General features: G+C 41.0%; 49 protein-coding genes and 1 tRNA gene (2 of these 50 cut by a window edge). 32 read left to right on the top strand and 18 right to left on the bottom strand.

The features are described 5' to 3' along the window. Positions 1 to 411 carry the start of a tetraacyldisaccharide 4'-kinase gene (lpxK, locus tag PARA125_RS01635; protein ID WP_213156986.1) on the bottom strand. The gene continues 708 nt to the left of window position 1, outside the view, so 411 of the gene's 1,119 nt are visible here — the first part of the coding sequence; it begins with the start codon at positions 409 to 411; its stop codon lies off the left edge, out of view. 107 nt (positions 412 to 518) lie between these two features. After that, positions 519 to 1,100, bottom strand: a complete 582-nt coding sequence (locus PARA125_RS01640) for a D-sedoheptulose-7-phosphate isomerase (protein WP_502920486.1) — start codon at positions 1,098 to 1,100, stop codon at positions 519 to 521. A 929-nt stretch (positions 1,101 to 2,029) separates the two neighbouring features. On the opposite strand from PARA125_RS01640, the gene PARA125_RS01645 reads away from it, so the two are divergent. Beyond that, positions 2,030 to 5,635, top strand: a complete 3,606-nt coding sequence (locus tag PARA125_RS01645; RefSeq protein WP_213156988.1) for a bifunctional proline dehydrogenase/L-glutamate gamma-semialdehyde dehydrogenase — start codon at positions 2,030 to 2,032, stop codon at positions 5,633 to 5,635. 72 nt (positions 5,636 to 5,707) lie between these two features. Further along, positions 5,708 to 7,873, top strand: coding sequence for an ATP-dependent helicase (locus PARA125_RS01650; RefSeq protein WP_213156989.1), 2,166 nt, complete (start codon positions 5,708 to 5,710; stop codon positions 7,871 to 7,873). A 254-nt stretch (positions 7,874 to 8,127) separates the two neighbouring features. Here PARA125_RS01650 and PARA125_RS01655 read toward each other — a convergent pair whose 3' ends face one another. Beyond that, positions 8,128 to 8,430 carry a helix-turn-helix domain-containing transcriptional regulator gene (locus tag PARA125_RS01655; RefSeq protein ID WP_213156990.1) on the bottom strand — a complete coding sequence of 101 codons (303 nt, stop codon included), beginning with the start codon at positions 8,428 to 8,430 and terminating at the stop codon, positions 8,128 to 8,130. Continuing rightward, positions 8,417 to 8,617, bottom strand: coding sequence for a type II toxin-antitoxin system RelE/ParE family toxin (locus PARA125_RS09685; RefSeq protein WP_249274112.1), 201 nt, complete (start codon positions 8,615 to 8,617; stop codon positions 8,417 to 8,419). The genes PARA125_RS01655 and PARA125_RS09685 overlap by 14 nt, the downstream gene beginning before the upstream one ends. A 434-nt stretch (positions 8,618 to 9,051) precedes the next feature. On the opposite strand from PARA125_RS09685, the gene PARA125_RS01665 reads away from it, so the two are divergent. Then, a complete protein-coding gene (locus PARA125_RS01665) occupies positions 9,052 to 9,297 on the top strand; it encodes a type II TA system antitoxin, ParD family (RefSeq protein WP_213156991.1) in 246 nt (81 codons plus the stop codon). Further along, on the top strand, positions 9,278 to 9,583 hold the full coding sequence (locus tag PARA125_RS01670) for a hypothetical protein (RefSeq protein WP_249274113.1): 306 nt from the start codon (positions 9,278 to 9,280) through the stop codon (positions 9,581 to 9,583). The genes PARA125_RS01665 and PARA125_RS01670 overlap by 20 nt, the downstream gene beginning before the upstream one ends. 274 nt (positions 9,584 to 9,857) lie before the next feature. On the opposite strand, the gene PARA125_RS09690 is transcribed toward PARA125_RS01670, so the two are convergent. Continuing rightward, positions 9,858 to 10,019 carry a hypothetical protein gene (locus tag PARA125_RS09690; protein WP_249274114.1) on the bottom strand — a complete coding sequence of 54 codons (162 nt, stop codon included), beginning with the start codon at positions 10,017 to 10,019 and terminating at the stop codon, positions 9,858 to 9,860. Between the two features lie 11 nt (positions 10,020 to 10,030). Next, on the bottom strand, positions 10,031 to 10,315 hold the full coding sequence (locus PARA125_RS01680; RefSeq protein ID WP_249274115.1) for a type II toxin-antitoxin system RelE/ParE family toxin: 285 nt from the start codon (positions 10,313 to 10,315) through the stop codon (positions 10,031 to 10,033). A 249-nt stretch (positions 10,316 to 10,564) separates the two neighbouring features. On the opposite strand from PARA125_RS01680, the gene PARA125_RS10050 reads away from it, so the two are divergent. Both PARA125_RS10050 and PARA125_RS01690 read left to right on the top strand, forming a co-directional pair. Further along, the gene (locus tag PARA125_RS10050) at positions 10,565 to 10,819 is read left to right on the top strand and encodes a type II toxin-antitoxin system HicA family toxin (RefSeq protein ID WP_349305640.1); all 255 of its coding nucleotides are present in this window, start codon (positions 10,565 to 10,567) and stop codon (positions 10,817 to 10,819) included. After that, positions 10,816 to 11,139, top strand: coding sequence for a type II toxin-antitoxin system HicB family antitoxin (locus PARA125_RS01690; protein WP_213156993.1), 324 nt, complete (start codon positions 10,816 to 10,818; stop codon positions 11,137 to 11,139). The genes PARA125_RS10050 and PARA125_RS01690 overlap by 4 nt, the downstream gene beginning before the upstream one ends. A 180-nt stretch (positions 11,140 to 11,319) precedes the next feature. Here PARA125_RS01690 and PARA125_RS10055 read toward each other — a convergent pair whose 3' ends face one another. After that, entirely contained in the window at positions 11,320 to 11,586 is a 267-nt protein-coding gene (locus PARA125_RS10055; RefSeq protein WP_213156994.1) for a type II toxin-antitoxin system RelE family toxin, read from the bottom strand. Then, positions 11,574 to 11,807: a DUF6290 family protein gene (locus PARA125_RS01700; RefSeq protein WP_213156995.1), complete on the bottom strand. Its 234-nt coding sequence runs from the start codon at positions 11,805 to 11,807 to the stop codon at positions 11,574 to 11,576. The genes PARA125_RS10055 and PARA125_RS01700 overlap by 13 nt, the downstream gene beginning before the upstream one ends. Before the next feature lie 362 nt (positions 11,808 to 12,169). On the opposite strand from PARA125_RS01700, the gene PARA125_RS01705 reads away from it, so the two are divergent. Both PARA125_RS01705 and PARA125_RS01710 read left to right on the top strand, forming a co-directional pair. After that, on the top strand, positions 12,170 to 13,003 hold the full coding sequence (locus PARA125_RS01705) for a TrmH family RNA methyltransferase (RefSeq protein WP_213156996.1): 834 nt from the start codon (positions 12,170 to 12,172) through the stop codon (positions 13,001 to 13,003). Continuing rightward, entirely contained in the window at positions 13,000 to 13,680 is a 681-nt protein-coding gene (locus PARA125_RS01710) for an RluA family pseudouridine synthase (protein WP_213156997.1), read from the top strand. The genes PARA125_RS01705 and PARA125_RS01710 overlap by 4 nt, the downstream gene beginning before the upstream one ends. On the opposite strand, the gene PARA125_RS01715 is transcribed toward PARA125_RS01710, so the two are convergent. After that, a complete protein-coding gene (locus PARA125_RS01715; protein WP_213156998.1) occupies positions 13,641 to 14,885 on the bottom strand; it encodes a hypothetical protein in 1,245 nt (414 codons plus the stop codon). The genes PARA125_RS01710 and PARA125_RS01715 overlap by 40 nt on opposite strands. Before the next feature lie 215 nt (positions 14,886 to 15,100). Between PARA125_RS01715 and PARA125_RS01720 the strand changes: the two genes are divergently transcribed. Next, positions 15,101 to 16,492: a Na(+)-translocating NADH-quinone reductase subunit A gene (locus PARA125_RS01720; RefSeq protein ID WP_213156999.1), complete on the top strand. Its 1,392-nt coding sequence runs from the start codon at positions 15,101 to 15,103 to the stop codon at positions 16,490 to 16,492. Here PARA125_RS01720 and PARA125_RS01725 read toward each other — a convergent pair. Further along, positions 16,485 to 17,813, bottom strand: coding sequence for a hypothetical protein (locus PARA125_RS01725; protein WP_213157000.1), 1,329 nt, complete (start codon positions 17,811 to 17,813; stop codon positions 16,485 to 16,487). The two genes, PARA125_RS01720 and PARA125_RS01725, sit on opposite strands and share 8 nt — an antisense overlap. A 330-nt stretch (positions 17,814 to 18,143) precedes the next feature. Between PARA125_RS01725 and PARA125_RS01730 the strand changes: the two genes are divergently transcribed. Then, on the top strand, positions 18,144 to 20,294 hold the full coding sequence (locus PARA125_RS01730) for a YjbH domain-containing protein (RefSeq protein WP_213157001.1): 2,151 nt from the start codon (positions 18,144 to 18,146) through the stop codon (positions 20,292 to 20,294). Between the two features lie 45 nt (positions 20,295 to 20,339). On the opposite strand, the gene hemB is transcribed toward PARA125_RS01730, so the two are convergent. Then, positions 20,340 to 21,374 carry a porphobilinogen synthase gene (hemB, locus tag PARA125_RS01735; RefSeq protein ID WP_213157002.1) on the bottom strand — a complete coding sequence of 345 codons (1,035 nt, stop codon included), beginning with the start codon at positions 21,372 to 21,374 and terminating at the stop codon, positions 20,340 to 20,342. A gap of 337 nt (positions 21,375 to 21,711) precedes the next feature. Here hemB and PARA125_RS01740 point away from each other — a divergent pair, with 337 nt between their 5' ends. The 4 genes from PARA125_RS01740 to PARA125_RS01755 all read left to right on the top strand — a co-directional run bounded on the left by PARA125_RS01740 (position 21,712) and on the right by PARA125_RS01755 (position 29,554). After that, complete coding sequence (locus tag PARA125_RS01740) at positions 21,712 to 22,272, top strand: peroxiredoxin (protein ID WP_249274116.1); 561 nt, start codon at positions 21,712 to 21,714, stop codon at positions 22,270 to 22,272. 35 nt (positions 22,273 to 22,307) lie between these two features. Beyond that, a complete protein-coding gene (locus PARA125_RS01745; protein ID WP_213157004.1) occupies positions 22,308 to 23,057 on the top strand; it encodes a glycosyltransferase family 2 protein in 750 nt (249 codons plus the stop codon). A gap of 24 nt (positions 23,058 to 23,081) precedes the next feature. After that, positions 23,082 to 28,082 carry an RHS repeat-associated core domain-containing protein gene (locus PARA125_RS01750; RefSeq protein WP_213157005.1) on the top strand — a complete coding sequence of 1,667 codons (5,001 nt, stop codon included), beginning with the start codon at positions 23,082 to 23,084 and terminating at the stop codon, positions 28,080 to 28,082. Between the two features lie 527 nt (positions 28,083 to 28,609). After that, on the top strand, positions 28,610 to 29,554 hold the full coding sequence (locus PARA125_RS01755; protein ID WP_213157006.1) for a hypothetical protein: 945 nt from the start codon (positions 28,610 to 28,612) through the stop codon (positions 29,552 to 29,554). Positions 29,555 to 29,683: 129 nt separating this feature from the next. Here the strand turns inward: PARA125_RS01755 and mnmA are convergent, their stop codons facing one another. From mnmA to PARA125_RS01770, 3 genes are all read right to left on the bottom strand, one after another. Continuing rightward, positions 29,684 to 30,811, bottom strand: coding sequence for a tRNA 2-thiouridine(34) synthase MnmA (mnmA, locus tag PARA125_RS01760; protein ID WP_213157007.1), 1,128 nt, complete (start codon positions 30,809 to 30,811; stop codon positions 29,684 to 29,686). 5 nt (positions 30,812 to 30,816) lie between these two features. Further along, on the bottom strand, positions 30,817 to 32,109 hold the full coding sequence (locus PARA125_RS01765) for a dicarboxylate/amino acid:cation symporter (RefSeq protein WP_213157008.1): 1,293 nt from the start codon (positions 32,107 to 32,109) through the stop codon (positions 30,817 to 30,819). A gap of 105 nt (positions 32,110 to 32,214) precedes the next feature. After that, complete coding sequence (locus PARA125_RS01770) at positions 32,215 to 32,748, bottom strand: hypothetical protein (protein WP_249274117.1); 534 nt, start codon at positions 32,746 to 32,748, stop codon at positions 32,215 to 32,217. 115 nt (positions 32,749 to 32,863) lie between these two features. Here PARA125_RS01770 and PARA125_RS01775 point away from each other — a divergent pair, with 115 nt between their 5' ends. Beyond that, positions 32,864 to 34,309 carry a DegQ family serine endoprotease gene (locus PARA125_RS01775; protein WP_213157009.1) on the top strand — a complete coding sequence of 482 codons (1,446 nt, stop codon included), beginning with the start codon at positions 32,864 to 32,866 and terminating at the stop codon, positions 34,307 to 34,309. A gap of 273 nt (positions 34,310 to 34,582) precedes the next feature. Here PARA125_RS01775 and PARA125_RS01780 read toward each other — a convergent pair whose 3' ends face one another. After that, a complete protein-coding gene (locus tag PARA125_RS01780) occupies positions 34,583 to 35,920 on the bottom strand; it encodes an MATE family efflux transporter (RefSeq protein WP_213157010.1) in 1,338 nt (445 codons plus the stop codon). A gap of 606 nt (positions 35,921 to 36,526) precedes the next feature. Between PARA125_RS01780 and PARA125_RS10060 the strand changes: the two genes are divergently transcribed. The 10 genes from PARA125_RS10060 to PARA125_RS01830 all read left to right on the top strand — a co-directional run bounded on the left by PARA125_RS10060 (position 36,527) and on the right by PARA125_RS01830 (position 47,192). Further along, positions 36,527 to 36,613, top strand: a complete 87-nt coding sequence (locus tag PARA125_RS10060; RefSeq protein ID WP_213157500.1) for a type II toxin-antitoxin system RelE/ParE family toxin — start codon at positions 36,527 to 36,529, stop codon at positions 36,611 to 36,613. Positions 36,614 to 37,152: 539 nt separating this feature from the next. Further along, positions 37,153 to 37,632, top strand: coding sequence for a hypothetical protein (locus PARA125_RS01790; protein ID WP_249274118.1), 480 nt, complete (start codon positions 37,153 to 37,155; stop codon positions 37,630 to 37,632). 173 nt (positions 37,633 to 37,805) lie between these two features. Then, a complete protein-coding gene (gene asnB, locus PARA125_RS01795; RefSeq protein WP_213157011.1) occupies positions 37,806 to 39,752 on the top strand; it encodes an asparagine synthase (glutamine-hydrolyzing) in 1,947 nt (648 codons plus the stop codon). Positions 39,753 to 39,778: 26 nt separating this feature from the next. After that, positions 39,779 to 40,726 (top strand): NAD-dependent epimerase/dehydratase family protein, encoded by a 948-nt coding sequence (locus tag PARA125_RS01800; protein ID WP_213157012.1) that lies wholly within the window; start codon positions 39,779 to 39,781, stop codon positions 40,724 to 40,726. After that, complete coding sequence (locus PARA125_RS01805) at positions 40,723 to 41,778, top strand: NAD-dependent epimerase/dehydratase family protein (protein WP_213157013.1); 1,056 nt, start codon at positions 40,723 to 40,725, stop codon at positions 41,776 to 41,778. The genes PARA125_RS01800 and PARA125_RS01805 overlap by 4 nt, the downstream gene beginning before the upstream one ends. Before the next feature lie 180 nt (positions 41,779 to 41,958). Beyond that, positions 41,959 to 42,891 carry a DMT family transporter gene (locus PARA125_RS01810; protein ID WP_213157014.1) on the top strand — a complete coding sequence of 311 codons (933 nt, stop codon included), beginning with the start codon at positions 41,959 to 41,961 and terminating at the stop codon, positions 42,889 to 42,891. 301 nt (positions 42,892 to 43,192) lie between these two features. Then, positions 43,193 to 44,248: a tetratricopeptide repeat protein gene (locus PARA125_RS01815; RefSeq protein ID WP_213157015.1), complete on the top strand. Its 1,056-nt coding sequence runs from the start codon at positions 43,193 to 43,195 to the stop codon at positions 44,246 to 44,248. Positions 44,249 to 44,410: 162 nt separating this feature from the next. Beyond that, positions 44,411 to 44,971 (top strand): DUF4864 domain-containing protein, encoded by a 561-nt coding sequence (locus tag PARA125_RS01820; protein WP_249274119.1) that lies wholly within the window; start codon positions 44,411 to 44,413, stop codon positions 44,969 to 44,971. A 230-nt stretch (positions 44,972 to 45,201) separates the two neighbouring features. Then, positions 45,202 to 46,440, top strand: coding sequence for a CCA tRNA nucleotidyltransferase (locus PARA125_RS01825; protein WP_213157016.1), 1,239 nt, complete (start codon positions 45,202 to 45,204; stop codon positions 46,438 to 46,440). Beyond that, positions 46,437 to 47,192 carry a TrmH family RNA methyltransferase gene (locus PARA125_RS01830; RefSeq protein ID WP_249274120.1) on the top strand — a complete coding sequence of 252 codons (756 nt, stop codon included), beginning with the start codon at positions 46,437 to 46,439 and terminating at the stop codon, positions 47,190 to 47,192. The genes PARA125_RS01825 and PARA125_RS01830 overlap by 4 nt, the downstream gene beginning before the upstream one ends. 5 nt (positions 47,193 to 47,197) lie before the next feature. On the opposite strand, the gene PARA125_RS01835 is transcribed toward PARA125_RS01830, so the two are convergent. Continuing rightward, entirely contained in the window at positions 47,198 to 48,046 is an 849-nt protein-coding gene (locus PARA125_RS01835; RefSeq protein ID WP_249274121.1) for a TatD family hydrolase, read from the bottom strand. After that, entirely contained in the window at positions 48,027 to 50,288 is a 2,262-nt protein-coding gene (locus PARA125_RS01840; protein WP_213157018.1) for a protein-disulfide reductase DsbD family protein, read from the bottom strand. Before PARA125_RS01840 ends, PARA125_RS01835 begins: the two co-directional genes overlap by 20 nt. Before the next feature lie 216 nt (positions 50,289 to 50,504). On the opposite strand from PARA125_RS01840, the gene PARA125_RS01845 reads away from it, so the two are divergent. From PARA125_RS01845 to PARA125_RS01875, 7 genes are all read left to right on the top strand, one after another. Further along, positions 50,505 to 51,230 (top strand): MotA/TolQ/ExbB proton channel family protein, encoded by a 726-nt coding sequence (locus tag PARA125_RS01845; RefSeq protein WP_213157019.1) that lies wholly within the window; start codon positions 50,505 to 50,507, stop codon positions 51,228 to 51,230. A 10-nt stretch (positions 51,231 to 51,240) separates the two neighbouring features. Then, positions 51,241 to 51,663: an ExbD/TolR family protein gene (locus PARA125_RS01850; protein WP_213157020.1), complete on the top strand. Its 423-nt coding sequence runs from the start codon at positions 51,241 to 51,243 to the stop codon at positions 51,661 to 51,663. Positions 51,664 to 51,671: 8 nt separating this feature from the next. Further along, complete coding sequence (locus PARA125_RS01855) at positions 51,672 to 52,601, top strand: hypothetical protein (protein WP_249274122.1); 930 nt, start codon at positions 51,672 to 51,674, stop codon at positions 52,599 to 52,601. 14 nt (positions 52,602 to 52,615) lie between these two features. Continuing rightward, entirely contained in the window at positions 52,616 to 53,995 is a 1,380-nt protein-coding gene (gene tolB, locus PARA125_RS01860; RefSeq protein ID WP_213157021.1) for a Tol-Pal system protein TolB, read from the top strand. A gap of 68 nt (positions 53,996 to 54,063) precedes the next feature. Beyond that, positions 54,064 to 54,137, top strand: a tRNA-Arg gene (locus PARA125_RS01865). After that, entirely contained in the window at positions 54,138 to 54,776 is a 639-nt protein-coding gene (locus PARA125_RS01870; RefSeq protein WP_213157022.1) for an MBL fold metallo-hydrolase, read from the top strand. 50 nt (positions 54,777 to 54,826) lie between these two features. Then, positions 54,827 to 55,417: a peroxiredoxin gene (locus PARA125_RS01875; protein WP_213157023.1), complete on the top strand. Its 591-nt coding sequence runs from the start codon at positions 54,827 to 54,829 to the stop codon at positions 55,415 to 55,417. A gap of 582 nt (positions 55,418 to 55,999) precedes the next feature. On the opposite strand, the gene PARA125_RS01880 is transcribed toward PARA125_RS01875, so the two are convergent. Continuing rightward, positions 56,000 to 57,671 carry the 3' portion of a hypothetical protein gene (locus PARA125_RS01880; protein ID WP_213157024.1) on the bottom strand. It continues 74 nt past the right edge of the window, so 1,672 of the gene's 1,746 nt are visible here — the last part of the coding sequence; the start codon falls outside the window, past its right edge; it ends in the stop codon at positions 56,000 to 56,002.

A 57,671-nucleotide genomic window follows, 5' to 3' on the forward strand; every position in this document is an offset into this window, starting at 1 on the left:
ATTTTTTGCTAGCATGTATGGCTCGTCTCCACAAAAACTAACAGGCAAAATAGGACCATGCCCATCTCCATGGCTTAAAATGACAGGCGATGATAAACGTTCCGCCTGGGAGCGATAACCTCGCGATAGGATCACAGTGTGATAAGCCGCACAAAACTCTTGGGCTAATATTAAAGTTAGAGGAGTTTTACCTGTTCCTCCTGCTACAAGATTTCCAATGCTCATCACCACCGGCACCGGAGGATTGTATTGGCGGAATAATCCTTGATCATATGCCCAATTTCTTACAAAGATAATTGCCTGATAAATGCGGCTCAAAATCCACAAGACCCCTTTTATAAAAGAAGGAAATCCTCCTTTGCGTTGAGCTGTGATGACTTGGATAATATAAGTTTCTAAAAAGGCAAACATTCCTTTATTCCATCTTTTTAATTAAGAAAAATGGCAGCCCGCTTCGAATTATGCCAAAAGAAACATGAAGATAGACAGGAAAAGAAGCAGGGTACAACAATTATACTTCAGCTGTCGCTAAGGCAGTTGCATTCGTGTTGAGATGCGAGAGAAGCGGGAAAAAGGATTTCCTCAACCATTTCAATCAAAATATGGATAATCGCCATATGGGCTTCTTGAATGCGATCGGAGGTCTTGAAACCCTGGATAATGATTTCCAAGTCTGCAAATCCTTTTAGCTGGCCTCCCTCTTTACCGAGAAAAGCGACGGTTTTTAAATTGCGCATTTTTGCCGCTTCAAAAGCACGAATAATATTTTGTGAATTCCCACTCGTTGTTAAACCCACAAACACATCCCCAGCTTGGCCATAAGCTTCAATTCCGCGTGAAAAAACAGATTCAAATCCGACGTCATTTCCAACGCAAGTGATATGCGCGGAATCCGCAAGGGCAAGGGCAGGAAGGGCGGGCCTTGATTGTCTATAATAGCCTGTCAGTTCTTCAGCAAAATGCACGGCATCGCAAAGGCTGCCTCCATTTCCGGCAATCAGAACTTTTTGACCTTTCTGAAAGGCAGAAGCAAGAGTCAGAGCTACATTTTCAATAAACAAATGAACCTCAGGATTGTCAAGTTGTGCAATTACAGCCATACACTCTCGCAGAGAATGCACAATCAACTTTTTCATGATAGACTCCTTATCTTATTCGGTTGCGTTTATTGAAAAGCAACAATACTTATTACCTCATTAGTTTACGTTATTTAGTCTATATTATAGGGATTCTAAAAAAATGGGAAGGTAAAAAGATAAGGACATTCCCCCGCTCCGTTTAGGAAAATGATTAATAACTTTATATAGCAACATCCCCTTTCTTCCTCTTCCCAAACTAATCTAGCAGGCTTTTTAGCTTAAATTGGGTTGTATGACCAAAGTTAATAAAATAAAATTAAAAGCAGGTAGGATTGCTTTAAATTTCATGCAGGCGATATACCTGGCAATGTGAAGCTTGCTTTTGGATAGCAAGAAGGGATTAAAAAACTTTAGTACAGAAAAAATTTAGCTATGAAGGAAGCAAGCAATTAGCTAGTAAGCCCCTAAGCTAATTTGATAAGCTATTTTTTATAAAAAATGGATACTTTAAGAGGGGGATGAAAGGTGGCCCTTACATTTCCTGGGATTGCTACTAGGCGGTGGATTGTCACATCGCACCAAGGAAACCTCTTCGTATGCCTTCGCAAAGGAATAGAAGAATTCCAAAATACCGCCTCTAACACGCAAGGCACATCGCTAACGATGAAAGACGGATTTTATAACCTGTATCATTGGATTAAGGTATGCTCGAGCTGGATTTTAGGCCTTCCATTGTATGTTAACTAAAGAAGGATATTTCCTGCTAAGAAGGCTTTCATCCAGTTTGAAATCCTGCTAAATCTCCATTAAAAGTTCTAAAGCTCGACCTATCAAAGAAAGTTGAATACCTTTTCCCGAAAGACTTTTGTTATAAGGATAATTTCTGTTAGGATAAATGTATTTTAGCAATATTTTCCCATTTCTAGATTAGCTCCTGAAGGAAGGGATTCATGGAAGGCTCTCGGTATATCATACAATCAAAAAAAATCATTGAAGGCCTTAAAGGCCAATCACTAACAGTGGAAGAGCGGCGCGAGCTTGCAATCGAGCTAGCCACCTTAATTCAAAAAGAAGCGCGCCGTTCCATTTCCAATAAAGAGAGACGCGTACAAGCACAGCTCGCGGGAATGATGAACGATCCTTCTGGCAAGCTTTTTACCATGCATATGACCGATCAGTGCTTCCGTAGCTCAAAAGCTAGCCGAGTAGCCGATCAACTCCTCTATCTTCTCAAACAACATGGGGTCCCTTCTTATCTCTCTTACGATAAACAATTCCAGCTATACACTTTTAAATGGTTAGCAAGCAAAATTCCTAGCCTCGTCGTTCCTCTTACTAAAAGAACCCTAAGAAAAGAAACCACCCCGTTGGTCCTTCCAGGTGAATGGAATTCGCTCTCAAAACATATCCGGAAAAGAAGAGATGAGAGAATGCGAATTAACCTCAATAGAATAGGAGAGGCTATTTTAGGTGAAAAAGAAGCTGAAAAGCGTTTAGAAAAATACATGGAAGACCTTTCAAGGCCAGAGATTGAATCCATCTCTGTCAAGGTTTCAACCCTCTCAAGTCAGCTTAACCTTGTTGATCGTGAAGGCACTCTCAATCATTTATCCGATGCTCTGAGAAAATTGTATCGCGCTGCTCAGCAATTCCAATATGTGCGGCCCAATGGGATGCGTTCCCCTAAATTAGTGAATTTAGATATGGAGGAATTTCGCGATTTATATTTAACGGTAGAATTATTTAAAAGGGTCCTAGAGGAACCTGAATTTTTTAAATATAAAGCGGGAATTGTTTTACAAAGCTATATCCCTGATTCTTTTCTTCTGCAGCAAGAGCTTACAGTTTGGGCAATGAGACGCACAGCTAATGGGGGAGCCCCTATTAAAATTCGGATTGTGAAAGGAGCTAACTTAGCCGCCGAAAAAGTGGATGCCGCTCTTCATGGATGGCCCTTGGCAACTTATCAAACTAAGTTAGAAACAGATAGCAATTTTAAGCGCATGCTCACTTACGGAATGCAGCTTGAGCATGCTCAATCCGTTCAAATGGGGATTGGCAGCCACAACCTTTTTGATATTGGTTATGCGATTGTCTTAGCTGCAGAAAAAGAGCTATGGCCCTACGTACAGTTTGAAATGTTGGAAGGGATGGGAGCACCCCTGCCCCGTGTGGTAAAAGAGCTCACCCGTGAACTATTGCTTTATTGTCCGGCGGCAGAGAAAGAGCATTTTCAAAACGCGGTGGCTTACCTTATTCGCCGATTAGATGAAAATACAGCTTCGGAGAACTTTCTTCGCTACCTCTTTAGTATGATTCCTGGGACGAGATACTGGCAGTCGCAAGTTAACCTCTTCTCTTATGCCTGCCATACCATGCAAAATGTTAACATGAGTCCTAAACGCACCCAAAACCGATTTTTCCCTCCTCCAGAACCGCCCCTTATCTCTCCCTTTTTAAATGAACCTGATACTGATTGGGCTCTTCCCCCCAACTCAAAATGGGCAAAAGCAATTATAGCGGAGTGGGAAAATTATTCTTTCGCCCCCATTCCCCTCATGATTGCTGGAGAAGCCATCCATCACTCAAACCCTGCTTTGATCGCACATGGCGTAGATCCTTCTCATCCAAACAAGCCTTTATATACTTGCTCTTTAGCGGATTCTACCCAAATTAATCAAGCCATTCAAGCAGCTTTAAAAGCTTCTTCAAGTTGGCGTGAAACTTCTATTGAAGAGCGCTCCCTTTGCCTTGCAAAAGCTGCTCAGGCCTTTAGAATGAATCGGGGAAAATTAATTGGCGCCATGATGGCCGAAACAGGTAAAACGATTGCTGAAGCAGATTCAGAAATATCGGAAGCTATCGATTTTATCGAATACTACCGGCGAAAAGCGGAAGAATTAGTCCACTTTAAAGAAATCGCTTGGTCTTCCAAAGGAATTGTCTTGGTGGCTTCCCCTTGGAATTTTCCCTGCTCTATTCCTATTGGAGGGATTGTGGCAGCTCTAGCAACTGGCAATTGCGTGCTTTTCAAGCCAGCTCCCGAGGCTGTATTAGTGGGGTGGACGCTTACCCAAATTTTGTGGGAGGCAGGAATTGATCCGCATGTTTTACAATTTATTCCTTGTCAGGATGACCCCGTGGGCAGTGAACTTGTAAAAGACCCGCGCATTTCCCTAGTTGTCTTAACAGGTGCCACCGCCACGGCCAAACATCTGCTCTCCCTCCGCCCTGGACTTGATTTAATTGCCGAAACAGGCGGAAAAAATTCGTTGATTATCACCAGCTTAGCCGATCGAGATCTTGCCATTAAAGACCTAATTCATTCTGCATTTTCCCATTCTGGACAAAAATGCAGTGCCTGTAGTTTAGCTATATTGGAAGCAGAAGTTTACGATGACCCCCTTTTTCGCGCTCAACTATGCGATGCGGTGGAAAGCCTTCCAGTGGGCACGCCGTGGAACCTCTCCACCCGCATCAATCCTTTAATTCGTCCCCCTAATGAAAACCTTTTAAAAGGGCTCACTTCCCTTGAAGAGGGAGAAGAATGGCTGCTTTCACCCAAACAAGATCCTGCAAATCCCCATCTTTGGAGTCCTGGGATTAAAATAGGGGTAACTAAAGGAAGCTTTACCTATACCCATGAACTTTTTGGCCCAGTTTTAGGAATTATGCGAGCAGAGAACCTCCAACACGCTTTAGAGCTGGCTAATGGCACTTCTTATGGATTGACAGCTGGCCTACATTCCTTAGATGAGCGTGAACAAAAATATTGGAGGCAACATATTCAAGCGGGAAATTGTTATATCAATCGCACCATTACTGGAGCCCTTGTACAAAGGCAACCATTCGGTGGTTGCAAGCAAAGCAGCTTTGGACCCAACATCAAAGCGGGTGGCCCTCATACTTTGACTCAATTCATGCTGGCAGAGCAAAAAATCCTGCCAGAAAATCATGGTCAAACACCTGCTTTTGCGGCCTCAATTGCCGAGCATCTAGAAAAAAACGGATTTTCTTCAGAGAAAATTAACCGCTGGAATATAGCTGTAGCTGATTATATGCAAGCATGGAACACTTATTTTAGTCGCGATCAAGACCCTTCTAAAATTCTCGGCCAAGATAATCTGCTGCACTACGCTCCTTATCCTAAAATGTTTTTTAGAATTCAGGATTCAGATGACTATATAGAGATTTTACTTGTCATGGCAGCAGCTCACCTGTGTGGCACCCCTCTAGAAATTAGCGGAGGCCCAAAGCACCTTGAGAGGTTGATCCAAACCGATTGGGCTCAACAATCTCCCCCCTTAAATATAAGCATTGAAACAGAAGAAGACTTTATCGCAAAAATTTCAGAGATTCAATATGGGCGTATCCGGCTCCTTTCGCCATGTTCTCCTTTCTTACTGGAAAAATTATCAAAAAGTTATTTTGCTTTAATCAGTTCACCTGTTCTCTCCAAAGGCTATTTAGAACTAATCAAGTATGTGAGAGAAGTGGCTTTTAGTATTAATTACCATCGCTATGGGAATTTAGGGGAGCGTGAATTCCAGGTTTAAATAATATCCCTTTTCTGCGAAAATTACTTCTCAGTTGTTAGTGTTTAACGACTTAATGAAAAGATGGATAGTATGCAAACTCTTAATGCCCAGCAAATTCGCGCAGTTCAAGCTTTAGAAGGTCCTTTTTTAGTCCTTGCGGGAGCTGGATCAGGAAAAACCCGCGTTGTCACCCAAAGAATCGCTCACTTAATCGAGGAAGGGATTTCCCCTTCCCAAATTTTAGCGGTGACTTTTACCAATAAAGCTGCCAGTGAAATGCAAAACCGAGTAAAAGAGCTCACGTTGCATTCTGTTTTAATTAGCACCTTTCATAGCCTGGGTGCGCGCATTTTGCGCGAGTCTATTCACGCATTCCCCCATTATTCCCGCAATTTTGTGATTTACGACGAAGAAGACGTTTTGAAAGTCATCAAAAATTGCATGGAAGAATTGCATATAACGGATAAAAAAATTGAACCAAAGACATTTAAACATCTAATTTCCCAGGCAAAAAATGCGTTGAAAACGCCGGAACAAATTAACGATTTTGATGCGGAATCAAAGGCTGAACTTTATTTTCAAAAAGTTTATGCAGCTTACCAAAGTCGCATGAGTGAATACAATGCGCTCGATTTTGACGATCTTTTGTTTTTAACCGTACGCCTCTTTCGAGAACATCCAGAAGTGCTGGCCTATTATCAAAATCGGTGGCAATTTCTACTCATTGATGAATATCAGGATACGAACGACGCGCAATATGCAATGGTCGCTCATCTGGTGGAAAAAACTCACAATTTATTTGTAGTAGGGGATCCCGATCAATCGATTTATTCTTGGCGGGGGGCCAAAATTCATAATATCCTCAACTTTGAAAAAGACTTTCCAGGCGCCCAAGTGATCCATCTCGAGCAAAATTATCGGAGTCGGAGCAACATTTTAGAAGCTTCGAATGCTTTAATTAACAACAATCAAAATCGCCTTGAAAAATCATTGTGGAGCGATCGGGGTGCTGGAGAAAAGCTCAAATTATTTCCCGCCGAAACAGAACGGTTTGAAGCAAGCTTTATTGCAGAAAAAATTCAGAGCCATCGCGAGCAAGGCATCCCTTACAACGAGATGGTCGTCTTTTATCGCACAAACTTCCAATCGCGTGTACTTGAAGATACATTTCTGCAAAATGAGATTCCCTACACAATTGTGGGAGGCATTTCATTTTATCAAAGAAAAGAGATCAAAGACATTTTAGCCTTTCTGCGCATCGCAAATGAACCCAATGATTATATCTCCTTTGCCCGCACCATCAACCTTCCCAGAAGGGGAATCGGCGATACCACTTTAGAAAAAATTCGAGTTCATGCTCAAAAAAATGGCCTCTCTATTTTAGATTTTGCTGAAGCCCTCATTGAACAAAGCCCCCTTCCTTTTACCTTCAAACTGAACCAAAAACAACAAGAGGGGCTTAAAGGCTATTTGCAAGTCGTGAGGCGTTTAAAAGAGATATCAGAGAATGGCACTATTCAGGCAAGCGTAGAAGCTGCCATTAGGGAAAGCGGCTACCTCGGGTTGCTAAAAGAAGATGCCGAGACTTTTCAAGATCGGAAAGCCAACTTAGAAGAGTTAATCTCTAAAGCCAATGAATGGGAAGCTTGCACACCTGAACCCTCATTAGCGGCCTTTTTAGAAGAGCTTTCCCTCAAGTCAACAGCCGAAGAAACCGATCACTCTAAAAAGCGGGTCAATTTAATGACCATCCACAACGGAAAAGGGTTAGAATTTATGGTTGTTTTTCTCGCTGGCATGGAGGAAGATTTATTCCCCCACGCCAATTCAAAAGGCAACTTTGATGCCCTCGAGGAAGAGCGTCGATTGTGCTATGTAGGGATGACACGTGCTAAAGAATACCTCTATCTCACTTTTGCGCGCAATCGCCATTTATGGGGAACCATGCGCTCTCAACGTGCTAGCCGCTTCCTCAGCGAAATCCCCTCTCCTTTGATTGAAAAAATAAACTTAAGTCAACGGCATGCTCCTTATCGATCGGCAATCCTCGAGTATAAAAAGATAGAATCAGCCATCTCTATGGAGGAACCAGTTTTTCTCGAAGCGGGTGACACCATTTTTCACCAAGAATTCGGCGTAGGAAAAATCCATAAAGCTTACCAAGGTTCAATTGGCCTAACTTATCAGATTTTTTTTGTGAAGGATAGCCGCGAAAGAACCCTTGTGGCAAAGTATGCCAAATTAAAAAAGCTATGACGTTTTTCAATTACAGTACTCTAAAAAGTAATAAAATTGTTGATTAGTAAATTCAAGCGGATACCTATTTCATTGGGATGGGATTTATATGGTTCGACATCTGCCAATTTTCTTTTCAACTCCCAACCACTAAAGAAAGAAGCGTATTTTAGTTAACGCTTTCTCCCATAATGCCAGGGGCGTAATTTTTCCAAGTACCTGCTTATTTCTTGAAGCTTTTTACCATGAGCTATCTCAAGCAAGGAAATAGTCTCTTAAGTTAATCTCAAATTCATTCCCATAGCAACGCACAAAGAGACAAGCGTATGCCATTTAGGTTTACCTGTGCCTGAAAGGGTTTTATAGAGGCTTTCGCTACCGACATGGGCTTTTTTAGCCGAAACGCCTATACCACCCTGCGCTTCTGCGACATTGCGGAGAGCAATCAGAAAAACATGTTGGGACTCTTTATCGCCTTTAAGGCTTTCTTCCAAGGCAGCATTTAGATAGGCAATCGCTTCATCATGATCTTTGAGTTGCTCTATGAGAAAATCTTGATAATTTTTACTTCTTGCCATGGCCTAACTCCCTAGATGGATAATCTTTCAAATACTCCTTTGCCTTTGCGATGTCTCTTTCTTGAGAGTTCTTGTCGCCACCGCAAAGAAGCAAAATGACTTTGTTCCCAATCTTACCGTAATATATTCTAATCCTCGGCCCGTAATGAATCCTAAGCTCGCAAACACCTTCTTGCAGAGTTTGCAATCTCCAAAGTTCCCAAGCTTTAAACGATCAAGTCGAGTCAAAATTTTAGCCCATGTGTGGATCTCCTTGATATCCTTAATCCAAATCTTAAACGCCAATCTCTTCCATATTAACTTGCTGTATCTTGTAGGTACAATAATTACAGATGTTTTTTCTATAACTTTAAATATTGAGATTAATTCAATCTACCTCCTAGCTTACACTTACATTTATGTTGAAGTGATAATTTTACTGTTAGTCATATCTAGTTGTAATCCTAGCTAGTCGATCCTATTTACGCTATCCTACCTCCCCTTGGTTTGGAAAACCACATATTAATTTATTGATAATAAAGTATTTATTCACCGCAGGTTTTAAAAAACATACAAGTATGCTTTTTTGTTTACATATAAGTATGTTATCTGATATTATGAAAATGAAACAAGGGGACAGGTATGAGAGAAAATATGGTACGCCTAAGCTTTGATATCCCAGCTGATGAGCATGTGCTCCTAAAAACAGCTTGCGCTCAATCCAGGATAGCTATCAAAGATTTTATGCATGAAATGATGCTGAAGGGATTGGAAGACCTAAAACAGAAACATCTTAAAGAAAGATTGAAGAAGTCTATCCAACAATCCAAAGAGGGAAGGGTGAGCAGCCTAGGATCCTTCGCAAAGTATGCGGAAGATGAAATTTGAATTGCTTTTTACCGACCACGCAAAAGAGCAGATGCGAGAACTCATGCACCAAAAAGCAAAAAAATCAGTCTTCAAGGCTGTTGCAAAGGTATTGGGTTTAATGGAAACAGATTTAAGACATCCTTCTCTTAATACGCATAAATATAGCGAAATTGAAGGACCAAATGGGGAAGATGTTTTTGAATCTTATGCTCAAAATAGGACTCCGGGAGCTTATCGCATCTTTTGGCACTATGGGCCTGACAAGGGGAAAATAACGATAATTGAGATTTGCCATCATCCTTAGCCTGCTTATTCATATCCTAGAACTGATCAGGAAAAAAATCACCCCCTCTCAATTTTTCTAGCTCCTCTAAAGCACATTAAAAACCGGAACAGGAGAAGCTTCTGCTTTGTTTTACAAGTTGCCCATATTTCTAAAGTTAACTTGAAGATTCAATCCGATTGCCACACATAGCGAGACTAGGGCGTACCATTTAGGATTAACTGCAACTAAAAGCATTTTATAGAAGCTCTCACAGCCGACGTGAACTTTTTTATCCAAGACGCCTATAGCAACCCTACGCTTCTGCGACATTGCGGAGAACAATCAGAAAAACACGCTGGGACTCTTCATCGTCTTTAAGGCTTTCTTTCAAGGCAGCATTTAGATAGGCAACCGCTTCACCATGAGTCTTGAGTTGCTCTATAATAAAATTTTGATAATTCTTACTTCTTGCCATGGCCTAACTCCCTAGATGGATAATCTTTCAAATACTCCTTTGCCTTTGCGATGTCTCTTTCTTGAGAGCCCTTGTTGTCCCCTTAAAGAAGCAAAATGGTTTTTTTCCCAATCTTTACCGTAAGATATTCTAACCCCCGGCAGGCAATAAATCCTAAGCTCGCAAACACCTTTTTGCAGGGCTTTGCAATTTCCGAATTTTCTGAGCTTTAAATGATCAAAATGATCAAGCTGAGTCAAAATTTTAGCCCGTGTGTGGATCTCCTTGATATCCTCAATCCAAATCTCAAATTTCAAATTTCAATCTCTTCTATATTAACTTGTTGTATCTTATAGGATACAATAATTACAGATGTTTTTTCTATAACTTAAATATTGAGATTAATTCAATCTACCTCCTAGCTTAGATTACACTAGAAACAATCAATTTTTCCACTGCCGGTAAAACTTCTTTCATCCTTTATGAGCGGCTTGATAATATTTTAAAGCTTCTTCATATGATTCTTTGAATTTGGGTATAATACTATATTTTGGTACCATAAGGCTATGGACAAGAAACATCAGCACACGTTGGAAGCAATTTTTAAACAGCCTGTCCAATCAAATGTTGTCTGGAAGGATATTGAGTCCTTAATGAGACCTCTGAATACCGAAATTACGGAGGGAGAGGGATCGCAGGTACGGTTTGCATTAAATGGAGTACGCGCAACCTTTCATAGGCCCCATCCCAAAAAGGAAACTGATAAGGGAGCTTTGGTCTCAGTGCGCCGTTTCTTAGAAAATGCAGGAGTAACACCATGATGAAGTACAAAGGCTATACCGGCCACGTTAAATATGACGACGAAGCTAAGATTTTTCACGGAGAAGTGCTTGGAATTAAGGACGTTGCCACTTTTCAAGGCACAACTGTTGAGGAGATTGAACAAGCATTTAAAGACTCAGTCGATGATTATTTAGCTTTCTGTAAGGAAAGAGGAGAGGAACCAGATAGACCTTTCTCAGGAAAATTCAACCTGAGGATTCCACCAGAATTGCATGCCAAGTTGTCTATTGCAGCCCAACTGCAGGGAGAAAGCCTCAATAATTATATTACGAAGATGCTACATAAGTTTGTTGCTTAAGAAAGTGTGGACAAAGCAGAGTTTGCTCTTATTCCTGAGGTAAGAAGCTCTACAAGCTATTTTAAAAGGAATAAAAATTTAAATTTTAAAAATTTTAAGTCTAGGAAAAATTTTTAACCAAGCTTCCCTGCTTTTGGAAATTTTTTTGCTTAGTTCACCATCGCGACCATTTAGCAAGAGTTAAACTTCATACACATCCTTCCGATGATCAATCTCCACTATCAACACGAGAATCCTATCTTCATATACCCGATAGACAACACGATAATCGCCGACCCTGATGCGTCTATGATTCTTTAAGTTATACTGTAATGGCTTACCATAATCTAGCGGAGCAACACTCAGCCGTTCTTGAATTGCCTTCAATATTCTCTGACGCATAGTCTTAGGGATTTTAGGCAGCTGTTCTTCTAATACCTCGTGAGTAAACTCTATTACATACAACATTTATTCCAAACTTCCTCGAAAGAGTGTGTCGGTTTCCCCTCTCCTCGTTTTTCGGCTTCTTCTGCTCGCCTTGCCAATAACATATCTTCATATTCTTCTAGCCACTCTTCTATTATTTTCTTAGCCAAAGATGACATACTCATTTTCTTCTTCTGACAGAGAATTTGCATCACTTCTATATCACTGGGATTCAGAGTAACGTTTATTCTTGGATTCCTCATAAATAACCTCCTTTTGCTAACTTTAGTGTATCACAAATGCATCACATATTCAATCTTAAAATAAGGCGAAAAATTTTGCGTGACTTCCAGGCACCTGGAATCTATCCCTATTCCTACTCTTTAAACAGTCATCAAAACAGTCATCACCTACCTACGTTTTTCTAAAGCTTCGGTGGTCTCCTTGATTCCATCGATGAAGCTAGGGGATGACACAGCATCCCTATTCATTCTTCTCCTTCTTTTGTCTAGGTTTATTAATTTTGACAATTTCCTTTGATAAAAGGACTCAATTTCGGTATGATATTTTACTATAAAATAAGTTTTTAAATTGTGAATAAATCCTCCCGATTCTTTTGCCTATTATGCCTCACCAAGCAGATCCTTTGCTCATCACGAGCTTGCAAAATCCCAAAATCAAACAAGCTGTTAAATTGCGCGAAAGGCATGCGCGTAAACAAACCGATCTTTTTCTAATTGAAGGTTATCGGGAGCTTTTGCGCGCGGTGAATGGCGGGCGAAAAATAGACTCTCTTTTCTTTTGTCCAGAGCTTTATCTAGGTTCTAATGAAGCAAGCTTAATTCAAAAGATTGCTCGAACAGGAACTGCGCTTTACCGTTGCACAGAAGCCGTGTTTACCAAACTTTCCTACCGGGATCGGCCTGACGGACTTGTTGCCATCGCCCCTCAATCCCATTTAACCTTAGGACATTTAGAGAAACAACTCGAAAACCAGCATAATCCCTTTTTGATTGTTGCAGAAGCGATTGAAAAACCTGGAAACTTGGGCACCATTCTGCGCTGTGCGGATGCCGTGGGGTTAGATGCCCTCATCGTATGCGATGCTTGCACAGACATCCATAACCCCAATGTTGTGCGAGCGAGCGTAGGAACACTGTTTACCGTCCCTGTGATTGAATCTCAGGGTACAGAAACGCTTCAATGGCTGAAAAAAAATAATATTTCCATTTTAGCAGCCACGCCCCACGCTAAACAGGAATTTACAGACATTGATTTAACGGGCCCTTTAGCCATCGCCGTGGGTACAGAGCAGCTAGGCCTTTCTCCCCAATGGATGGAACAAGCAGATATTCAAGTACGTATTCCCATGTATGGGATAGCCGATTCCCTCAATGTGGCCATGGCCACTACTATTCTTCTCTATGAAGCGCTCAGGCAGAGAAAGAGGCAAAAGTGATCCCTCTGGAAATTTTATATGCCGATAATCATCTTCTTGTGGTGAATAAGCCCGCCGGCCTACTCACACAGCCCACAGACCAAAATCCGGAAAGCTTAGAAAGTTTATGCAAGCAATGGATTAAACAAGAAAAAATTAAGACCGGAAACATTTTTCTACATGCTGTCCATCGCTTAGATAAACCTGCCAGCGGCATTTTGTTGTTTGCTCGTACAAGTAAAGCGTTATCTCGTCTCTCTAAACAGATGCGCGAAAAACAATGTAAAAAAACTTATCTAGCCTGTATCGATAAGCCCATTTCCCCCTCTAAAGGCTCATTAGAACATTATTTAACCCATGATCATCATCATGCAAAAGTTTATAATCACCCCGTAGAGGAGGCCAAGCGATCGAGATTGAATTATCAAGTGATCCAGCAGCAAGGCTCCCTTTCTCTTTTAAAAATCGAGTTGATTACGGGACGTTATCACCAAATTCGCGCCCAGTTAAGCCACATCGGCTGCCCCATTGTAGGCGATCGCCGTTATGGCAATTTCAACACCTTAAAAGCGGATGTGATCGCCCTTCACCATTATCAACTTGTCATCTCTCATCCTACTTTAAACACGCCTTTAACCTTTGAAGCCCCCTTGCCAGATTATTGGCCACTACCGCTTTCTGTTGATAAGCTGCTTTGAGTAAACTCTGAAATAGGCGGCATCGTCTTTAAAACAACTTCTAAGGTATTAAATTCATCTATAATGCGGTCTAAAGCTCCGATAAGAACAGGGGTGTCTTGGTGATGGGCCGTTTTCGGATTTTTTCCCAAAAACTCTTTAAGGTCTTTAAAAGGTTGGGCCACTAACTTCAAATTGACAGCCTTATTTTGCCGAAATATTTCTTTAGCAATTTTTTCCAGATTATTAATGATAACTAAAAAGGGCTCTTGTAACTCTTGGTAGGATAAATCGAGTTGGGCTACAATCGACTTGGTCACTTCTAATAAAATCAAGCTCGCTTTGTTCCCAATATCTTCCATTCCCGCTTGTTGAGATCGCAAAGCGAGCTTGCCTAGATAGTGAACAGGGTAGCTCACAATAGATAAATCATATTTAGCGCCATCTAAGGTGATTTTTCCTAAAGCGGATAAAATCTGCTCCGAAGTCATCTCTAGCTTAGATTGAATGGCTTTCTCATGGATTAATTCTAATCTCTGAAATACATAAAATAAGGTGTATCCCACTTTATCTTTAATCCCCATCTCCAGCGATTGAGAATCCTGGCTGTGATGGCTGATACTTTTGGAAGATTCTAAAAAGAAACGGATCGTTCTTTGCATTTCATAAATGGAATCGTGGCAAATCGAAGTGCTAAAACTTTCTAGCGATTTAAATGCCACTTCTGACAAGGCTTCAATCCAGTGGCAAAGCTCCAGCTCTTTTTCATCTTGAATGCTTTTTTTAGCTTGATTGGCAAACATTTGAATCACTCCCGAAGGAGTCAAGTAGGAGTAGATTTTTTTGACCTTAAAAAGGCACGCATCCACAGTCATACCAAATAAAAGCACCCAAATCGCCACTGTATATTCTGAAGTAATCTGATGAAGCCATGTTAAATTCAACACACCAGCCAAGGAGGCGATCAGAAAGAAAACGACCCACCCAGTCACTAAAAAATTGCTTGTGTCTTTTTGATAAAGCTCTAAAATGCGCCAAGTAAAGTTTTCTTCGGCTCTTCCTAAAGGAGTCCAAGCCATAGATAACAAAAGAAAAAAGATCAAAAGAAAGATAAGGGCAACAGCGCCTGTGATGCTCGCCAGAAGCCATTCCGATTCCCGACCTTCAAGAGGCACAGGATGAAGCCAAAGAAGCAAACTTAGCAAAGCAGAAAAAACCGTACCCATTATCAAACCCCTGGTGCTTTTTTTTTACGCATCCTAGCAAATTCTCTCAATTAACAGAAAGAAAACTATCCTTCTCGCACGCGAGGTGCATTCTCTTGAAATCACCATCCCTTAAAATTTTTTTTTCTTCTGAATCCCTCCCTTGCGAAAATCTCTTATTTTTATTAAGTTCATGCTTTCACTCAACATTGACTTTTCCCCCATGAGGTTAATTCATGACGCACATACACATTACCAAAGGCCTGGATATTCCAATAAAAGGAAAACCTTCTGGGGAGATTAAACCTTTCATAGCAGCGAGAGAAGGGGCCATGGTACATGCCCCTGGTTTGATTTCTCTCAATTTAAAGCCTTTCGAAGAAACCAAATTTAGGCTGTTAGCTAAAGTGGACGAAAGAGTTAAAATTGGGCAACCTTTGGCTGAAGATAAAGAGGCTCCAGGGCGCATGTTTGTTTCCCCGGCCGGTGGAGTAGTTAAAGAAATTCGAAGAGGTCTTAAACGTCGCCTTTTGGATATTGTGATTGAGATTGAAAAAAATGAAGAATTCCACCTCTATCCTTCTTTAAATGTAGACAAAGCGTCAAGAGAAGAAATCCTCGAGCATTTAAAAGCAGGCGGCTTATTTGCTTGTATTCGCTCCAGGCCTTTTAATATTTTGGCCAATCCCCATAAAATTCCTAAGGCTATTTTCGTAAAAGCTGTAGAATCTGCTCCGTTTGCGCCTCCTTCAGAAATGCAAATCCAAGGTCATGAAAAAGATTTTCAAAGGGGCCTGAATGCTTTAACGAAGTTGACTGAAGGAAAAGTTCACCTTGTTTACCGAGAAAACACCTCTTCTCAAGCCTTTTTGCAAGCCCAGCATGTGGAAAAGCATACAGTAAATGGCCCCCACCCAGTTAGTCATGTTTCCTTACATATTCAGCACATTGACCCTATTCGTTCTCCTGAAGATACCGTCTGGACATTGACAGCAGCCGATGTAGCTGCTATTGGATATTTTTTAACGTATGGTAAAATTTTGACAGAAAGGGTCATTAGCATTGCAGGCCCAGGAGTTATTGAAAACCAGATTGGATATTATAAAATTCGCGCTGGGCAATCTATAGATCGATTAATTGCCGGTAAAATTCGCCAAGGTTCCAATCGATTGATTTCTGGCGATCCTCTCATGGGAGAACGAGTGGAAGCCAATGACTTCTTAGGTTTCTATCATCACGTTCTTTCTGTAATTTCCGAAAATAGCACGCGAGAATTTTTACATTTCTTTCGGCTAGGCTCCCACAAGTTCTCTTTTAGCCGAGCTTATGCTTCCGGCCACTTCGACAATTCTCAGCGAGAATATGAATTTACGACAAATCGACATGGGGAGCATCGAGCATTTATTGACAGTTCCCTTTATAACAAGGTGATGCCACTTGAAGTTCCCTGTATGGAATTAGTGAAAGCTGTCATGGCAGAAGATTACGACTTGGCAGAAGCTCTAGGGTTGCTAGAAGTGGATAGCGAAGATTTTGCCCTTCCCACTTTTGTATGCCCCTCCAAAATGGAAATGACCGAAATCATTAAAAACGGCTTGCGCCAGTATGCGAAAGAACTTTCTAGCTAAAACGTTGCCTAACAAGTTCAAACTTTTCTCGAATTTGAGCTAACCTCACCACATCATGGTGAGAAATAAAGCTGCTAAGTAAAATTTTAGCAGCTTTCAATCGTTCAATCGAATTCTCGATGGAGTCGACAAAAGCAATCGCCTCATCAATCTGATGATCTAATAATAGACCCTTAACAATATAGCTATAAGCATCTTCTCGAAAATCTTGATCTTTAATTTCTAAAGCTAAATCTTTTGCCTGATTATACTTATGCATGGAAGCAAGCGTATTGACAATACTGCTTAAGGCGTACTCTCTACCCTCTTTATTAGAAATACATTCTACGACTTCCTCAGCCGTGGGAAGTCGATTTTTTTTAGCTAATGTGCGGGCAATCTTTTGGAAGATTTTATCCCGTTCATCCACGTCTTTGATACTTTTGGCCAGTTCAATGGCGCGCTCAATTTGGTTGGCATATACCATTTTCTCAACAGGAGAGCGGCTAGGATTTAATAATTGATCAATAAGCTGAACTAAAGGCTTAGCTGTGACCTTGTCTACGTTAACGGATCTTATAGTATCCAGCGCTTTTTCCACTCGATTGATCTGCATTAACCTTTTAACAATACTTACTAAGGACTTAGACTTTTCTGCTAGATTTTTGATTTGCCCAATTACTTTGACCGATTTTTCAATAGGTTCTTCATGCTCTAGAAGTAAATCTACAGCTAAATGAGAAGGGCTTAATAGATTGGATAAATACTTGCGCAACAACTGCTCAACAGCTAAGCAGGTTGCTTTCCCCCATATAAGATTCTCTACCAAGCTATCTAGTTGCTCTGAAGAGAAGACAACTCTCCCTTTTTCTTCCGCAGTTAACTGAACAAGTTGCTCTGCAGTTTGATGAAAATTTTGGTCTAGCGCAAGGGGTTGTAGAACTTCTGCCCACTTCTGTTTTTCTACTGGGTAGATCATCAAATCGGCTAACAAAAGCTTTTGCATGGTTTTTGCTTGAAAGATTAAATTTGACATAGAGCGCGCAGCTTCCACACCGATAGAGCCAAATTTTCCTGCTAAAAGATCTTCGGCAATAATAAAAAGCCGCTTACCTGTTTGGGGGTTATGCTCTTCAAATGAACCGAATCGAGGGATAGGAATGGGATATAAAAGAGCTTTAACGGCTCCCCAAATTCTTCTTTCCTCTTTGATTAGACGAAAAGCATAGTTTCGTTTTTTATCCTTCTCTTTCTTTTGCAAAGAAAGGAAATATTTTTTAAACAAGAATCCCACAAGCAAATCATCTTTTGGCGTTAGCCGTTTGAATTTTTTGTCTTCCATAGCTCCCCAAAGAGGAAATTTCTGTAGAAACTAAACCTTAATTTCAAAAATGCCTATTCACTCGACCTTCGCTTAGTTAAATTCATTGTAACATATTAACTTTTTAATTAAATTTTAATTTTTAAATTATTTGTTTAATTAACAAATTCCCCCAAATAAATCTTTTTAAAAATAATTTTCCTTTAGTTGGATAGAAACAGGAAAGATAAACAAAAAGAGGTCTCGAAAAGAGATCGATTAGCATGGCTGCAGCAAATTCTTGCTTTTTCCTTCTCCTATAGGTAATGTAATACTCTTCAATCGCAAAATTCCTAAGCTTAATTTGTACTTATGAAACACATCTTTCACCTTTTTTGCTTAATGTTTGTGTTTTCATCAGCTTTTCCTACCACTTGGACAGCTCCTACTGCTTCGGGCAATCTTTTCGAGGATCTTTTGATTGTGGATTATTGGAACCGGCGTATTCATGATCGCATGCCTGTTTACTATAACCACTTGCTTCAAGGTGGTTATCTTAATATGCCTTCTGCGCGTATGGGCCAAGAAGGAGAAATGGGAGCCGGGCTTTCTTACGTTCCACCTTATCATACTTATAATCTGCGTTTTCAAGTTTTAGAACGGTTAGAAATTTCAGGGAATTATCGGGTTTTTAGAGGAATTCGGGACCCTGTTTTAAGTCCTTATGGCTTTGGGGATCTTTCCGATAAAGGGGCCAATATCAAGTTTGCCATCCTAAAGCCAGAAGAGAGCGATTACACCTTACCAGGGCTGGCTGTTGGGTTAGAAGATTTTATGGGAACGAGCGCCTTTAAAGCGCGCTACGTTGTTTTTACTCAAGTTTTTCTTCCTCAAAACCTTGAGATCAGCTTAGGATGGGGCTGGCACCGCATACGGGGTCTGTTCGGAGGGATCCATTGGGTTCCTTTTCGTCAAGATTCCCATCCCCTTTTAAAAAATTTGGCTCTTGTCGCTGAATATGATGCGATTCCTTATTGCGATCCCCATATCGAAAAACACCCCAAAGGAAGAGATAAAAAATTGTCCTTTAATTATGGGATCAAATACAGGCTGGGAGATTTTATTGATTTGTCAGTGGGGCAAGTGAGAGGAAGCAAATTCGCTTTCTCAGCAGCTGCTAACTATAATTTGGGAACCACTAAAGGATTTTTGCCAAAAATTGATAACCCTATGCCTTATCAGGCCCCTCGCAACATTGAGCCTCTGGGGGAGAGACGCCCTGAAATGGCTTTAGTGCAAGATTTGGTCTATCCCTTTCGCAAGCAAGGCTTTGATTTAATTAAAATGGACATTTCGCCTAATTGTGAAGGGGAGATAACTTTGCGTATGCATGTGGAAAATCGCATTTACCGAACGCAAGGTGAGATCCGTACACGCTTAAATCATCTGCTCTCAAATCTTTCCCCGCCTAACATCGATCACATTATCGTAGTCATTGAGGCAGAAGGGCTTCCCTTGCAAGAGTACCGCTTTGCGGGCCGCTTTTTACACGCTTTTGGAGCTAAAGAAATCGCAGCTCCAGAGTTAAATGTTTTGAGTCCAGTAGTGGATGTCAGTTTTTCTAATCCCAGCTGTAGCCGGATAATATTTGACCAACCTAGAAATCGATTTAACTTGGAACTTTTTCCAAAAATGAACACCTTTTTCGGAAGCTCCTCCGGAAAATTTAAATATTTGTATGGCTTACATCTTGCTTTTGACGGGTATCTTTTCAAAGATATCTACTACACCCTTTTACTAGGATATACCTTTGCCTCGAATCTAGAGGATGTTAAAGACATAGATCGCCTGAATCCCTCGCAGCTGATCAATGTTCGCACGGATATCGTGCGTTATTACCACCAAAGGGGAATTACACTCGATCAAGCTTACCTTCAAAAAAATTGGAATATGGGGAAAGGGTGGTTTTCACGGGTCTCTACAGGCTTGTTTGAAGAAGCCTATGGAGGGATCGCTGCGGAAATCTTATTCTACCCCGTTTGCTCCCCTTTGGCAGTAGGAGTGGAAGGAGCAGTATTAAAAAAACGCACTTACCAAGGCCTAGGTTTTACGAACAAAATTCGAAAATTAGAAGGGTTTGTCCCTACCTATCGCAAATTTCTCGGCCAACAATACTTTGTAAATTTTCATTATGATTGCCAACCCCTTAATATGGATTTTCACCTTAAATGGGGAAAGTTTTTGGCCAAGGATTGGGGAACGCGTTTAGAAGTCACACGCTATTTTGAAAGTGGACTGCAAGTTTGCTTTTGGTACTCTCGCACTAACGCAAAAGATTACATTAATAGATCTCGTTATCAAGATCGGGGGGTAGCTGTTTCCGTACCCTTAGATCTCCTCTATACGCACAGCGACCGTAAACGGTGGGGCTATGGCCTCTCTGCTTGGTTAAGAGACATTGGAGTATCTGCTTATACGGGAGATCCCCTTTTCAAAGCTATTCGAGAAAGCCGGCAAGACTAATAAAAATAAAGACTGATTGCTTTACCTAGGTAGAAATTGTTTAGCTCAAAAGCTCCATCCCGACCTCAGCAATTGAGCCATTCGCTCTGCGCCATATGTTAAAATGAAATCGGCCCCCGCTCTTTTAATCGAAATTAAACTTTCTGTTAAAACGCGATCGGCATCAATCCACCCTTTTTCGGCAGCAGCCATAATCATCGCGTATTCTCCACTGACATGGTAAGCTGCAACCGGCAAAGTCGTGATCTCTTTAATGCGATAGAGGACATCTAAATAAGCCAAAGCGGGTTTTACTAACAAGAAATCAGCGCCTTCTTCTTCATCACATAAACTTTCTCTCAGACCTTCTCGAGAGTTGGCAGGATTTAATTGATAGGTTTTCTTATCTCCAAATTTGGGAGCTGATTGCAAGGCTTCCCGGAAAGGGCCATAAAAAGCCGAAGCATACTTAGCAGCATAGGCCAAAATATTCACTTCTATATGCCCTTGCGCATCCAACGTTTTCCGGATATGGGCGACTCTTCCATCCATCATATCACTGGGGGCAATCACATCCGCTCCGGCATCTGCAGCTAAAAGCGACATCCTGGCAAGAACTTCTAAAGTGGGATCATTTAAAATCGCCCCTTTTTCATCCACTAAGCCATCATGGCCATGGTCAGTATAGGGATCTAATGCCACGTCAACCATCACGCACAGTTCGGGGATAGCTTTTTTTAGCGCATAGACGGCTTTCTGCATAAGATTACCTTCTCGGATAGCCTCTGAACCAAGGGAATCTTTGGCTTCAGCTGAAATCACGGGAAACAAATCAACAGCCCGAATTCCTAATTCATAAAGTTTAATCGCTTGATCAATTAACAAATCGATCGATAAGCGAAAAACTCCTGGCATACTTGCAATAGGTTCTTGCCGTTTTGTCCCCTCCAATACAAAGAGGGGAGCAACAAGTTGCTGAGCATGCAGATAGTTTTCCTGCACAAGGGCTCTAATAGCAGGTGTGCGCCTATTCCTTCTCAAACGTTTATCGATAAATAGGGGCCCTTTTCTTTCAAAATCTAAAGGGGATTGTGCAAACATACAAATCCTTTAATCACCATACTTTTTATTTCACTCACTCGCCAAAAAACAACGAGCTTGCACCCTAGGCCTTTTAAGCATACTCTTTTGCTAAGTAAAAAGGGGAAATTTGTTGCTTCTGAGGTTATCTTATAAACCCGAGCATTTTTGGAACAGAAAAGGAAAAAAGTCTTCCCCCTTACCAGCTTCTTCATCCCCCTCAAAGCTATGCGAAAAAATTAATTAAACACAATGATTAAATCATCTCGTCTTAATGGGACAAAAAATAAGATTGACGACCAACATGCTTCTTTTTATGATCTTTGGCATCAATTCATTTAAACCCAAAGAGGACATCATGCAGTACAAGATTAATGTGGGAGACGGGCTTCCGCGGCTTAAGGCTAAAGATCAAGAAGGCTTTGAAGTTACGGAAGAAGATTTGATTGGCAGCCCCCTTGTTTTGTATTTTTATCCTAAAGATGATACGCCAGGCTGCACCAAAGAAGCGTGTGAATTTCGAGACAGAATGGAAGATCTCGATAAACTCAACACGCTAGTGGTGGGTGTAAGTCCTGATAACGAGGAATCTCACCAAAAATTTATCAGCAAACACAAACTCAATTTCACCTTACTGTGCGATGACAATTTGGAATTAGCGCACAAATTTGATACCTTGCGAGATACCATCGAAAATGGGCAAGCTGTGCGGATTCCAGAACGCACCACTTTTGTAATAGATAGCGATGGCATTATCCGTTGGATTGAACGCCCCGTTAAATTAGAGGGCCATTTTGATCGCGTGTATCGAGCTGTTCAAAAAGTGGTGGAAGACTTCGAAGAAGGCGATTTAGATTTTTCGAGGGAAGTTTTAAAAAAAATTGAAAATGAATCTTTGGAAAAAAAGCCCCTTTCCTAATAAGGGGCTTTTTTCCCGTATCAAACAACAATCCTATGATTAGTGTAACTATTCTGACAAAAAACAGCGAGAAGCATTTAAGAGAGGTTTTAAAGCCTCTTTTAGAATTCCATGAAGTTGTCATCTTTGATAATGGTTCCACGGATCAAACTTTAGAAATTGCTAAACAATTTCCCAATGTTTCCATTCACCAAGGAACCTTCAGCGGATTTGGCCCTACTCACAATCGCGCCTCAAATCTCGCCAAAAATGACTGGATTTTGTCTATCGATAGCGATGAAATTGTGACCCCTGAAATGATCGCGGAAATCCGCCAAACAGAACTCTCCCCCACATGTGTCTATTCTTTTCCCCGACACAATTATTTTAACGGCAAATTTATTCGCTGGTGTGGCTGGTACCCGGATCGGCAATTTCGCTTATACCATCGTAAGCAAACAAGTTTCACAGATGCGCAAGTACATGAAGCGATTAAGACAGATCATCTGACCAAAATACCCTTGAAATCTCCCCTTAAACATTATTCATACAGCTCGATCACAGATTTTTTAAATAAAATGCAAACTTATTCCGACTTATTTGCTAAGCAAAACCAACGGAAAAAATCTTCCTCTGTGACTAAAGCTATCTTACATGGTTTTTTCGCTTTTATAAAAAGCTATTTTTTAAAAAGAGGATTTATGGGTGGCTACGAAGGTTTTGTCATTTCCACCTACAATGCTAATACTGCTTTTTATAAGTACCTCAAACTTTATGAAGCCAATAAAAATAATAATATTCTTTAGCCTTTAACTTGTTTAGTTAGCCCTATGAAAAATATATATTTATTTCTATTTTTAATTTTTTGCTTTCCCCTCTTCTCTTTTCAGTCCTCTTTATCGGATCCTGAAAGCCTTAGCCATCTCTACCTCCATCATGCCATTAATGTCATCACAGGCACCTTGCATGAATCTGAAACAGATCTCACTACACTAGGACCTCAACCTTTAGTTTTAAGTCGGATTTACTATCCGCAGGAACGGGCTATGAACCCTTGGGAGCATGGCTGGCAATTTAATTATCCCCCTTATCAAAATCTGTTAAGGGATAAGCCTTGCGAGGACCTACTTGAATACGACAGCCAAGGACGTTTGATAAAAATCTGTAAAAAAGGTTGCACGAATGGTTGTGAGAAGCCTTGGATTTCTTTTAAGTATTCAGAGGATAACCCTCTTCAATGTGAGGTAAAAAGCCATGATGGACAAAATTTGAAGTATTCTTATGCGCCTTATGTTAATTCTAAAAATCAGCTTTGTCACTTGTTAGAAGAAGTAAAGCTTCCCTCAGGGGCTGTGTGGAAGTACCGTTACCAAGACCACCCGCTTGAAAATAAAATATTGCTGACCCGTAAAGAGGGGCCTCAAGGCTATTTCATCCAAACAGAGTACTACGATCAGGAAGAAATTTTAACCACCCCTTCTAAAGAAGGTCCCTTAAGAAACTTTAGCTGCGGAAAAATCAAACGGCAATGGCAACCGAGTGGGGCAGATAAAACTCCTGAGCAAACCCTTCATTTGTTTTATTCTCCAGGAAAAACGGAAGTTTTTGATGCGTTAAACAATAAGACAGTTTACCACTATAACGCTTATGGTCAGATCACCTCTATTGAATCCTATTTGAAAGACCCCTTTTGTGATCCTATCCTTTATCGCAAGGAAAAGTATTATTGGGACCCTACTCTAAAGGTAAATGCCCCCCTGGGTAAAGCAATTGAAGATAGCCAAGGAAATGTGTGGCTATGTCAACGTTTTTACTACAACGACTCAGGCAGCCTAATTCAAGAAACTTTGTATGGCAACTTAACAGGTCATTCTCCTTTGCCTATTATTTTGGACGAGGGAGGAATCCCTAAAGATCCTTCCCTTGAGCATTATTCTTCCTATTATGAGTATGAAGGCAAAAACCTGAGCCAAATTAGAAGCGACAACGGCTCTTCTGTATGTTTTGTATATGAAAATCAATGGCTCAAAGGCAAGTTTTACCGAGAACATGAACGGATTCGAATCCGAGAATTTTACGAGTATAATGCGGACGGCGTGTTAATCAAAACCATCACGGATGACGGTTGCTCATTCGATTTAAACGATCTAGATCACGTTTCTGAAAGGCAAATCACTTACACGCATTTATTTCAAACAGGTCCTTTTGCTGGCCTCCCCTCTGTCATTGAAGAAAAAAGCTTCCATTTAAGCGATCAAACAGAGCATCTACTAAAACGGATTCAACATTTTTACTCTCCTAATCATAAGCTGATCCGCAGGGACATTTTCGACGGTCAGCAAAACTTCAGCTATTCTGAGATGCAAGATTACGATCGTTTTGGAAACCTGACGTATCTCTCCACTCCAACCTGTACGCAAGAATACAAGTTCGATATTTATGGCAACATGCTCTTTAACAAAAAAACGTGGACGTCGGGAGAATCGGAGGAAATTCTCCAGGAATATGATTATAGAAACCGCCTCATTCGGCAAGAAATCTTTTCTTCTTCATCTTCTTCAAAACTCGCCTTGTTTTCCTACGATTCCCAAGGAAATAAAATCGCTGAAGACGATGGATATGGAAATACCACCACTTTGGTATATGATGGGCTCAACCGCCTGGTGCAAACAATTTCTCCTGCCGTCCACAATGAAAGAGGAGAAAAAGTTCATCCCACTTTAGCCTATACCTACAATCTCTTTGATCAAATTGCTTCGATCACCAATCCCAAAGGGGAAACAACTCATACCACTTATAACATTCGGGGAAAGCCCATTAAAATTGAATACCCTGATCACTCAGAAGAAGCGTTCGAGTATGCCTTAGATGGTTCCTTGAAAAAATGGCATATGAAAAATGGATGTTCAATCGAATATGAGAGAGATTTTTTAGGAAGGGTGACGCAAGCAACCTTGCTGGACTCTCTTGGATCCCCCCTACACTCCACCCAAGCGACTTACTCAACAAGCCACTTAAAAACTGTCAGGACTCCTCCTGGCATCGTGGTCGACTACTTGCATAGCCCCTCGGGCAAGCAAATTGGACAAATTCAGCATGTGGATGGCTCATCTCTCCATACAGTGCACCATTATAATATGCACGATCAACTTCTCTCTACAGAAGAATGGGTTGGGCCAGACAAAGAACTTTATACAAAAACAGCCTATTATCAAACAGGCTCTCTGATAGAAAGCCAGCAAGGTAAGGTTTTGCAGGAAATCAAATCTAAACCCTCTGCTGCCCAATTAAAACATGAAAAACGGTGGACAAATACACTGGGTCAAAATGTTTTGTTCTGCGAAGAAATAGATAAAAACCAAAATTTAACAACTTCCTTCTATGATGCTCTGGGAAGGATCGTTTCAATTGTAAAAACAAATCGTGAGGGGGAGCTCTTATTCTCACAAGAAATTCGGTATGATCTCGCTGGGAACAAAGCGTGGCAGAAATCACAAAATGGTAAAAATACCCTTATTCATGAATGGGAATATGCCCCTGGCAATCATTTAATCAAACATATTGAAGGTAGCGGACTGGCTTGTGAACGGGTCACCTATCACCTATATGATAAGGACAGGCGCGTCAAGACAATCAAGCCAAACGGGGTTGAACTCATGACCGTTTACAATTCCAGGGGGTTAGTCGAGCATTTCTTCTCTTCTGATGGAACGATCGATTACTCATATGTTTATGATACGATAGGACGCCTTTTGCAAATTAAAGATCATTGCCTGCAGCAAATGACCACAAGGGAATATTCCCCTTTAGGCTTTCTTATCCACGAAGAACTAGGGCATGGTTTTCAAATCTCTCATCAATACGACGCCAAAGGAAGAAAAACACAAGTTACGCTTCCCGATCACTCCGAGATCCGTTACCACTACGACCCTCTCTTCCTTAAAAAAATTCAAAGAATTTCCCCTGAGGGAAGGATTTGTTACCAGCATACCTATACGTACGATATACAAGGGCAATTAGAAACTTCGGAATTAATTCAAGGATTAGGCAAGATTCACTATCGCTACGGCCCGAATGGGGATTGCAAAGAAATTCACTCTCCTTATTTTAAGGAGACACTGCTCTATGACTCAAGAGGTAACCTTAAAAATTGCACGACTACCTGTCCTCATGCCAACTTTAATGCCGACTATTCTTACGATTGCTTAGGCCAATTAATTCAAGAACAATCCTCCCATTTTGAACACTCCTATCTATTCGACTCGCTGTATCAAAGGGTAAAAAAAGATCAAGTGACTTATTCTTATGACGATCTCTTCCAATTGTTAAAGGGGGCTGACGAATCTTTTGAATATGATCAAAATGGAAATTGCACTGCTCATACTTTAGATAATCAACGCGTCTCATACACCTATGATGCTCTAGATCGCCTGATTCGAGTCGATCTAGGCCAGCAACAGCAAATCCATTATCATTATGATTGTTTTAATCGTCGCCTATCAAAGAGCGTTAAAGTTTTTGATCCTTCTAAAAATGGTTGGTATCCAGACAAGCAGAGCTTTTTTTTATACGATGAGGATCGGGAAATTGGAGAAATAGACAAAGAAGGAAATATTCAAAAACTGCGGATTTTGGGCCTTGGAATAGGAGCTGAAATTGGAGCCGCTATTGCGATGGAAATTCAGGGAAATGTCTATGCCCCCATTTGTGACCACAGAGGCTCTATCAGTTGCTTAGTTGATGCCAAAACAGCAGAAGTCATCGAAAGCTACTGCTATTCTGCTTTTGGAGAAGAGCTTATTTATAACGAGCTAGGGGAACAAGTTGCCTATAGCCCTGCAAACAATCCGTGGAGATTTTCAAGTAAATATCGAGACGAAGAAACCCAATTGCTCTTTTTTGGAAGGAGATTTTATGACCCTCGCAATGGGCGTTGGTTAACCCCCGATCCTTTACGAGCCGATTCTCCTAATTTTTATACTTACGTAAACAATCACCCCCTTAGTCAAGTGGATTTGTACGGACTATTCTCTGTTAAAAGCGCCTATCAGGCATTTTCGGATTTTACCCAGCAACTGGCACTCCCTTTTGGCTCTTCTTCTTTAAAGCAATGTTTAAAAAAATGTGTGGAAAACCTCATCGTTCGCCCTTTTTTCCATCTTACCGATTTTCATATTTGCCCCTCCCTGGCAGGCATATATGGTCAACGAGAAAATAGCGACCGGGTACGGGTCACCATGATCAATGGAATTTTAAATACCTTTGAAGATTTTAGCGTAACCTTACAAATGTTTTCCGAAACCCACGGAGGAGAAAACATTCATTATGTTTTTCGCCCAACACAAGGGTTGTTCTCAGATTTGTTACAAGCTTTTATGTCAAAAATAGGCTACGCTTCTCCCCATGTAAGGCAATTAGCAAACACCTGGAAAGAAATGATCCAGGAGATGGGTGGAACAGAAAGTGGGGGACTTGTCATCCATTATGCTCATAGCTTAGGTGGCACAGACACCTACACAGCGACTCAATTATTAACCCCCGAAGAAAAAAGAATGCTTAGGATTTTTACGTTGGGCTCCCCCTCCCTATTTTCTAGCCATGGATTTGAAAGTGTTTTCAATTATGTGAGCAAAAGGGACGGGATTTCTTTATTTGATCCTGTGGGTTATTTTTCAGGGATTCTTTCTCAAACCTCTAATGTCACTTACATCGGATCCTTCAGGGGCGTTCCTCTTATCGACCATTGGATTGCGAGTGTCACTTATACAGAGCTTCTAAAACTGCTAGGAGTTAAATTTTTGCAATGTTACCCTTATATTGATCAAATTTAGCTTATGGCAGGATGTGGTTAGAGAAATTCCTCCCCGCAAAATCTTTTCAAAGTGCTTGCTTGTAAAAAATAGCGCTAAATTTTGCAAAAATTGGATTTAACCTTTTTGACAAGTAGGCTCAAGGCATCTGGGGATAACCCCATGCCATTTTTTAATGGTTGGCCATTTCTCTTTTTTTTCGTCCACAAGCACAATAGGCAGTCTCAAAGATCGCAAGCAGGGATACCCATTGCTTGGCACTCCTACATAGGTTTTCTTTCCTATTTTCCTCTCTATATAAAGGTAAGGGTGAACCACTCTTTTATCCTTTTTAGAATCCCTTATGGATAGGTAGTAGTTACAAGAATTTTGCTTTTGCAGGTTAGAGCTTATCTGTTCAGTTGTAGCGCCTATAAAACGTTGTTTTTCCTTGAAATTTTTATTTATAAATTTTATTTAAGGTAAAAATTTAGCAAAGTCTTTGCTACCAATTATCCCTTAGGGGGTTGTTCCCTTGTTCTAACTATTTCTTTAAGATACAGGAGTTAATGATGATCCCAGACGTTACGACGCTAATCGTAGTAGGGAATATCCTCAACAGACCGACCAACTCGGTCGACGTTCCTGGTTTGGGAAAAGCAACGATTAAAATTACATTTACTGATTATAAGATTACCCAAATCGTTTTTAATAGAGAAAGGCCAAACCTGACTGGAAGTGCTAAAAAATATTCCTCGCCTGCATCAGACCAACAGCGCTGTCATATTGAAGGATGGGCTTCTATTAAAGAAAAAATTCAGCAGCAATATGAGGGTCAAGATGCAGCTCTAACACCCGACCCATTAAGATATTGGAAGAATGAAACCCCTGAAGGAAAATTAGCAAGATGCCGCAAGGAAACAGCTAAAAAAATAGGAGACGAAGCCTTAAAGATGTTCAGAGCCCCAAAGAATATATTTTTAGGCAAAAAAGAATTTAACAATTTTACTGGAAAGATAAGCTGGCTTTTATCTCCCTGGGTCAAAAGACAAAAAGAACTCCAGTTTCCTTTAGAAATTCCGATCCCCCATGCTAAAGGAACGGATAAAAAATTTGGAGCGAGTCTCAAAGAGTATTTTCCAAATGGCTATTTAATTATTCAATCGGAAGAAAAGCTTGGAGAGTTATATAGGTTCGTTAATAACCAAACATCAACAGACCTAACGATAGAAGATTTTTTAAGCCGCTACTACGGGGATTCCAGCACCAGCAGCAGCAGTAGTAGCACTAGCACCAGCATTAGCACTAGGAGTAGCAGCAATAATGCGCGTCCTAGAGGCCAAGCTTCTCCTAAGGCAACGTCCAGTCTAAAGCTAACACGATTCTTTAGAAAAAGATCTTTTGAGAATAATCCAAGCGATATTCCACCAAGCCTAAATGCACATTCTCCTCAGGAAGCTTCTCAAGCTCCTGTTGAGCCAAAAAAAGAAAAGCGCCCTCGATTGGACGAGTAGCCGAACTTTAATTCTCCATACTTGGTCTGCAGGTGTGGAGAATTAAAATCCTTTCAAAATTTAAAGCGGATGCAAGAAATTCTCAAACTGCTTTTAGCCAGCTTGCTGTGCCCTGATTTTCAAACCAATCTAAATAGGCAGGCTAGAGCTAGGCACACTCAGTCCCAGTTCATGCAAAGTAGGCCCGGCTCTTTCGATGAGGGCTCCCCCTAGACAAACATCCTCCTTATAGAAAACAATCGACTGGCGAGGAGTAATCGCCCGTTGGGGAGTAGAAAAGCGGACTTCAATTCTATCTTCCGTCACTTTTTCAATCACACATTCTTGATCGGCCTGGCGATAGCGAATTTTGGCGCGGCAAGTAAAGGGAGCTTTAGGCAGCTCTGGAGAGTGCCAGTGCAACTCTGTAGCCGTTAAAGTGTTTGCATAAAGGGCTGGATGGTTAGGGCCTTGATCGATCACCACTACATTCCGCTCAACATCTTTCCCCACAACAAACCAAGCCTCTCCTTGCCCTCCAATACCCAACCCTTTGCGCTGCCCAATAGTATAGTAGGCAACCCCATCATGTTGCCCGATCACATCCCCTTTAACGTTTTCAAAATTGCCTTTTTGAAAGGAAAGATATTGCCCTAGGAACTGCTTAAAATCTCTTTTTCCAATGAAGCAAATGCCCGTACTATCTTTTTTTTCTGAAGTAGAAAGCCTATGCCTTCTCGCAATTTCACGCACTTCGCTCTTAAGCAAGCCGCCAATAGGAAAAAGAGCTTTATGCAAAGCACGCTGAGAAATCGCGTACAAAAAATAGCTTTGGTCTTTCCCGGGATCCCGCCCCTTTAACAGTTGCGCCAGGCTACCAGAGAGAGCATTTTGACAATAGTGACCCGTCGCTAGAAAATCGGCCCCCAGCTGAAGCGCTTTATCCAGCAAGACTTTAAACTTGATCTCCCGGTTACATAAAATATCGGGATTAGGGGTATGTCCCAATTTAAGTTCTTCGATAAAATGGGAAAATACATTCTCCCAATACTCTTTCACAAAATTCACAGAGTAATAAGGAATTGAAATCTGGTCACATACTCTCACCACATCTTCAAAGTCTCGCGAAGCCGGACAAACCCCATTTTCATCTACCTCCTCCCAATTCTTCATAAACATGCCAATCACATTGTATCCTTGTTCCTTCAAAAGAAGCGCAGAGACGGAAGAATCCACTCCTCCTGACATGCCAACGACTACAGTTTTTTGAGAGGACATAGAAGTCACGCTGAAATTGAAGTTTTAAAATGCTTAATTAAATCGGTCGCTTCCCCTTCGGAGCGCGCGACCAACACGGCGCAACAAGTGTTGCCAAATACGTTCACCACTGAGCGACTCATGTCGAGTAAGCGCTCAACAGCTAGAATCATCCCAATGGCATCTGCCGGGAGCCCAAGAGTTTGCAAAATCATCAAGACTGAAATTAAGCTAGCAGAAGGAATTCCTGCCACTCCCAGAGACGTCAACAATGTCATGAAGACCACTAACAACTGTGTCACCAAGCTCAAATGGATTCCATAGACCTGGGCAGAAAAAAGAACGGCACAGCACACATATAAAGCAGATCCGGAAAGATTGACCGAGCTAGCTAAAGGGATGGTAAAGCTACAGATACGATTGGATACACCTGCGCGTTTTTCCACACAGTCGATAGTAATCGGCAAAGTTGCCGCCGTGGAACTGGTGGAAAAGGCTGTTAATAGAGCAGGAGCAATCGCGCGGAAATGCAAGAAAGGATTCACCCCTCCAATAAAGCGTAGCATAAGAGGCAGAATCATCAATCCATGAATCAATAATCCCAAAATGACCACTAAAAAGAATAAGCTCACAGGTTTTACAGCATCTAAGCCCGTACTTGCTACGACTTTAGCCACTAATCCAAACACCCCGATAGGTAATGCTTTCATCACCATTTGGGTCATTTTCATCATGATTTGGAAAACGCCTCTCCAAAACCCTTGCACAATTTTAGCCGCTTCCGGCTCAATTTTAGCGCTAAAAAATCCAAACAACAGGCTGAAAAAAATTAAACCCAACATTTGGCCTTGAGAGGCCACCGCTAAGATATTGGAAGGGATAATTTTAAATAGAATTTGCTCAATCGTAGTAAAAACATTTCCTTGAGTTTGCTGCTCTAAGGCCGCCAGGCGGGCTTTTTCAGCAACCGATACTAAAGCTGCAGGACTTTCTTGCAAGCTTCCGGGGTTGAAAGCCATCATCAATAGCCAACCTGTGACAATGGCTAGTAAGCTTGTCGCAATGAAATAGCCAAAGGTTTTAACACCTAATTTACCAAAAGAGCCTTCTGAACCTAATCGCGCTGTTCCGATGATAATAGAAGAGGCCACAAGAGGAACGACAACGAGGGTCAAGGCATTTAAAAAAAGCTGGCCAATTAAAGTAAATAATTGGAGGTAAGTCACTCCGAAAATTGCTCGCTCAGGACCTGTCACAAGTCCCGCAATCACAGCTAAAAAGATAGATCCAAAAACTTGAAGAAGGATATTGTTTTTCATAAGTTTAAGTAAATGAAGGTGTAAAGATTTATAACTAGAAAAATTATAAACGAAAAAAACTTTAAGGGGAAGAGTCTGATGAGTGCGAATATCGCAAAGAGTTATTTAATGACTAACCTCTAAAAAACCTAGCTCTTGAAATTCACCGATCAAGTATTCACAAGAACGCTGACTAAAATGGGGAAAAAAGAAAGCAAATTTTTTGCCATCGGCAATCCATTGGCAGCTTTCCTTATCGACTCGGTTTGATAAGAGGGGAATTTTTTGGAGAGAAGATGGCTTCAGAAAAACATACAGCCCATGGCGATGATTTTCTACGCCATAGGAGAGTGTGTCGATGCTTCCCATAGGGATCACTAAAGCGGGCTTTCCTCTTTGACTAAAATAAAGCGCATCTTGCTCAAGCCCCAACTCATTAGGAGTAGCCTCTAAAAGAGTTAATTTGCGATAAGGGAGCAGCCCCCAAGCTATTAAAGAAACTCCTACCAAAAATATCCACTCTCCCCATTTGCTCAGCTGACCAGGGGGCAAAAACAAACCCGCAAATAAAACCAAAGCCCCATTCATAGCAATTACAGTCCCTTCAAACAACAACTTTTTTTTGAAGGCCGTATCGATACTCGTGCGGATTTTGATCATAAAAATTTCCTTAAATAAGTAAGTTTTATGCAAGTTTGAGCATTGCATGAATTTCCCACAACAGATAAAATTATGATTCTCTAAGAAATAAAACTCAATAGGAGCATATAGCGCTATGAATTTTAAATCTTCTTTTACATTCTTTAAAAAAATTTTCTGCAGTCTGCTTTTAGCCGCTGTAACACCTGCTTTTTGCAACCCTATAGCAGGAGCAAAGCAAGAAACCCCTAAAATCGTGGCACTTGACTTTGTAGATGTCGCCAAAAAAGCTACCCCGGCTGTAGTCTCCATCCGAGTCAAAGCTGCGCCCTCATCCTTTTTTTTCCACCGATTTTTTGATCGGGAGGAACCTGATTTTTTTAGCGAAAGTTTTCGACATTTCTTTGGATTACCTAAACCAAATGAAAAAAAACCTTTTCAGGATCAAACCTGGCAAGCCTCAGGCTTTATTGTTTCAGATAATGGCTATATCCTAACCAATGAGCATGTGGTGGCAGACGCAAAAGAGATCACAGTCATGCTTGTGGATGGAAGGGAATTTCCTGCAAAAGTAATTGGCAAAGATAAAAATACTGACATTGCCGTCTTAAAAATTGATGCCGAGCATCTGCCTTATCTTAAACTTGCAAATTCAGACGAATTGCAACCCGGCCAATGGGCCATTGCCATTGGAAATCCCCTAGGGCTACAAGCTTCTTTAACTGTGGGGGTCATTAGCGCGACTGGCAGAGATAACTTAGACCTGGCGACAATAGAAGACTTCATTCAAACAGATGCGACGATCAATCAAGGTAACTCTGGTGGGCCTCTTTTAGATATGAAAGGGGAAGTGGTCGGCATTAATACGGCCATCGTCAACTATCAAAATGGCTATACGGGGATTGGCTTTGCCATTCCTAGCAATATCGCCCAAAATATTATGGATCAATTAATTTCCAACGGCTCTGCCACCCGAGGCTTTATAGGAGTTGCTCTGCAAAAAATTGACCAAAATTTAGCTCAATCCTTTGGTTTATCAAAAGTGGAGGGAGCTTTGATTTCTGAGGTGACTAAAGGCTCTCCTGCAGATAAAGCTGGATTGAGCCCAGGAGATATTGTTCTAAAGTATAATAATCACCCTGTGGCAAACATTGCAGCTTTGCATAAAGCTATCTTCTTGATGAAGCCTGGTTCTAAGCTAACTTTAACGGTGTTGAGAGAAGGCAAAATGCTCGCTATCCCGATTGAGGTAGCCAAATACCCTGAGCATCTTTCTCAATTGATTGCTGCTGATAACAAGCTTGGGCTGGAAGTTGAAAATCTCACCCCTGAATTTGCGCACAAAGTAGGGATTTCAGGATTGAAAGGTGGCCTTTTAGTGACACAGGTTCGCCCCGGCAGCCCTGCTTACAACGCGGGCATCCGTCCTGGAGCCATCCTGGTTGCTGTCAATCAACATCCAGTCACGACTATTGAAGAATTTCAGCAAAACCTAAAAGAGAGCGACCCTTCAAAACCTATTTTGTTCTTAATTAAACAAGGCGGTTTTACCCGTTTTGTCTCCATTAAAGTCAATTATTAAACAAAAAGGGGAGAGTATGTGTGTATACTCTCCCTTTGCTCACAGCCTACGCATACCCTTAGCGTCAAATCCACCCGAGTGGCAAAATGTATGAAAGTAATATAATAAAAATACAACTAAGGGTTTTGGAGAACTTGCGGGATGGAAGTCATTTAAGGCACGGCTAACGTCACCCACGCAAAAAATTTGCAAGCAGATTGTTCTGGTTGCCGAGGGAAAAGCTTTTAAATTCAAAACCTACTTGCCAGTTTTTCGGAACAAGCTTTTAACCATTTAGAAGCTCGCCTTTTGCTTAATGACCCAACGCGTGTAGAAAAGGGTGATAAACGCCCCTATCCATGTAATGGTAAAGGAGCTCCACCAAAGGCTTAATAAACCTAAATGTAATACTTGTGTCATCAAATAATAGATTAAGCATGGCAATATAATTTGTCTTAAACATCCCATAAAAAAAGGAAAAAACGGCTTTTTCATTCCTTGTAAGGCTGAAATATTGATTCCCAAAAGCATATATGCAGCTGACATCAGAGCTGCAATGCGAAGATAAGCCGATCCAATCTCAATCACTTTTTGATCTTCTGAGAAAATTTTATACAAGTATTGGGGAAACAAACTCATCAACAAACAGCCTACAACGATGATCATGGCTCCATATTTCACCGAAACATTCAACGTTTCTTTAATCCGATCGAAAAAACCTGCTCCATTATTTTGCCCGACAATCGATAAAGACGCCACGGTTAGCCCAATCGTTGGAAGTAAGGTAATTTGTTCAATCCGAATCCCGATTCCATAGGCAGCAACCGCCTCCTGGCCAAAGTCTTTAATGAAATAGGTCATGATGAAAATTCCCATCCCAATTGTCATCATGTTGAGAGCCGCGGGAAAGCTTTGCTCAGTAATGGCGTAAAAAATCTCCCGTTTAGGGATAAAATCTTTCCAGCAACAGATACGCAAATACCCGCTTCGAATCACTTCGAAGAGCACATAAAAAAAGCCGATCAGCATTGTCGCCACTGTCGCCACAGCAATTCCTTTCAGCCCCATGGCGGGCACTCCATATCCCCCGTATAAAAACCAAGGGTCAAGCACAGCATTAATAAAAGATCCTAATACGAGATAGTTGCGCAAGACTGTGGTATTTCCTCTAGCCAATAAGATGGAATTTGCCGCATAAAGTACGATAAAGAAAAATGAGCCGATAAAGATAATGTCCATATAAGCCACAGCCATTTCTAGATATTCCCCCTCAGCTCCCATCAACCTGAAAAGAGTGGAATCGATAGATAAGCCGATCACTAGTAGGAAAAAATAACAGATCACAGCAAAGCTTAGCACTTGCGCCGATACCCTCTCTGCTTGAACTTCGTTTTTAGATCCTAAAGCATTGGAAATTAAAGCTGCCGAGCCTGTCGAAAGGCCTTGCACAAAGGCTAGGATAATAAAAAAAACAGGAAAGCTTAAAGATAACGCTGCCAGAGCCTGGGTCGAAACCCATCCAGCAAAATAGGTATCCACTACATTAAACATGGTGTTAAAGAAAAAGCCTAACGCTGCCGGAATCGCAATTTTGCGCACCAACGAAGGCACTTCCCCTTTTGTCAAATCCATAAAATCATTCCCTATTGTCTAGCTAATATTAAAATCAGCTTAACGGTTGCCGCAATCGAGATCAACTTAAAATAAAAACTGTTTTTTCCTATCTCCTTAATAAGTTAAGACCCTTTTTCCCTGTTTTAAGGTAAGCTTAAATAGAAGTTCGGATTAATTCTAAAGTTTGCCTGTAGGTTAACATTGTGGGAGAGATGCTATTTAAGCTACATTCACAGCACTATTCTTTTCTTATTTGCTCTGTGTAGCTACAAATTTAGAAAAGTTTCTTACTCAGCCCCATATTCTCTAGATTATGAAGCTAAGATTTTCACAGGATTAAAATATTAATACATTTTTAATTATGAAACATGCAGGTTTGATGATAACCTGCAGAACGTGAGCTATAGCGGAAGCTCCACTTTTTCAAAGAAAGCTCGGTATCTAGATGCTGAAACCTGTCCACTTACGCCTATTTGAGAAGGAAGTTTCTACAGCTAAGAAACGCGGCAAAGACATAAATAAACTTAAAGAGATGATGAGGCTTTTAACCTTTGAAGAACCTCTGCCGCCAAAAGCCGTAATCATAAGCCGAAGGGCGATTATGTTGGCTAAGGGGAATGTCATATTGAGCCTGACGGGCTACTAGCCTACAAGAAGACAGGTACTCACATTATATTTGCTCGCACAGGTTCACATGCCGATTTATTCTAATTATACTCTCCATACCCCTTGATTCCCTATCTCTTTACAAAAATTCCATAAGAGAACGGAGACTAGTAAGTGCTTATTTTACTGGTTTTGATGGGTACGTTTTAGGTAACTCCCAGATAAGTTGTACAACGTGGTGCTAAGGGATTAAAGAGACCTTTGATCCTAAAGGTTGTTGTTTAACCCCTCCTTGTTCAAACGAGTGAAAAAGGCAGATTTCCTCTTTAGTTTTTGCTGGCCATGAAACCAAATTTTGCAGGCATGCAACTGTGGAAGCATCCAATACGATTGCTCGATAAGGCCTTTATGGATACACCCAAGCTAAAAAGTCTTTATAACATTGATCCAAATGCAGGCATTTTGAATTTCAGAATATAGCTAGCTAAAAAATGAGCTTTTAACCCTTTCTTTCAAAAAAGAAGGATATTCTCTCAAAAAATAACCTTAAGTGCTTAAAACCAAGCGCAACTAAAATCTCAATTAAATAATTTATTTAAATTATCTCTTTTTGTTGTATAATGGAGATAAAAGACGAGGAGAAGATGATGAACACCCTAGCCTCCCATATCGATTCCTACATCCATACTGCAAAAGTTTATGAGAAAGAAATTGGGGCGGAGGAAAGTAAACTCAATCACCTTCTTATTCAAATATTTAAGGATATTGAATCTCTTAACTCAAGCCAAACAGATAAAAGAGAATTGCATAGCCTGCTCAACAGAGCTCTTAGCAAGCTGAATACAGCAGACATGCAAAAACATAAGCGGCAGCTTTTTAGGCAAATTCAGGCAGCTTTTCACTTAGACTCCTCAAAGATAAAAGAAATGGATAATTTAAAGGATCCCGTGGATTCCTCGGATAAAAAAACACCCCTCTCCCCAGCAGTCTCAGGCGTTCAACAGCCTCGTATTCTTGCAGCTCAACCTCTTTCTTCTTACCTCTACGCAGGTAGAGAATCCCAACCAGGAGTCGCTCAACCTCATCCTCAACCTGCGAAAATACCCCCCCCCCTCGTTAGATAAAACTCAGGCAGGGTTTTACCCTAAACCTTGCCATTTCTTTTTAGAATCCAGCTTTCTTTCTTTATTATTTATCTCTCTTTTTGTAAGTTATCCTTCTTTGCTCAATTAAATTTTTTCTTGCAAACAAGGAGATGCTTAATTAGAGCTTTAACTCTATTACGAAGGAAAGCCGGGTGTGCGGAATTGCAGGAATCCATCAAATTAAACAAAATAGATATCGATCTCTCAATGCCCATCTGGAGGTGATGAATGTTTTACAACGGCATCGCGGGCCTGAAGGAGAAGGCATATGGAAACATCCTAAACAGTTCGTTGGTTTCGCCCATAGAAGGCTTAAAATTATCGACATAGAAATGGGCCTACAACCCATGAAAGACGTTTATGGAAACACGATATGCTACAATGGAGAAATTTATAATTATCTTGAGCTAAGAGCGGAACTTGCCGATTACCCCTTTAAAACTCATTCCGATACCGAAACCATCCTGGCCGCTTATCAAAAATGGGGAAAAGAATGTGTCAATCATTTGCGAGGAATGTTTGCTTTTGCCATTTGGGATGAAACCAATCAACGCCTATTTTGTGCCCGCGATCGTTTTGGCATAAAGCCTTTTTATTTTACAGAAGTCAACCAAACCTTATATTTTGCCTCAGAAGCAAAAGCTTTGCTACCTTTTCTTCCTTCTATTGAAACCAATTTAGAAGCCTTGCAAGACTATCTAGTGTTTCAGTTTACCCTGGGGACTAAAACCCTTTTTAAAAATATTTACGAACTACCTCCCGCTTATTCCCTGACAGTGGAAAATGGGAAACGGATGCTCTCTAAGTATTGGGAAGTTTATTATGACCTCGATTTTGACCACACTTCTAAGTATTTTGAAGAAAAGTTGAAAGACTTAATCGAAGATTCTGTCAAACTTCATGGCAGAAGTGACGTTCCGGTTGGCGTTTATATCAGCGGCGGGATCGATTCGGGGATCATTTCTGCTGTGGCAGCAAAATATTCTCAAGCAAACCTTTTGAAAGGCTTTAATGGAAAATTTGACATGGGTTCTGACTATGATGAGAGCCCATACGCCCGCTTGCTCGCCAAAGAAAATAACCTTGAATTGCATGAAGTGAGTCTCACCAGTGAAGACTTTTTACAAACTATCCATCAAGTCATTTATCACCTAGATTATCCGATCGCAGGCCCGGGCTCTTTTCCTCAATACCATGTTGCCAAGTTGGCCTCTCAACATTGCAAGGTAGTCTTAGGTGGCCAAGGTGGCGACGAAATTTTTGGTGGATACACCCGCTACTTAATTGCTTATTTTGAACAATGCCTTAAAGCTGCCATCAACGGAACTATAGATAACGGGAACTTTATCGTCACTTACGAATCGATTATTCCTAATCTCGTTTCTCTCAAAAATTACCAACCTCTTTTACAAGAATTTTGGAGGGAGGGTCTTTTTGAAGAAATGGGTAATCGTTATTTTAGGCTGATTAATCGAGCTCCTTCTTTACAAGATGAAATTCGATGGGAGTGTTTCACCTCCTATTCCCCCTTTAAAGAATTTCAAAATGTTTTCTACGGAGAAAATGTCTCTCACGAATCCTATTTTGACTCCATGACCCATTTTGATTTTAAAACGCTCCTCCGCGCCTTGCTCCACGTGGAAGATCGCATGAGCATGGCACACGGTATAGAATCCCGCGTCCCTTTTCTTGACCATCCTTTGATTGAATTTGCCGCCACTATCCCTTCGAATATTAAGTTTAAAGACGGAACCCTTAAAAAAGTTTTGATTAACGCCATGCAGCACGTTCTTCCTAAACCCATTCTTCAACGCAAAGATAAAATGGGCTTTCCTGTTCCTCTTAACCAATGGTTAAAAAAGGATTTAAAAGATTTTGCCTATGATACCTTCTCTAGCCAAGCTTCGCAAAATCGACCTTATGTCAATTCCGCTAACATTTTAAAAAATTTAGGCTCCGAAACTAAATTTGGCAGGAAGATGTGGGGATTGCTTTCTCTTGAACTTTGGCACAGGCTTTATCACGATCGAGCTTCCGAATTTAAAACAATGGCTCAAAAGGCAGAAGAAAATACGCAAATTTTTACCCATACTTTATAAATTTACTTTAAAAAGGAAAATCATACATGAAAGTTCTCATCACAGGGGGTGCTGGATTTATTGGATCTCACCTTACAGACCACTTGCTTAAAGCCGGGCATCAGGTTGCCGTCATCGATAATTATCAAACTGGACGTCGGGATAATTTGAAACCCCACCCCCATTTACAAGTTTTTGAAGGCACAATTGCCGACAAAAATTTTGTCTATTCGGTTTTTGAAAATTTTTCCCCAAATAAAGTGGTGCATGCAGCTGCGGCCTACAAAGATCCAGATAATTGGGAAGAAGATGCTCAAACAAACATCTTAGGAACAATTTATGTAACCCAAGCAGCTAAAAAAGCGGGCGTGAACCGATTTATTTATTTTCAAACAGCGCTATGCTATGGCTTAAAGCCTTTAGAACAACCTATTACACTTGACCACCCGATTTCCTCTAGAGGCAGCAGCTACGCTATTAGCAAAACGGCAGGGGAGCATTATCTTGAGCTTTCCGGTTTAGACTTTATCTCTTTTCGCTTAGCGAATGCTTATGGACCCCGCAATTTAAGTGGACCCTTGCCCACTTTTTTTCATCGTTTAACGACGAATAAAGCTTGTTTTGTGATGAACACCCGGCGAGATTTTATTTACATTGATGACCTTGTACAAGTCGTTCTTAAAGCGCTGGATGGGAAAGGGGAAAAAGGCTATTACCATATTTCCAGTGGCTCTGATTATTCCATTAAAGAACTATTTGACGAGACAGTAGCCGCACTTGGCATCACTCTTGGCCGAGAAGTAGAAATTAGGGAACGCAATCCTGACGATGTGTTTACCATCTTAATTGACCCAGCTAAAACGAATCAGGATTTTAATTGGAAAGTCACAACTCCTCTCCAGATTGGTGTGAAGGCTGCCGTTGAGTGGTATAAAGTCCATGGAATTACCCAAACTTTTACCCATCTTCGCTTAGAAGAGGCTAGCCGCAGATGAAAAACATTGAGCATGCCTTTAATCATCAAAAAGTTCTCATTGTAGGAGGGGCAGGATTCGTAGGAAGCAACTTAACACATGAACTTCTTTCCACTTCTCCACATGTAAAAGTGCATATTATAGATAATTTGTTATCTGCCGAAAGGGTGAATATTCCTTCAGATCCACGTGTCAGTTTTACAGAAGGCTCAATTGCCGATAAAGAGGTGGTAGAGAAGTTGCAAGATGAATATACCTATATTTTTCATCTTGCGACTTATCATGGCAATCAAAGCTCTATCCATAACCCCTTAGCCGATCATCAAAATAACACTCTCACTACGCTCATGCTTTTTGAGAAGATCAAAAACTTTAACTTTTTAAAAAAAGTCGTATATTCAGGGGCAGGATGCACAATTGCGGAAAAAACATTTGAAGAAACCCATGCCTCCAAAGAGATCGATCGGGTGAGCTTGGATATGGATAGTCCCTATTCTATCTCCAAAATTATTGGAGAATTTTATTCCAAATATTATGCAAAACAACATGGAAGCCCTATCGTAAGAGCACGTTTTCAAAATGTATATGGGCCGCGAGAAATTTTAGGAGCCGGTCAATGGCGCGGCACCCCCGCCACGATTTGGCGCAATGTCATCCCCTCTTTTATCTATCGTTCTTTAAAACAGGAAGCTTTACCCCTCGAAAACGAAGGAAAAGCCTCTCGCGATTTTATCTATGTTAAAGATATCGCGTTGGGTTTAATCCATTGCGCTCTTTACGGAACAGCAGGCGAAGCATATAATTTGGCAAGTGGCCATGAGATCACAATCTCCGCAGTAGCTGAAATGATTAACAAACTAACCGGTAATGAAACAGCTGTCCAATATTTGCCTAAAAGGCCTTGGGATAATTCAGGAAGAAGGTTTGGATGCCCAGAAAAATCCTTCAAAGAGTTAGGATTTAAAACCCAAACAACCTTTGAAGAAGGCATACGGTTAACATTGCAATGGACCCAAGCCCATTTAGATTTAATTGAAACCACTGTGGCAAAACATGCAGATAAAATGGGCTAACTTTTAGGCTAGAGCTGTACCGTTATGGGGATGACCAGAAAGAAACCGCGCCACAATTCCTCTCTTTTGGGCGGCTCCTCTCTTTTTCCTGTGAGAGGATTTTAATTTATTTCTTTCCCCTTTTAGTTTATACTAGGGTTTTATCTTTGATGATGTCTCTCAATACGTTAGGTTAAAAATATGTACGTAGTTATCCTACTTTACGCTCTTTTCGCAAGTGTCTTTACTATTTGCAAGATGGGCTTGCAATATGCGCAGCCTTTTTTCTTCGTAGGTACACGCATGCTGTGTGCCGGCACCCTAATGTTGAGCTATCAATATTTTCGCGCGCGCGATCAATTTTCAATCTCTAAAAAAGACCTTATCTTATTCGGGGCGCTGGGTTTTTTTAGCATTTATTTAACGAATATTTTAGAATTTTGGGGATTAAAGTATTTGACTTCCTTTAAAACCTGTTTTATCTATAGCCTCTCCCCTTTTGTATCGGCTCTTTTGTCCTACCTGCTGTTTGCTGAAAGAATGACAGGAAAAAAATGGCTAGGACTGCTTATCGGATTTACCGGTTTTATTCCCATTCTTCTAACCACTACTCAAGAGGAAGAATTAACAGGTCACTTTTTTATTTTATCTTGGGCTGAAATTGCCGTGATTGTTGCCGCTATTTCGAGCGTGTATGGCTGGATTTTGCTCAAACAGCTAGTCGCAGATCGGGGCTATTCCCCTCTGATGGCTAATGGGCTCAGTATGGTGATTGGCGGCTCTTTTGCCCTCCTCCACTCTTGGACCGTTGAAAGCTGGAACCCAGCTCCTTTTACGGAATTTCTCCCCTTCTTGGGATGCACCATTCTACTTATCATTGTTTCGAATTTGATTTGCTACAACTTATATGGATTGTTGCTTCGCAAATATTCTCCTACCTTTATGTCCTTCGCTGGATTTACCACCCCTTTCTTTACGGCATTATTTGGCTGGCTTTACCTAGGAGAAACCGTGTCTTTACCTTTCTTTGCCTCCGCAGGGATTGTTTTGGTTGGGCTTTTGGTTTTCTATTTGGAGGAGCTAAAAAAGCCTCTGGCGGTTCGATCAACCGAACCATCCGCTAAAATACTTTAGATGAGCAAAAAAGGGGTCTTTCTTCATAGAGTGCTGCCGCTTAAAATTTCAAAAATTGTCTCCTTTTTCTATATACTTTTAGTTCTGCAACTATTCATTTCCTCACTTTTAATTCCTTTATAAAAACTAAACCGCTAAAATCTTATTTAAGCAATCTAAGTACCCGATTTTAACCCTTAACAAAGATAAAAGCATTTATCCTCTCCCAAATTCTTCAAATAAGTAAAAATCTCTTGTATAAATTTCGAAATAATACTATAAAGCTGAGATATATCGGTATTGAGCGATCAGGGATTACGTCATGGCCTCTCCAAAAGTTGAAAGTGAGGGTTTCTTTCAGCTAGATCACGTTTTTTTTAATGAACAAGTTAATAAAGTGATTAGTCATGTAGAACCACAAATTGAAAAAATAATTAAAAGGCACATTTTATTTCACGCCTTTTTCTTATTTTCCATACTTGCTGAAATCACGCTTTTAATTTCTTTTTTTGCTTTTTTGATTAATTCCTCGTTTTTAGCTTTTAGTTTAGCTTTTATTTTCTTGACTGTTTTTACCTATTTTATTTTAAAACTCTATTTTCAAACAAAAAAACGGGAACAGCTCACTGATGCTAAAGACCGTTATTTGAAAGCATGCAAAAAGTTTTTCAACTATAAAGAAGGCGTTCCAGAGCATCATGTTTCTGTAGCCAATGCCTGTTGTAAATTTGCCGCCAAACTTGAGGGCAAAGAATATACCCTTTATCGCCCCCCTTCTTTTTTAAATTCCCTTGCTTCCTCATTCGAGCGATTAAGTTGCCAGCTTCATTGGGAAGATATTCATCGGGTGAAAGAATTGCTTCTAAACACTTCGGTAGAAGAATACCTACGCTTAGTTCGGTTTGAACCTACTAATCTAGAAGTTCATGCAGCTTTGGCAAACGCCTATGTTATGTTATCGGGATTGTACGCTCAATCAAAAGAAACAGAGGGAGCCACAGAAGACCGTTGGATTCCCCCTCAAAAAAGTAGCGAAGTTTTTGCTCATCAGTTTCGTAAAACAGCTGAAAGGGCCATCGAAGAATTTAAAATCCTCAATGATTATGCGCCCAACGATCCTTGGATCCATGCTCAGCTAGCATATAGTTATCACGATTTAAGAATGCCTGAGGAAGAGATACGGGAATATGAGGCCATTTTGAAGCTTTGTCCTCACGATCTAGACACTTTATTTAAACTTGGAGCCCTTTACTTTCAACAAGGTGCCAATGCCCAAGGTTTGCGCGTCTATGAACAATTGAAAAAATCCCATTACAAAAAAGCCGATTATTTACTTGAGCATTACGGTTCTTACCATAAATCTCTGGTTTCTTTTTAAAAAAATATTTGATTTTTTTATTCTATATTCTCATTGTCAAATTTAAGGATAGGCCCTCCCCACCAAGCCTCTTAGGGGTCTTATCCTCTACCGTTTTTCATCGCATTCACTATTTCATAGCTCTCTAGCTATTTAAAACTTTTACTAAAGGTGGAACGATTTATGTTTTGTACAAATTGTGGAGCTCTCCTCGAGGATAACAGTCGATTTTGTCCTGCCTGTGGTAAAAAAGCAGATTGGCAAAACCCTATCCAGCCCCCTCCCCTTCCAAAAAAAAGTTTTAGCTGGAAAAAAGGGGTCCTTATTTTAGCATGTCTTGCTCTTCTTTTTTATGCTTTCTTATATGAGGCTTCTAAGGAATTAACAGAGACAGTGGAAAAGCAACTAGAAGCTTTAAGAACCCATCAAGTCACAGAAGCTTATTATAGCTTTACTTCTAAAGAATTCCAAAACACCATAGGCTTAGAAAAATTTCGTGAGTTCATTCAGCATTACCCTTCTTTTTATGAAAATAAAACGGTCAATTTTTATGAATCCACTTTTGGCAACAACCTCCTAACTTTAAAAGGAGTGTTGATTTCGCAAGACAACCGACAATTGAACGTGGAGTATCAGCTCGTTGACGAAGAGGGGACATGGAAAATATTAAGTATCAAGATTCTAGAATCTCCCCCCGCGAATGCCCCTTCAGAACAAAACGATCATTCGCAGCTACCCTACTAAGCTGATCGATTAACCTTTTTAAAGCATCAAACTTGTATAAGGCTTATATGCGAATCATTTTTAATCGCTTTTAACTTAAATGGCAGGCTGCTTCTAGGAAAGTAGCCTACCATTCTTATTGAAATCCCTCTAACCCTCCAGGCACAGAACCTAAGTTGCGGTGAGTAAACCTTTTTGCTTGTTGTCCATCAAGTCATTCAGTAAAATAGCCTAAAAATTGGTTAAGCGGCATGGATGAGGCACAAATACACGCGACAGAAATCGTTAAAAAGCTTGTTAAAGCAGGATATATTGCCTATTTTGCAGGAGGATGGGTGCGTGATTATTTGATGGGCCATCCCTCGGCAGATATTGATATTGCCACGAATGCTCCTCCGGAAAAGATTTTGGATTTGTTTCCCCATACTCTGCTAGTGGGGCTTGCCTTTGGAGTCGTCATTGTCCTAATTGAAGGTCATCAGTTTGAAGTTTCCACCTTTAGGCAAGATTTTGACTATGAAGATGGGCGTAAACCTTCAAAAATTCAATTATCTACTCCTCAAGAAGACGCCCAAAGACGCGATTTTACCATCAATGGGTTGTTTTACGACCCTCTAGAAGAGACTATTTTTGATTATGTGCATGGAGTGGCAGACTTGCAAAAAGGAATTATTAGAACGATTGGAAACCCTCAAGAACGTTTTTTTGAGGACCGCTTGCGCATGGTGCGCGCCATTCGTTTTGCTTCCCGTTTTGGCTTTACCATTGATGTGGAGACACAAGAAGCCATTATCGAAAACGCTCCCACTCTTTTTCCCTCTGTAGCGATGGAAAGGATTTGGCAAGAATTTTGTAAAATGAGCCACTCCCCCTCTTTTGATCATGCTTTAATAGAGCTTCATCGCCTTCAACTCCTGCCAGAAATTTTTCCTATCCTAGCGAAAACCCATTTAAACGATATTAAACAACGCGTCAAAAATTTCCCCTTCTACCCGCGTGAGACACCGACTGTTCTCTATCTCGTTCAATTATTTGCTGAGCATCCCTTATCCACTCTTTTAGATATTTTCAAAGGGTTAAAAACTAGTAACCGAGATTGCCATCTGATTGAAGTTTATTTAAAAGGGCAAACATTGCTAGGTAGTAAAAATGTGAGCGAACGATTGGTGGAATGGGCTCACTACTACGCTTTGCCTGAAGCTCAAATTTGCCTTGAGGTGTTGACAGCAAATGGATCCACTCTAGAGGAGCGGAGCAATCTTGCAAGCTTTCACGCACATCAAAAAGAAAAACTTCGCAAGCATATTGAAAGAATTCGAGATAAAAACCCCCTTGTCTCGTCTACTTTTTTAAGGGAACAAGGGATTATGCCCAGCAAACAAATGGGCCTTCTTTTAAAACAAGCGGAGGAAATTGCCATTTTGAATAACTTGGAAAATCCTCAGGACGTGTTACTTCTACTTAAACAATCCTCTACATGGCCAGTATGATGACAAATATTCGAAGGCTCTCTAGTTTGCATAATCCTCTCGTCAAACACCTAGTGAAAGTTCGCCAAAATAGTGACTATAGACAAGAACATCAAAGTGTGGTGGTGGAAGGAAACATTGTGATTGCGGAGGTCGCTCAAACACACCTAGTTAAAAGACTTTTAACAGCGGATTTGAGCCTCATTCCTTCTTCCATTTGCGCGGAAGAAATCTTTTTAGTTGATCAGTCCATCTTGGATAAGGTCTCTGGAATGCACCGCTCCCCAGGAATTTTAGCTGAAATCAAAATGCCTTCTCCCTCGCCTTTAAAAAACATTCGCTCCCTTCTGGTTCTCAATCAAATTAACGATCCGGGAAATTTGGGTACCTTGATTAGAAGCGCTTTAGCATTCGGATGGGAAGGAATTTTTATCGTGAACCAAAGTTGTGATATTTTTAATGAAAAGGCGATCCGCTCTGCTCGAGGAGCAACTTTTCGCCTCCCCTATAGAAAGGGGGATCTACAAGCACTTGAAGAAGTGCTTATCCAAAATCGCCTCTCTCCTTGGGTTGCCGATGTTTCCGGCACTCCTATGCACGAGGTTTCCCCTCCCAAAAAAGTAGCACTCGTTCTAAGCAACGAAGCCCGAGGCGCCTCATCTCTTGATTCCCCTTTATTTTCTCAGAATATTACCATTCCGATGTCTGGCAAAATGGAGTCTTTAAATGTGGCTATAGCAGGCGCCATTCTTCTCTACTATTTAAAAAAATAAAGCACCTAAGTTTTAAAGAGGTCTAATCTAGACCCTTCGAAAATGGAGGGTTCTTTCAGTTTAAATAGCACGCAAGCATTCTGTGCGGTTTGTCGACGAAAAGTATCTATAGAAATGTCTTTTACATCTGCAAGGATTTGGGCCGTTTCTGCTAAGTAAGCCGGCTCGTTAGGCCGCCCACGTTTGCTTTGGGGAGCTAGGTAAGGGGAATCTGTCTCAATCAATAATTGCTCTAACGGCACCATTTTGGCAACTTGCCGAAGATCTTCACTTTTTTTAAAGGTTGCAATCCCACTCAACGATAAATACCATCCCCTTTCTACCACCTCTTTGGCTTCCGTGAGAGTACCTGTGAAGCAATGCAAAACCCCTGGTCCATGTTTTCCACCCTCTATATATTCTTCATCAAGGATGCTAAAAAAGTCCTTAAAAGCCTCGCGACAATGAATCACAACGGGCAAATGCGTTTGACGAGCTAGCTGTAAATACTTTCGCAAATAATATTTTTGAGCTTCAGCAGAAGAGCGATAGTAATGATAATCTAAGCCTGTTTCTCCGATAGCCACTAGATGGCCTGCCATAGCATGCTGCTCGACGATGGGAAAAAAAGTTTCTCCTTCCTCTTCCACATCGTGAGGAGGCGTTGAGGCAGCGGTATATACCCAAGCATACCGTTTAGCTAATAAAATCCCTTGCTCAAGCGAGGCAGAGTCTGTACAAATGTTAATCAATTTTTTAACGCCAGCTTCTGAAGCTCTAGATAAAACATCATCTACCATAGACACCATTGCTGGACTGGTCAAATGGGCGTGAGAATCAAAGTAATAGCTCTCGTTAGAAATGGGGCTCAGCAAAAGAATCTCCTTTAAAAGAGGCCAATTTTTTTATTCCCCCTTCCATAGCATTTAAGTGTTCAATCACAATATCAGGGGTCAATACCTGCGGCAGGATAGTGGGAGATTCTTTCGCAGCTCCGTATAAGAGATAGAGAGGGACCCCGTTTCGGCCATACTGTCGCAATACTTTGGTAATCTCTTCGTCATTACTTGTCCAATCTGCAATCATCTTGACAACCCCCAGCTCCTGAAATTTGCTTTCCACTTTTTCCGTCGAAAGAACGAGGTGATTGGTTTGGCAAATTAAACACCATTTTGCAGTAAAATCGATAAACACAGGCACGCCTTGTTTCTGTAATTCCGCAACCCTTTCGGCTGAGAACGTTTCCCATCCTCCTTTTTCAGCGGAAGAGGCAATAGATTCGCGCGGCAAGTTCGCAGATAGGGAAAGGATATAACATCCCGTCATCAAACAAATTAAAGTAAACATCCCGCTTAAAAAACGGGTGCTTTTGGAATAGATAAACGTACCCCAGCGTCCATGTACCCAAAACCCCACCGTGATGAGCAAGAAAGCAAAAAGCACCATTAAAAGTGCCAAGCTGCTTGTTTGAGCAGAATAAACCCATAGCAACCATAACACGGTTGCCATCATCATAAATCCCATTAATTCTTTGAATGTCACCATCCAATTCCCTGGTTTTGGTAAAAAGGCCAGCAGGCGAGGGTAACAAGACAGTAGAAGATAAGGAAAAGCCATTCCTAAACCTAAGCATGTAAACACCAAAAGAGCATGTAACGGGGGAAGGGTGACGGCAAAACCAATAGCTGAACCTAAAAACGGGCCTGTGCAGGGGGTCGCCACGGCAGTGGCCAAGACTCCACTAAAAAATGAGGCACTCAGCCCCTCTTTTTTCGCACGTGGATTTGCTTGTGCTTGCCCTGCGAGAGAAGCAAAGAGCGTTCCAAATTCAAAGATTCCAAACAAGCTCAATGCAAAAATCATTAAACCTGTCGCTAATATCACTACAAAGACAGGTTCTTGCAGCTGGAACCCCCAGCCGACAGATTTTCCATATATTTGCAAAACTAACATCGCAATCGCTAAGGCCCAAAAGGAAACCAAAACCCCCAGGGTAAACAGAACGCCATGTTTCAATACTAACAGGCGACTTTGCCCCGACATTTTAACAAAGCTTAAAACTTTGAAAGAGATCACAGGAAGAACGCATGGCATCAGGTTTAAAATCATTCCACCCACAAAAGCAAACACTAAGGCTAATCCCCATCCCCCTTCAAATTCAGCAGCTGGAAGGGCTAATCCCGCATGGGATTGGTCGGCATGTACAACCGCTTTTTTTAGGTCTTGAGGATCCACAAATCCAATCAAAGCTTTTTCATCCTCATGAATAGGGAGATCGATCTTTAACGCCACCGATGCAGGGTCCCCAGCATCATGCCATAATAAAACCCCTTTTAAACGATCGCTCGCAGCAGCCCCTTCAGCCATCGCGATTAAATACTCGCCTGCTGAATTACGTGGGGTAGTGACGATAGGCTCTTTTTTAAGGTCTACTAATTCTGCTGTTTCTGGAAAAAAGGTAGGTTTAGGGAAAGGGAGGTGATCGACTCCAGATAAGTGTAACACAATTAAACCATCTTTTCTTACAGCCCGAATCTCTTGATAGCTTGCGGGTAATTTTCCTAGGGCAGCAGCGATCATGTCTTTGGAGTTTTTATCTTGAGAATTCGGAGAAGCAGGCAACGTTAAAATCGCCTCTGTTTCTCCGGGGATACAGCTTGCCTCAGAACAAACAAGCCAACGGATGGCGGCTTTTAACTCTATATTTTCCCCAGCAAAATCTTTGGTAGGGGTCATCTTTGTCAAAAGTAAAACATCCCCTTTATACCCCAATCCCACGACTGAATTTAAATGAAATTTTTGGGGAACAGCCCATTCGGTTTCCCCTGCCTGGATATTGGGGGGAAGGCTCCAATCAATCGAAGTTGCAAAACCCGCATCTCCCGGATTTTTCCAGTACGAATGGCAGCCCTCTTGGTGCTGCAAGCGAATGCCCACCCAAAAAGGAACTTCCGCTTGAAGAGAGGTTTGATCGCAGATAAGCTGAACTTGGATAGGTAAGGCTTGTGAAAACTCATTGCTGTAGAGAAAGGATCCTGGAATTACAAAGCATAAGCACCATAAAAATAAAATTCGGCTTTTATTTTTTATGTGGTTCACAAACGTGGAATAAAGCATCCCACACCTCCCTTATTATCCGACCACTTTTCCTTACCGACACCTATCATGGGGTCATAACTTTTTTCCCAGCTGTTAAGCATCTTGACAAATACTTAGCTAATCGATTATTAAACCCTTCTATTTTATCTCTGTTTATTATCCGCAATGAGACGGGATAAGAAATCTTCAGTTGTGTTTTCAATTAGGAAAACATTAAGTATAAAGGATCTCCAAATGTTTGTAAAGAAAATATTATCCCATAGTAATCCTTTTTTTAACGCTTTTATTAATTCGGATACTCTAGGAAAAGGCATTTTTATCGCCTTAATTTTGCTCTCAATTGTCAGTTGGATTATCATTCTCTTTAAAGTTTTGCAAGCGAGAACGGCAGAATCCTCAGCCTCTAGTTTTTCTCAACTTTTTCAGGAGCACAAATATAATCCCCTAAATATTGAATATAGGGGAGCTTTGGAAAATCCCTTTTATGCGTTATATCGCACAATGAAAAAATATGCAGTGGAAATTTTAAACAAAAACCGGCGATTCGCCCCTCAGGAAAGTGCCACTTCCTATCTTTCTAAAGCAGACCTGGCTTTCATCGAAAACCATGTTTTTTCAGAAGTGACTCAGCAAATTAAACACTTAGAAAAAAACCTTTTTCTTCTTTCTACGATTGTAAGCTTAGCCCCTTTTCTAGGATTATTAGGAACAGTGTGGGGAATTTTAATGACCTTTTCTGAACTTCACGGAAGTTCAGGCAGCGCTCATCAAATGGTGCTGGGAGGACTTTCCATGGCTCTTGCTACCACAGTGTTAGGTTTAATCGATGCTATTCCAGCTCTAGTTGGATATAACTATTTAAAAAATCGTTTGCACGATTTCGAAATGCAGCTGGAAAATTTTGCTAATGAAATTCTTGCCTCTGTTGAGATGCAATACCGTCGAGTTGATACGCAGTAAGAGAACGAATATGGAAAATTTCCGAAAAAGACACGCCAAACCAACCATTGAAGAACCCGTCATCAATTTAACGCCCCTGATTGACGTAGTTTTTGTTATTTTAATTATGTTTATCATTATAGCCCCCCTGATGGAAATGGAACAAATTGAGCTTGCACATGCTTCTCATGCTTCCAAAGAGGTCTCATCTGTTCAAACTAATAGCCCCATTCATATCCATGTCACAAAAGATAATGCAATTTTTTTAAACAAGCAGTTAGTTTCTTTAACTGATCTGCCTGCACTGCTTCTTCGGCAGAAACAACTTTTTCCAGAGGCATTGCCTCAGTTATTCCACGACCAAACAGCTTACTTTGGAACTTACCAAAAGGTAAAAAACGCGGCAGAAGAAGCAGGTTTTGCCAAAATGGACGTGATTCTCAACCCCTCTTAAGTGTTTTTATGCCTCCTGTATCCTCATCACTCAGAAAGCCTTTTTGCTTAATTACCGCGGCGGTGGTATTTTTTCACCTTGTGGCCCTGGCGTTGGCTTATTATGGGTTTGGTTCTCCAGCTCTTCAATTGGTGGCTCCTAAGCGCATGACTATCCACACGATCTCTTTGGCTCCTCAATCCCGTGCAAATGTGATTCAAATTTCTAACCCCTCTATGCGAAAAGAAGCTGCAAACTCTTCACCTCCCCCACCCATACCGGCTCCTTCGAAACAGAAAGAAAAGCCTGCAACTAACGGCTTAAAAGAAGTTGAAGTCTCAACAAAAAACAATGACAAGCCCGTGGTTGAAGCCCCCAAAAAATCCACCTCTAAACCATCAGAAAGCCAACCTCTTGCTCCTCCTCAAAAAAATTCAACTGTTCCTGCCAAAAAACCCAAAACTTTTTCCGCTTCCGAGGCCTCCCCCTCAAATGAAACATCTGACCTTACAATTAAGAAAAAAGAGGAGCTTTTGTCTATAGCTAGAGAAAATATTGCAAAAATTCAGCCAAAAAATGATAAACTTAAGGCAATCTCGGAAATGCCTACTCCAACATTTTCGCTAGGCAAAATCGAAAGTTTAAATATTGACCAATTAGATCATGAACACCCAGGTATGCAAGTTTCTATTGAAGCCCAATACCGCGAAGAGCTAGCTTATTTCCTAAAAAAACATCTGCATTTGATTGAGCCTGGAGATGTAAAACTCAGATTAACCTTAAATCGCTTGGGAGAAGTTGTTCAATTGACAATCGTATATGCAGAAAGCCGTCTAAATAGAGAGTTAATTGAAAAGTCTCTTCCAAATTTAAAATTTCCAAGTTGGCAAGAACGCTTTCCTACCCAGCAAACATACACTTGTTCCATGACTTTAAGTCATGAGGCCTTACCCTTTTAACCATGAGAACCGACATGTCTCCAAACAAAATGCTTTTTTCTCTTCTCTTTATGTGCCTCTTAATCTCTCAAATCGCTTTTGCCCTTGAAGAAGGAAACAATTTTATTGTTCGCCTGAATACAGAAGATCAACTTGTTCCCCTTTATGTAGCCCCCCCTCATTTAGAGCAACCTTCTTTAGATGCCGCCTACATCAAAAAACTTGCTTCTGTTTTAATTTTTGATTTGAATCACAGTGGAATGAGTTATGTGTGCTCTTCTGAAAAGAGATGGGATGCTTTAACTAAAGCTTCTTTTCCATTTACCGAAGAACAATGGAAAACAGTCCCTTTTTATGCGGTTGTTAAGCTCTTTTTAAATCAGCACCGACTCTCAGGAGAAGTCGCCATTAAAGAATCTCGCGTTGTCAAGCGCTTTGAGGGAGTGATCCTTACCGGCAATTTGAACGATGACCGTAGAGTGATACACCAAATTGCAGATTCGCTCTATCAAGAGCTTTTTCATCAACCCGGGATTGCAACTTCACGTATCCTTTATACGGTTAAAACTCCCGATTATTCCACTCACGAGAAAAAATGGACTTCAGAAATTTGGGAAGCCGATTACGATGGTTACAATCCTAGAAAGCTGACCACCCATAAAACGCATGGATATTGCGTTACCCCCAGCTATATTCCTGCTAAGCCAGGATTTTCAAGTGGCAATATGATTTATACTTCCTATAAAAACGGACAGCCAAAAATTTACCTTGCTCAAGTAAATGAAGGGGTAGGGCGCCGCCTAAACTACTTGCGAGGCAATCAACTGATGCCTAGGGTTTCCCCCCAACGAAACCAGATCGCTTTTATTTGTGATGCCGGAGGAAATCCCGACCTGTTTATCCAATCTTTATCCCTTGAAAAAGGAACAGAGGGAAAACCCCGCCAAATTTTTTCATGTGGCCAATCTGTGCAGGGAACCCCCACCTTTAGTCCTAATGGTAAACAAATCGCTTTTGTTTCTAATAAAGACGGTTCTCCCCGGATTTACATACTCGATATTCCCGGGGAAAATGTGCTTTTAAAAGATATAAAGCCTAAGTTGCTGACAAAATATTCCCGAGAAAGTACAGCTCCCGCGTGGTCCCCCGATGGAACAAAAATTGCCTATTCTTCCTTAACGCAAGGCACCCGGCAAATTTGGATTTACGATTTACGCAAACAGGAGGAAAAGCAAGTTACCTTTGGAAGTGGAAATAAAGAAAATCCCTCTTGGTCCCCTAATAGTAAAATGCTGATTTACAATTGTACAGACAGCAATTCTAACTACCTTTATTTAGTTGGCCTGCAAAATTCCAAACCAACTAAAGTGGGAGCAGGGGAAGGAGAAAAGCATTATCCTTTCTGGGGAGGATAAGTTTTTTAGGGTGTGGAGTATTTTCTCTTGAAAAAAACCCCTTTATTCTGCAAACTTGTTTTTTTTCTGCACTGGTAGCTCAATCGGATAGAGTACCCGGCTACGAACCGGGCGGTTAGAGGTTCAAGTCCTCTCCAGTGCGATGATTATCTCAGCATTTCCAACGGGTCCTTTTGAAACAAATGCTTATGTGATAGGTTGCCCTAAAACACATCAAGCAGCCATTATAGATCCTGGAGTCGGCAGCGCTAAAGTTATCGCAAGCTACTTGGCTTCTCAGGGCCTAACTCCCACTTTCATTTTACTCACTCATTCTCATTGGGATCATATTGCAGAGGTTTTGCCTCTTAAAAATCAATACCATATTCCAGTCGCCATCCATCCGTTAGATTCACCTAATCTCGAACATCCAGGTAGCGACGGGCTCCCTTGCTGGATCGCGTTTGAAGGGGTCATCCCCGATCAATTTTTAGATGAGGGCCAACAAATTACAGTAGGGCAAGCCATTTTCACAGTGATTCATACACCTGGCCATTCTCCAGGAAGCGTTTGTTTTTATTGCCCCCAAGAACACCTCTTAATTTCGGGCGATACCCTCTTTCAAGGCACTATTGGCAATCTTTCGTTTCCGACTAGTCAACCAGAAAAAATGTGGAACTCCTTGGATAAATTAACTCAATTGCCTGCTTCCACGAAAGTCTATCCAGGACATGGGCTAGAGACAACCATTGGCGCTGAGTCATGGCTACCAAATGCAAGAAAACTCTTTGATCATCATTAATTTCCATTCTACAATGTTTTATACCATTGCTCACCACCAGGAGGTATTTTATGGGAGTACTAGTGGGAAAAAAAGCCCCAGACTTTATTGCAAAAGCCGTTGTCGAGAATAAAATTGTCCAAGATTTTTCCCTTTCTCAATTTAGAGGTAAAAATGTGGTTCTATTTTTTTATCCGTTGGATTTTACATTTGTTTGCCCAACCGAGCTCCACGCTTTTCAAGAAAAATTAGAAGCTTTTGAAAAAAGAAATACGCAAGTGATTGGATGCTCGGTTGACAGTCCTTATTCTCACTATGCCTGGGTAAATACCCCCAAGTCCAAAGGGGGAATTGAAGGTATCACCTACCCGATTGTCTCGGATATTAATAAAACTATTGCGCGGGATTACGATGTTTTAATCGAATCTGAAGGGGTTGCCTATAGAGGCTTATTTTTAATCGATGGTGAAGGAACCGTCCGCCATCAGGTCGTCAATGACCTCCCCTTGGGTCGTTCGGTCGATGAGGCGATCCGCATTATAGATGCCCTTCTTAACTTTGAACAGCACGGAGAAGTTTGCCCAGCCAACTGGCAAGTGGGTAAGCAAAGCATGGTTCCCACGCAGGAAGGCCTTAAAAAATACTTTGCTTTTCAAGCCTAATTACGACCTTGTTGGGCTATCTAATAAGTAGTCACATAAATCTGCTCCGAGGAGGACAAGGATGCTGGGATAGATTTTGCCCAACAAGTTAAGAGCATAAATGATTTCAGAATCTCCCGCACCTGGAATACCTCTCGCATCTATTGGCGTGAGAAAAATTTGGCTTTTAAAAGGCGGAGACCTTCTAAGTAATCCTGAAAGCTAAATCCCTTTTTCTTGGCAAGAAAAGAAACAAGATCGCGCCGGTAAAGCAAAGCTTGCATAACCAAGTGCAATCCTCTACTTTTGGGTGGAGGATTCCCTAAATATTCCACTAATGGGAAAGTGTCTTGCAATAATAAGCTATCTGAAATTCTCCTTTCTCAGCTTCTCCACACCCCATCACGGTATAATTTGATTGCGCAGCTGCTATGATTCAAAGTGGATCACCTACCCCAGATTGCTTCCATATCGGAAAGTCTATTGATGGCTTACCTTTTTAATCGTTGAGAAAATTTTGCTTCCCAACTTTAATAGGCCAGGTACATGAAGTTACGATAAGTTTTTTGCATAAAAAAAATTGATCATGCTTGAGAGCAAGCTTTAATTAAAGGACAAGGTGCGTTGTACATTATTCGTTTTATGACCTACTCTGGCGGTCATCGCTTCTCGCATCACATTTTCTTGAATAAGAGGAGCTAAGCTTGGCCAAATGACCCCTGCCGCACTAGACCTGGTGTATTGGGATAAAATTTCTCTAGCCACGAGTTTAGATAAATCGGCTTCGTTCTTTTTTGAGGCTTGTCTAATCTTATCCATGCATTCTAATCGCAGCTGCCTGACTTCTTGAGCAAGCTTTGCAGCTCTTTCCATAATCAAAGAATCCACAATTGAATATTGATTAGCTAGCCTTTCAATAGGCTGAGGATTTTCTTTTAACGTATTCCGCACAATGATTTCATAAAACCTTGCATAAGCATGCGAGTGCAGGTCTGAGGCTTCCATCAAATGTTGGAAGACACGCAAATTCCCGGCAGCACATTCTAAAACAAAAGCTTGCAATGTGTTGAAATCGAACGAGTTTGTTTTTAATATCAATTTTAGAGTTTTCAGCTCACCTTGCTCATTAAACATCAAATGGCGGGGGGATAAGTAAGCAGGCGAAATTTGCTGTTTTACTAGCCATAAGATCAGGGTAGCTAAAGGCCCCACTTGGTCTTCATCTTCTTTCGAAAACTGTTCCCTTTGGCTTTTCCAGTCAAGGTTTAATGGGGTGGTTAAACGCTCCACAATCGCGCAAGCTCCCGTTGCATCAATTTCAAAGATTGTAGGCATTTTAAGCACATAGCCCTGATCAGCTTCCAAGCTTTTACGAATGCCCAAAATGGCTTCATTGACGGGTATCGTCACAATTTTTTGAGTGTCTCCCTGAATAGCAAAATGGATAGTCCGATCAAATCCTTGCAGTTTTTCGCCAATTCTATCGCCTAACACGAAGGGTTTTCCATTGATAAAAATCGTATCACCTGGTTTTAATTGGCTTCGCCAAGCAAGGTGCAGAGGGTCTTCTTGTGAGAAAAAATTGCAGCGATGTTCCACAAGGCTCATTTCTAATTTTACTAAACTAGGCTTGGAAGCTTGGTTTCTGCCAAATTCTTCGACCAGAGATTTCAAAAAACGGTGAAAAGAGCGAACTGCCATTTTATTTTTATTTTCATTTAAAAAATCGGCCCATTTATAGAGCTGCTCTTTTTCCTCTTCTCCTATCTCTTGTCCGTGTGAAAGCTTATAAAAAATGGAATAGGGCAGCGGCCCTTGAAACAGCTCTTCTACATCTAAAATGGATTGTAGAGTCTTTATGTGGAGGTACAGCTCTTTACAATTAAAAACTGAAGAAACACCCTCTTCTGGAGGGCTTAATTGCTTTCTAAAAAAATTTTGAAGGCGTGGATTTTTATTATAAACCTGTTTAAGAAAAGGGTCAGTAGCATCAAACCATTTAGTCAATAGCTGCCGACATTTTAGATAGGCATTATCATTTATGGGGGCTTTTAGGCTTTTTTGCATAATATAATGGCTATAGTGACCAGCAGATTCTTCGATCATTTTAACATGCTGGTCAAAAATTTGCTGAGTTTTAATAAAAGCTCTCTGCAACTGCCGGTCCCGGAGACGTTTTCCCGCAAAAAAGTATACGACCCTCCATATTTTCCCCCACCCCGATTGGGTATTATAAATGCGATTTCCCCATAGGCTCCCCACTAAACATTTTTCA

Origin of the sequence: Parachlamydia sp. AcF125 (assembly GCF_018342475.1) — a bacterium.
Lineage (GTDB): Bacteria > Chlamydiota > Chlamydiia > Chlamydiales > Parachlamydiaceae > Parachlamydia.

Excerpts from the sequence above, each read along its gene's own strand:
- PARA125_RS01640 (WP_502920486.1), bottom strand. The coding sequence starts at position 1,100 with ATGGCTGTAATTGCACAACTTGACAATCCTGAGGTTCATTTGTTTATT.
- PARA125_RS01645 (WP_213156988.1), top strand. The coding sequence starts at position 2,030 with ATGGAAGGCTCTCGGTATATCATACAATCAAAAAAAATCATTGAAGGC.
- PARA125_RS01650 (WP_213156989.1), top strand. The coding sequence starts at position 5,708 with ATGCAAACTCTTAATGCCCAGCAAATTCGCGCAGTTCAAGCTTTAGAA.
- PARA125_RS01655 (WP_213156990.1), bottom strand. The coding sequence starts at position 8,430 with ATGGCAAGAAGTAAAAATTATCAAGATTTTCTCATAGAGCAACTCAAA.
- PARA125_RS01665 (WP_213156991.1), top strand. The coding sequence starts at position 9,052 with ATGAGAGAAAATATGGTACGCCTAAGCTTTGATATCCCAGCTGATGAG.
- PARA125_RS01670 (WP_249274113.1), top strand. The coding sequence starts at position 9,278 with ATGCGGAAGATGAAATTTGAATTGCTTTTTACCGACCACGCAAAAGAG.
- PARA125_RS09690 (WP_249274114.1), bottom strand. The coding sequence starts at position 10,019 with ATGGCAAGAAGTAAGAATTATCAAAATTTTATTATAGAGCAACTCAAG.
- PARA125_RS10050 (WP_349305640.1), top strand. The coding sequence starts at position 10,565 with ATGGACAAGAAACATCAGCACACGTTGGAAGCAATTTTTAAACAGCCT.
- PARA125_RS01690 (WP_213156993.1), top strand. The coding sequence starts at position 10,816 with ATGATGAAGTACAAAGGCTATACCGGCCACGTTAAATATGACGACGAA.
- PARA125_RS10055 (WP_213156994.1), bottom strand. The coding sequence starts at position 11,586 with ATGTTGTATGTAATAGAGTTTACTCACGAGGTATTAGAAGAACAGCTG.
- PARA125_RS01700 (WP_213156995.1), bottom strand. The coding sequence starts at position 11,807 with ATGAGGAATCCAAGAATAAACGTTACTCTGAATCCCAGTGATATAGAA.
- PARA125_RS01705 (WP_213156996.1), top strand. The coding sequence starts at position 12,170 with ATGCCTCACCAAGCAGATCCTTTGCTCATCACGAGCTTGCAAAATCCC.
- PARA125_RS01715 (WP_213156998.1), bottom strand. The coding sequence starts at position 14,885 with ATGGGTACGGTTTTTTCTGCTTTGCTAAGTTTGCTTCTTTGGCTTCAT.
- PARA125_RS01720 (WP_213156999.1), top strand. The coding sequence starts at position 15,101 with ATGACGCACATACACATTACCAAAGGCCTGGATATTCCAATAAAAGGA.
- PARA125_RS01725 (WP_213157000.1), bottom strand. The coding sequence starts at position 17,813 with ATGGAAGACAAAAAATTCAAACGGCTAACGCCAAAAGATGATTTGCTT.
- PARA125_RS01730 (WP_213157001.1), top strand. The coding sequence starts at position 18,144 with ATGAAACACATCTTTCACCTTTTTTGCTTAATGTTTGTGTTTTCATCA.
- hemB (WP_213157002.1), bottom strand. The coding sequence starts at position 21,374 with ATGTTTGCACAATCCCCTTTAGATTTTGAAAGAAAAGGGCCCCTATTT.
- PARA125_RS01740 (WP_249274116.1), top strand. The coding sequence starts at position 21,712 with ATGCAGTACAAGATTAATGTGGGAGACGGGCTTCCGCGGCTTAAGGCT.
- PARA125_RS01745 (WP_213157004.1), top strand. The coding sequence starts at position 22,308 with ATGATTAGTGTAACTATTCTGACAAAAAACAGCGAGAAGCATTTAAGA.
- PARA125_RS01750 (WP_213157005.1), top strand. The coding sequence starts at position 23,082 with ATGAAAAATATATATTTATTTCTATTTTTAATTTTTTGCTTTCCCCTC.
- PARA125_RS01755 (WP_213157006.1), top strand. The coding sequence starts at position 28,610 with ATGATGATCCCAGACGTTACGACGCTAATCGTAGTAGGGAATATCCTC.
- mnmA (WP_213157007.1), bottom strand. The coding sequence starts at position 30,811 with ATGTCCTCTCAAAAAACTGTAGTCGTTGGCATGTCAGGAGGAGTGGAT.
- PARA125_RS01765 (WP_213157008.1), bottom strand. The coding sequence starts at position 32,109 with ATGAAAAACAATATCCTTCTTCAAGTTTTTGGATCTATCTTTTTAGCT.
- PARA125_RS01770 (WP_249274117.1), bottom strand. The coding sequence starts at position 32,748 with ATGATCAAAATCCGCACGAGTATCGATACGGCCTTCAAAAAAAAGTTG.
- PARA125_RS01775 (WP_213157009.1), top strand. The coding sequence starts at position 32,864 with ATGAATTTTAAATCTTCTTTTACATTCTTTAAAAAAATTTTCTGCAGT.
- PARA125_RS01780 (WP_213157010.1), bottom strand. The coding sequence starts at position 35,920 with ATGGATTTGACAAAAGGGGAAGTGCCTTCGTTGGTGCGCAAAATTGCG.
- PARA125_RS01790 (WP_249274118.1), top strand. The coding sequence starts at position 37,153 with ATGATGAACACCCTAGCCTCCCATATCGATTCCTACATCCATACTGCA.
- PARA125_RS01800 (WP_213157012.1), top strand. The coding sequence starts at position 39,779 with ATGAAAGTTCTCATCACAGGGGGTGCTGGATTTATTGGATCTCACCTT.
- PARA125_RS01805 (WP_213157013.1), top strand. The coding sequence starts at position 40,723 with ATGAAAAACATTGAGCATGCCTTTAATCATCAAAAAGTTCTCATTGTA.
- PARA125_RS01810 (WP_213157014.1), top strand. The coding sequence starts at position 41,959 with ATGTACGTAGTTATCCTACTTTACGCTCTTTTCGCAAGTGTCTTTACT.
- PARA125_RS01815 (WP_213157015.1), top strand. The coding sequence starts at position 43,193 with ATGGCCTCTCCAAAAGTTGAAAGTGAGGGTTTCTTTCAGCTAGATCAC.
- PARA125_RS01820 (WP_249274119.1), top strand. The coding sequence starts at position 44,411 with ATGTTTTGTACAAATTGTGGAGCTCTCCTCGAGGATAACAGTCGATTT.
- PARA125_RS01825 (WP_213157016.1), top strand. The coding sequence starts at position 45,202 with ATGGATGAGGCACAAATACACGCGACAGAAATCGTTAAAAAGCTTGTT.
- PARA125_RS01830 (WP_249274120.1), top strand. The coding sequence starts at position 46,437 with ATGATGACAAATATTCGAAGGCTCTCTAGTTTGCATAATCCTCTCGTC.
- PARA125_RS01840 (WP_213157018.1), bottom strand. The coding sequence starts at position 50,288 with ATGCTTTATTCCACGTTTGTGAACCACATAAAAAATAAAAGCCGAATT.
- PARA125_RS01845 (WP_213157019.1), top strand. The coding sequence starts at position 50,505 with ATGTTTGTAAAGAAAATATTATCCCATAGTAATCCTTTTTTTAACGCT.
- PARA125_RS01850 (WP_213157020.1), top strand. The coding sequence starts at position 51,241 with ATGGAAAATTTCCGAAAAAGACACGCCAAACCAACCATTGAAGAACCC.
- PARA125_RS01855 (WP_249274122.1), top strand. The coding sequence starts at position 51,672 with ATGCCTCCTGTATCCTCATCACTCAGAAAGCCTTTTTGCTTAATTACC.
- tolB (WP_213157021.1), top strand. The coding sequence starts at position 52,616 with ATGTCTCCAAACAAAATGCTTTTTTCTCTTCTCTTTATGTGCCTCTTA.
- PARA125_RS01870 (WP_213157022.1), top strand. The coding sequence starts at position 54,138 with ATGATTATCTCAGCATTTCCAACGGGTCCTTTTGAAACAAATGCTTAT.
- PARA125_RS01875 (WP_213157023.1), top strand. The coding sequence starts at position 54,827 with ATGGGAGTACTAGTGGGAAAAAAAGCCCCAGACTTTATTGCAAAAGCC.